Source organism: Streptomyces mangrovi (assembly GCF_900114215.1).
GTDB lineage: Bacteria > Actinomycetota > Actinomycetes > Streptomycetales > Streptomycetaceae > Streptomyces > Streptomyces barkulensis.
Window position 1 is genome coordinate 1 of the sequence record NZ_FOSG01000031.1, and the last position, 53100, is coordinate 53100.

At 72.2% G+C, this 53100-nt stretch carries 49 protein-coding genes and 2 pseudogenes; 25 read left to right on the forward strand and 26 right to left on the reverse strand.

Annotated features, from left to right (window positions below):
- A partial coding sequence (locus tag BM237_RS27055) for a type I polyketide synthase (protein WP_139238191.1) occupies positions 1–1107 on the forward strand: 1107 nt, incomplete at its 5' end.
- Between the two features lie 69 nt (positions 1108–1176).
- Here the strand turns inward: BM237_RS27055 and BM237_RS27060 are convergent.
- A complete protein-coding gene (locus BM237_RS27060; protein ID WP_093852378.1) occupies positions 1177–2073 on the reverse strand; it encodes a helix-turn-helix transcriptional regulator in 897 nt (298 codons plus the stop codon).
- 263 nt (positions 2074–2336) lie between these two features.
- Here BM237_RS27060 and BM237_RS27065 point away from each other — a divergent pair, with 263 nt between their 5' ends.
- The 3 genes from BM237_RS27065 (at position 2337) to BM237_RS27075 (ending at position 5218) form a co-directional block, all read left to right on the forward strand.
- Entirely contained in the window at positions 2337–2969 is a 633-nt protein-coding gene (locus BM237_RS27065; protein ID WP_093852423.1) for an ATP-dependent Clp protease proteolytic subunit, read from the forward strand.
- Positions 2970–3096: 127 nt separating this feature from the next.
- The gene (locus BM237_RS27070; RefSeq protein WP_093852379.1) at positions 3097–3747 is read left to right on the forward strand and encodes an ATP-dependent Clp protease proteolytic subunit; all 651 of its coding nucleotides are present in this window, start codon (positions 3097–3099) and stop codon (positions 3745–3747) included.
- Entirely contained in the window at positions 3740–5218 is a 1479-nt protein-coding gene (locus BM237_RS27075) for an MFS transporter (RefSeq protein ID WP_107415266.1), read from the forward strand. The genes BM237_RS27070 and BM237_RS27075 overlap by 8 nt, the downstream gene beginning before the upstream one ends.
- 102 nt (positions 5219–5320) lie before the next feature.
- Here the strand turns inward: BM237_RS27075 and BM237_RS27080 are convergent, their stop codons facing one another.
- Together BM237_RS27080 and BM237_RS27085 are read right to left on the reverse strand one after the other, a co-directional pair.
- Positions 5321–6544 (reverse strand): lactate 2-monooxygenase, encoded by a 1224-nt coding sequence (locus tag BM237_RS27080; protein ID WP_093852380.1) that lies wholly within the window; start codon positions 6542–6544, stop codon positions 5321–5323.
- A 32-nt stretch (positions 6545–6576) separates the two neighbouring features.
- On the reverse strand, positions 6577–7509 hold the full coding sequence (locus tag BM237_RS27085; protein WP_093852381.1) for a PhzF family phenazine biosynthesis protein: 933 nt from the start codon (positions 7507–7509) through the stop codon (positions 6577–6579).
- Positions 7510–7672: 163 nt separating this feature from the next.
- Here BM237_RS27085 and BM237_RS27090 point away from each other — a divergent pair, with 163 nt between their 5' ends.
- Positions 7673–9304 carry an alkaline phosphatase D family protein gene (locus tag BM237_RS27090; RefSeq protein WP_425443745.1) on the forward strand — a complete coding sequence of 544 codons (1632 nt, stop codon included), beginning with the start codon at positions 7673–7675 and terminating at the stop codon, positions 9302–9304.
- A gap of 114 nt (positions 9305–9418) precedes the next feature.
- The gene (locus BM237_RS27095) at positions 9419–10822 is read left to right on the forward strand and encodes a multidrug effflux MFS transporter (protein WP_093852383.1); all 1404 of its coding nucleotides are present in this window, start codon (positions 9419–9421) and stop codon (positions 10820–10822) included.
- 7 nt (positions 10823–10829) lie between these two features.
- Here the strand turns inward: BM237_RS27095 and BM237_RS27100 are convergent, their stop codons facing one another.
- A complete protein-coding gene (locus tag BM237_RS27100; protein WP_245794071.1) occupies positions 10830–11795 on the reverse strand; it encodes a pyridoxamine 5'-phosphate oxidase family protein in 966 nt (321 codons plus the stop codon).
- A 104-nt stretch (positions 11796–11899) separates the two neighbouring features.
- Positions 11900–12364: a VOC family protein gene (locus BM237_RS27105; protein WP_093852385.1), complete on the reverse strand. Its 465-nt coding sequence runs from the start codon at positions 12362–12364 to the stop codon at positions 11900–11902.
- 146 nt (positions 12365–12510) lie between these two features.
- On the opposite strand from BM237_RS27105, the gene BM237_RS27110 reads away from it, so the two are divergent.
- A complete protein-coding gene (locus tag BM237_RS27110; RefSeq protein ID WP_093852386.1) occupies positions 12511–13101 on the forward strand; it encodes a CGNR zinc finger domain-containing protein in 591 nt (196 codons plus the stop codon).
- A gap of 28 nt (positions 13102–13129) precedes the next feature.
- Here BM237_RS27110 and BM237_RS27115 read toward each other — a convergent pair whose 3' ends face one another.
- Entirely contained in the window at positions 13130–13810 is a 681-nt protein-coding gene (locus tag BM237_RS27115) for a CGNR zinc finger domain-containing protein (protein ID WP_093852387.1), read from the reverse strand.
- A 59-nt stretch (positions 13811–13869) separates the two neighbouring features.
- Between BM237_RS27115 and BM237_RS27120 the strand changes: the two genes are divergently transcribed.
- From BM237_RS27120 to BM237_RS27130, 3 genes are all read left to right on the forward strand, one after another.
- The gene (locus BM237_RS27120) at positions 13870–14427 is read left to right on the forward strand and encodes an HPP family protein (RefSeq protein WP_425443746.1); all 558 of its coding nucleotides are present in this window, start codon (positions 13870–13872) and stop codon (positions 14425–14427) included.
- Positions 14428–14753: 326 nt separating this feature from the next.
- Positions 14754–16562: a DUF262 domain-containing protein gene (locus BM237_RS27125; RefSeq protein ID WP_093852389.1), complete on the forward strand. Its 1809-nt coding sequence runs from the start codon at positions 14754–14756 to the stop codon at positions 16560–16562.
- Positions 16559–17614 (forward strand): CBS domain-containing protein, encoded by a 1056-nt coding sequence (locus tag BM237_RS27130; protein ID WP_342746264.1) that lies wholly within the window; start codon positions 16559–16561, stop codon positions 17612–17614. The genes BM237_RS27125 and BM237_RS27130 overlap by 4 nt, the downstream gene beginning before the upstream one ends.
- 108 nt (positions 17615–17722) lie before the next feature.
- Here the strand turns inward: BM237_RS27130 and BM237_RS27135 are convergent, their stop codons facing one another.
- Positions 17723–18160: a DUF4259 domain-containing protein gene (locus BM237_RS27135; RefSeq protein WP_093852425.1), complete on the reverse strand. Its 438-nt coding sequence runs from the start codon at positions 18158–18160 to the stop codon at positions 17723–17725.
- A 312-nt stretch (positions 18161–18472) separates the two neighbouring features.
- Here BM237_RS27135 and BM237_RS29465 point away from each other — a divergent pair, with 312 nt between their 5' ends.
- Positions 18473–18622 carry a hypothetical protein gene (locus BM237_RS29465; RefSeq protein WP_158239007.1) on the forward strand — a complete coding sequence of 50 codons (150 nt, stop codon included), beginning with the start codon at positions 18473–18475 and terminating at the stop codon, positions 18620–18622.
- Between the two features lie 512 nt (positions 18623–19134).
- On the opposite strand, the gene BM237_RS27145 is transcribed toward BM237_RS29465, so the two are convergent.
- The 4 genes from BM237_RS27145 to BM237_RS27175 all read right to left on the reverse strand — a co-directional run bounded on the left by BM237_RS27145 (position 19135) and on the right by BM237_RS27175 (position 22155).
- Positions 19135–19473 carry a hypothetical protein gene (locus BM237_RS27145; protein ID WP_093852392.1) on the reverse strand — a complete coding sequence of 113 codons (339 nt, stop codon included), beginning with the start codon at positions 19471–19473 and terminating at the stop codon, positions 19135–19137.
- A 1225-nt stretch (positions 19474–20698) separates the two neighbouring features.
- Positions 20699–21001, reverse strand: a complete 303-nt coding sequence (locus BM237_RS27165) for a hypothetical protein (RefSeq protein ID WP_093852394.1) — start codon at positions 20999–21001, stop codon at positions 20699–20701.
- A 69-nt stretch (positions 21002–21070) separates the two neighbouring features.
- Positions 21071–21274, reverse strand: coding sequence for a DUF397 domain-containing protein (locus tag BM237_RS27170; protein WP_093852395.1), 204 nt, complete (start codon positions 21272–21274; stop codon positions 21071–21073).
- Positions 21271–22155 carry a helix-turn-helix domain-containing protein gene (locus BM237_RS27175; RefSeq protein ID WP_093852396.1) on the reverse strand — a complete coding sequence of 295 codons (885 nt, stop codon included), beginning with the start codon at positions 22153–22155 and terminating at the stop codon, positions 21271–21273. Before BM237_RS27175 ends, BM237_RS27170 begins: the two co-directional genes overlap by 4 nt.
- 251 nt (positions 22156–22406) lie before the next feature.
- Here BM237_RS27175 and BM237_RS27180 point away from each other — a divergent pair, with 251 nt between their 5' ends.
- Both BM237_RS27180 and BM237_RS27185 read left to right on the forward strand, forming a co-directional pair.
- Positions 22407–23096, forward strand: coding sequence for an ATP-binding protein (locus BM237_RS27180; RefSeq protein WP_245794072.1), 690 nt, complete (start codon positions 22407–22409; stop codon positions 23094–23096).
- A complete protein-coding gene (locus tag BM237_RS27185) occupies positions 23096–24367 on the forward strand; it encodes an AAA family ATPase (RefSeq protein ID WP_093852398.1) in 1272 nt (423 codons plus the stop codon). The genes BM237_RS27180 and BM237_RS27185 overlap by 1 nt, the downstream gene beginning before the upstream one ends.
- Positions 24368–24420: 53 nt before the next feature.
- Here BM237_RS27185 and BM237_RS28850 read toward each other — a convergent pair whose 3' ends face one another.
- The 3 genes from BM237_RS28850 to BM237_RS27200 form a co-directional block, all read right to left on the reverse strand.
- A complete protein-coding gene (locus tag BM237_RS28850) occupies positions 24421–26706 on the reverse strand; it encodes a tetratricopeptide repeat protein (protein ID WP_107415267.1) in 2286 nt (761 codons plus the stop codon).
- A 158-nt stretch (positions 26707–26864) separates the two neighbouring features.
- Positions 26865–27386: a hypothetical protein gene (locus BM237_RS27195; RefSeq protein ID WP_093852399.1), complete on the reverse strand. Its 522-nt coding sequence runs from the start codon at positions 27384–27386 to the stop codon at positions 26865–26867.
- Positions 27387–27672: 286 nt separating this feature from the next.
- Positions 27673–28077: an ATP-binding protein gene (locus BM237_RS27200; protein ID WP_093852400.1), complete on the reverse strand. Its 405-nt coding sequence runs from the start codon at positions 28075–28077 to the stop codon at positions 27673–27675.
- Between the two features lie 278 nt (positions 28078–28355).
- Between BM237_RS27200 and BM237_RS27205 the strand changes: the two genes are divergently transcribed.
- On the forward strand, positions 28356–29468 hold the full coding sequence (locus BM237_RS27205; RefSeq protein WP_245794073.1) for a small ribosomal subunit Rsm22 family protein: 1113 nt from the start codon (positions 28356–28358) through the stop codon (positions 29466–29468).
- Between the two features lie 48 nt (positions 29469–29516).
- Here BM237_RS27205 and ddaH read toward each other — a convergent pair whose 3' ends face one another.
- Complete coding sequence (ddaH, locus tag BM237_RS27210) at positions 29517–30326, reverse strand: dimethylargininase (RefSeq protein WP_412719961.1); 810 nt, start codon at positions 30324–30326, stop codon at positions 29517–29519.
- Positions 30327–30795: 469 nt separating this feature from the next.
- Here ddaH and BM237_RS27215 point away from each other — a divergent pair, with 469 nt between their 5' ends.
- A complete protein-coding gene (locus tag BM237_RS27215; RefSeq protein WP_093852402.1) occupies positions 30796–31533 on the forward strand; it encodes a bifunctional DNA primase/polymerase in 738 nt (245 codons plus the stop codon).
- Between the two features lie 48 nt (positions 31534–31581).
- On the opposite strand, the gene BM237_RS27220 is transcribed toward BM237_RS27215, so the two are convergent.
- The 4 genes from BM237_RS27220 to map form a co-directional block, all read right to left on the reverse strand.
- Entirely contained in the window at positions 31582–32568 is a 987-nt protein-coding gene (locus BM237_RS27220) for an SCO2278 family lipoprotein (RefSeq protein ID WP_245794074.1), read from the reverse strand.
- A gap of 176 nt (positions 32569–32744) precedes the next feature.
- Complete coding sequence (locus BM237_RS27225; protein WP_093852404.1) at positions 32745–34409, reverse strand: cellulase family glycosylhydrolase; 1665 nt, start codon at positions 34407–34409, stop codon at positions 32745–32747.
- 145 nt (positions 34410–34554) lie between these two features.
- Positions 34555–35220, reverse strand: a complete 666-nt coding sequence (locus tag BM237_RS27230; protein WP_175541152.1) for a biliverdin-producing heme oxygenase — start codon at positions 35218–35220, stop codon at positions 34555–34557.
- A 123-nt stretch (positions 35221–35343) separates the two neighbouring features.
- Entirely contained in the window at positions 35344–36201 is an 858-nt protein-coding gene (map, locus tag BM237_RS27235; RefSeq protein WP_093852406.1) for a type I methionyl aminopeptidase, read from the reverse strand.
- A gap of 53 nt (positions 36202–36254) precedes the next feature.
- On the opposite strand from map, the gene BM237_RS27240 reads away from it, so the two are divergent.
- Positions 36255–36482 (forward strand): hypothetical protein, encoded by a 228-nt coding sequence (locus BM237_RS27240; RefSeq protein WP_093852407.1) that lies wholly within the window; start codon positions 36255–36257, stop codon positions 36480–36482.
- Positions 36483–36635: 153 nt separating this feature from the next.
- On the opposite strand, the gene npdG is transcribed toward BM237_RS27240, so the two are convergent.
- Positions 36636–37352 (reverse strand): NADPH-dependent F420 reductase, encoded by a 717-nt coding sequence (npdG, locus tag BM237_RS27245; RefSeq protein ID WP_093852408.1) that lies wholly within the window; start codon positions 37350–37352, stop codon positions 36636–36638.
- Positions 37353–37823: 471 nt separating this feature from the next.
- Between npdG and BM237_RS27250 the strand changes: the two genes are divergently transcribed.
- The gene (locus BM237_RS27250; RefSeq protein ID WP_093852409.1) at positions 37824–38045 is read left to right on the forward strand and encodes a hypothetical protein; all 222 of its coding nucleotides are present in this window, start codon (positions 37824–37826) and stop codon (positions 38043–38045) included.
- Here the strand turns inward: BM237_RS27250 and BM237_RS27255 are convergent.
- The 3 genes from BM237_RS27255 to panB form a co-directional block, all read right to left on the reverse strand.
- The gene (locus BM237_RS27255; protein ID WP_093852410.1) at positions 38032–38808 is read right to left on the reverse strand and encodes a site-2 protease family protein; all 777 of its coding nucleotides are present in this window, start codon (positions 38806–38808) and stop codon (positions 38032–38034) included. The genes BM237_RS27250 and BM237_RS27255 overlap by 14 nt on opposite strands.
- Before the next feature lie 62 nt (positions 38809–38870).
- The gene (locus BM237_RS27260; protein WP_093852428.1) at positions 38871–39332 is read right to left on the reverse strand and encodes an Hsp20/alpha crystallin family protein; all 462 of its coding nucleotides are present in this window, start codon (positions 39330–39332) and stop codon (positions 38871–38873) included.
- A gap of 166 nt (positions 39333–39498) precedes the next feature.
- The gene (panB, locus tag BM237_RS27265) at positions 39499–40356 is read right to left on the reverse strand and encodes a 3-methyl-2-oxobutanoate hydroxymethyltransferase (protein ID WP_093852411.1); all 858 of its coding nucleotides are present in this window, start codon (positions 40354–40356) and stop codon (positions 39499–39501) included.
- A gap of 172 nt (positions 40357–40528) precedes the next feature.
- Here panB and BM237_RS27270 point away from each other — a divergent pair, with 172 nt between their 5' ends.
- The 4 genes from BM237_RS27270 to BM237_RS27285 all read left to right on the forward strand — a co-directional run bounded on the left by BM237_RS27270 (position 40529) and on the right by BM237_RS27285 (position 45654).
- Complete coding sequence (locus BM237_RS27270; protein ID WP_093852412.1) at positions 40529–42196, forward strand: MFS transporter; 1668 nt, start codon at positions 40529–40531, stop codon at positions 42194–42196.
- Positions 42193–42804, forward strand: a complete 612-nt coding sequence (locus tag BM237_RS27275) for a TetR/AcrR family transcriptional regulator (protein WP_093852413.1) — start codon at positions 42193–42195, stop codon at positions 42802–42804. The genes BM237_RS27270 and BM237_RS27275 overlap by 4 nt, the downstream gene beginning before the upstream one ends.
- Before the next feature lie 288 nt (positions 42805–43092).
- Positions 43093–44139, forward strand: a complete 1047-nt coding sequence (locus BM237_RS27280) for an endonuclease/exonuclease/phosphatase family protein (protein ID WP_093852414.1) — start codon at positions 43093–43095, stop codon at positions 44137–44139.
- A 207-nt stretch (positions 44140–44346) separates the two neighbouring features.
- Positions 44347–45654: an MFS transporter gene (locus BM237_RS27285; RefSeq protein ID WP_093852415.1), complete on the forward strand. Its 1308-nt coding sequence runs from the start codon at positions 44347–44349 to the stop codon at positions 45652–45654.
- Between the two features lie 412 nt (positions 45655–46066).
- Here BM237_RS27285 and BM237_RS27290 read toward each other — a convergent pair whose 3' ends face one another.
- The gene (locus BM237_RS27290) at positions 46067–47821 is read right to left on the reverse strand and encodes an NAD+ synthase (RefSeq protein WP_093852416.1); all 1755 of its coding nucleotides are present in this window, start codon (positions 47819–47821) and stop codon (positions 46067–46069) included.
- 160 nt (positions 47822–47981) lie between these two features.
- Here BM237_RS27290 and BM237_RS27295 point away from each other — a divergent pair, with 160 nt between their 5' ends.
- The 3 genes from BM237_RS27295 (at position 47982) to glnA (ending at position 50740) form a co-directional block, all read left to right on the forward strand.
- Positions 47982–48572: a Uma2 family endonuclease gene (locus tag BM237_RS27295; RefSeq protein ID WP_093852417.1), complete on the forward strand. Its 591-nt coding sequence runs from the start codon at positions 47982–47984 to the stop codon at positions 48570–48572.
- Between the two features lie 77 nt (positions 48573–48649).
- Complete coding sequence (locus BM237_RS27300; RefSeq protein ID WP_093852418.1) at positions 48650–49282, forward strand: GNAT family N-acetyltransferase; 633 nt, start codon at positions 48650–48652, stop codon at positions 49280–49282.
- 96 nt (positions 49283–49378) lie between these two features.
- Positions 49379–50740: a type I glutamate--ammonia ligase gene (gene glnA, locus BM237_RS27305; RefSeq protein WP_093852419.1), complete on the forward strand. Its 1362-nt coding sequence runs from the start codon at positions 49379–49381 to the stop codon at positions 50738–50740.
- Between the two features lie 75 nt (positions 50741–50815).
- Here glnA and BM237_RS27310 read toward each other — a convergent pair.
- Positions 50816–51091, reverse strand: a pseudogene (locus BM237_RS27310) (tyrosine-type recombinase/integrase); the annotation flags it as partial.
- A 57-nt stretch (positions 51092–51148) separates the two neighbouring features.
- Positions 51149–52289 (reverse strand): annotated as a pseudogene (locus BM237_RS27315) (transposase).
- A 262-nt stretch (positions 52290–52551) separates the two neighbouring features.
- Here BM237_RS27315 and BM237_RS27320 point away from each other — a divergent pair.
- Positions 52552–53094 (forward strand): transposase family protein, encoded by a 543-nt coding sequence (locus BM237_RS27320; protein WP_093852421.1) that lies wholly within the window; start codon positions 52552–52554, stop codon positions 53092–53094.
- Positions 53095–53100 lie beyond the last annotated feature (6 nt).

Consider the following 53100-nt stretch of genomic DNA (forward strand, 5'->3'; position numbering starts at 1 on the left):
GGCACGGTGCTGGTGACCGGTGGGACGGGGACGCTGGGGGGTGTGGTGGCGCGGCATCTGGTGGTGGTGCATGGGGTGCGGCGTCTGTTGCTGGTCAGTCGTCGGGGTCGGGAGGCTGCGGGGGCGGGCGAGTTGGTGGCGGAGTTGGGCCGGTTGGGGGCGGAGGTGGAGGTGGCCGCCTGTGATGTCGCCGATCGGGGGGCGGTGGCCGGGTTGCTGGCCGGGCGTTCGTTGTCGGCGGTGGTGCATACCGCCGGGGTGTTGGCGGATGCGACGGTGGAGTCGTTGACGGTCGGGCAGGTGGAGGGGGTGTTGCGGCCGAAGGTGGATGCGGCGTGGCATCTGCATGAGTTGACGCGGGGGATGGGTCTGTCGGCGTTCGTGTTGTTCTCGTCGGTGGCGGGGACGTTGGGGACGGCGGGGCAGGCGAATTATGCGGCGGCGAACGCGTTTTTGGACGCGTTGGCGGTGCGGCGTCGGGCGGAGGGTCTGCCGGCGGTGTCGTTGGCGTGGGGGTTGTGGGGGCAGAGCAGTGGGATGACCGGTGAACTGTCGGAGGTGGACCGGGCCCGTATGAGCCGCACCGGGATCCTGCCCATGCGGGCCGAGCAGGCGCTGGCACTGCTCGACTCCGCCCTCGCCCTGCCCTCCCCGCAGCTGGCGCCCGCCCTCTTCGACTCCGGGGCGCTGCGGGACCGGGCGGTCTCCGGCATGCTGCAGCCGATGCTGGCCGGTCTGCTGCCGGTGTCCGGTGGAACGAGGGCGGCGGACGAGACGAACGAGACGGACGAGACGGACGGTGACGGCGGAACCGCCGGTCCCGCCGTCACCGGCCCGCCGGACCCGCAGGAGGTGCTGTCCCTGGTCGTCGGCCACGTCGCGGAGGTCCTCGGCCACGACTCGCCGGAGGAGGTCGCCGTCGACGAGGAGCTGATGGACCTCGGCGTGGACTCGCTGATGGCGGTCGAGCTGCGCAACCGGCTCAACGCCGCGACCGGTCTGAGTCTGCCCGGCTCGCTGATGTTCGACTTCCCCACGGTCGAGGCGCTGGCCGGGTACCTGGCGGAGGAACTGGCGGCCGGGGGGTCCGGACCGAGGGAGGACTGAGCCGGAACGGGACAGGGCCCGACGCCCCGCCGTCGCGGAGCGCCGGACCCTGTCACCGGTCCACCGGTCTCACCCGGGGGCGGGGACGGCCGGGTGCTCCCGGCCCGCTCCCGGCGACAGCTCGCGATGCGCGCCGAGCCGGGGCGCGTCCCCGGCGGGTGTGAGGACGGTCAGCTTGGCGCGGGAGCCGGAGGCCTCCCGGTAGAGCAGTTCCACGGTCCGCACGGCGACGGCACCGCGGCCGGGGCGGTGCATGAGGTACGCGGCGCTCTGCGGGCCGGTGACCTGGTGCTCCTCCCACCACCGGCGGAAGAGCGGGCTATCCTCGGACAGTTGCCTGACGATCTCGGTGACGCGCGGGGACTCGTAGCAGTACACCACCTCCGCGCGGAAGCGGGCCACGAGGTGCCGGGCCTGGGCCGCCCAGTCGACGAAGCGTTCGCGTGCCGCCTCGTCGGTCATCATCCACATCAGGATGTTGCGCCGATTCCCCGGAAGGCTACCGAAGTCGGTCAGCCATTCGGCGGCGGCCGGATTCCAGCTGAGCAGATCGCCGGAATAGGAGCAGAGATAGGAGGGAATGGGGTTTATGGAGAAAGTGACATCGTCCAGGAGGGCCTGGAATTCGGGCAGTCGCTCCAACCCCGGTTCTTCGCCGGTCTTCTCGCGTGATAAATTGTGCAGGTACTGGCGCTCGTAGGTATTGAGCCCCAGGACGCTGGCCAGGTTGTCGAGGACCTCGGGTGAGGGTGAGATGTCCCGGGCCTGTTCCAGATAGGTGTACCAAGTGGGACTGACGCCCGCCAGTACGGCGACCTCCTCACGGCGCAACCCCGGTGTCCTGCGCCGCACTCCCCCCGGTAACCCGACGTCAACCGGCATGACCTTCTCGCGTCGCTTGCGTAGGAAGTGTGCGCGTTCACGTCTGCGATGATCATCGACCGACACCTGCTTCCCCCTTAGCATCTGCCCATCAGTTGTCTCGCCAGTTAACCACAACGGTCGAACACCCGCACGGGGATGACCGCGGCGTGGGAGATGTTTAATCCCGTACCTCGTGTGCGCTCTGAGCGAACGATGCGCAGACCTGACTGGGGAAGTTTCGGCGTGCGTGCTACGGTCCTCAAAAGTACTGTACGGCAAGCGAGTTGGCGGCTTCCGGTCCAACCGAGCGCCTCCCGCCGCCCGCGAAACCAACTGGGGGTTCAGTGACTTATCGCAGGGATGCTCTGGAGTCGGACCCGGCGGCGAATTACTTACGAGCCGACGCCGGCTCCGCACCCGGATGGGGAATCGGAGACCAGGTATACGGCAGGCTCCTGAAGGACCGAATCATCTTCCTCGGTCAGCAGGTCGACGACGATATCGCGAACAAGATCACAGCTCAGCTGCTGATGCTCGCCGCCGATTCCGAGGAGGACATCTACCTCTACATCAATTCGCCCGGCGGTTCCGTCACCGCGGGCATGGCCGTCTACGACACGATGCAGTACATCAAGAACGACGTCGTGACGATCGCCATGGGATTCTGTGCCTCCATGGGGCAGTTCCTCCTCACCACCGGCACGCCGGGCAAGCGGTTCGCGCTGCCGCACACGAAGATCCTGATGCACCAGCCCTCGGCCGGCCTGGCGGGCTCCGCCAGTGACATCAAGATCTACGCGGAGCATCTGCTGAGGACGAAGAAGGAGATGGCCGAGCTCATCGCCCAGCACTCCGGCCAGGAGGTCGAGAAGATCGCGAAGGACTCCGATCGCGACCGCTGGTTCACCGCGCAGCAGGCCAAGGAGTACGGCCTCATCGACGAGGTGATGGGGTCGACCGCGGGCATGCCCGGCGGCGGGGGCACCGCAGCGCACTGACACAGGCGCGGGAGGGGCGGAGCTCTGGGGGCCGGGCTCCTCCCGTGTCCGTGCCCCGGCCCCAGAGCTCCGCCCCTCCCGCGGAACGCCGCGCACCCCATCGCCCAGCCCCGGAGGACAAGGCACCATGGCAGCTCCCAGCACGCCGCAGGCCCGCTACGTGGTCCCGCGCTTCGTCGAGCGCACCACGAACGGCACCCGCGAGTACGACCCCTACAACAAGCTCTTCGAGGAGCGCATCGTCTTCCTCGGGTCCGAGGTGGACGACGTGTCGGCGAACGACATCATGGCCCAGCTGCTGTGCCTGGAGTCGGCCGACCCGGACCGGGACATATCCCTCTACATCAACTCCCCCGGCGGCTCGCTGACCTCGCTCACGGCGATCTACGACACGATGCGGTTCGTCAAGCCGGACATCCAGACCGTCTGCATGGGCCAGGCGGCCTCCGCCGCGGCCGTGCTGCTGGCCGCCGGCACCCCCGGCAAGCGCATGGCGCTGCCCAACGCCAGGGTCCTGCTGCACCAGCCGTACAGCCAGGGGCAGCAGGGGCAGGTCTCCGACCTGGAGATCCAGGCCCGCGAGATCCAGCGAGTCCGCGACCAGCTCGAGGAGATCCTCGCCCTCCACACCGGGCGGGACGTGGCGCAGGTGCACGAGGACATCGACCGCGACCACGTCATGACGGCCCCGGAGGCGCTGGAGTACGGCCTGATAGACCAGGTGATCGGATCCCGTGCCGCCTCGAGCGCGACGGGGAGTGCCGGCAGTCGTGTCTGAGTCCACCGTCGACGAGGCGGGCACCGCGGGAGAGGCCGGCGGCCCCGCGCCGAGCCCTGCCGCGTCCGCCCGCCGCTGGCTGGTCCTGGCCGTCATCGGACTGGCACAGCTGATGGTCATCCTCGACGTGACCATCGTCAACATCGCACTGCCCTCGGCGCAGCAGGACCTGGGCTTCTCCGACGACAACCGCCAGTGGGTCATCACCGCCTACTCGCTGGCCTTCGGCAGCCTGCTGCTCATCGGCGGCCGTGTCGGCGACCTGTTCGGTCACAAGGCCACGTTCGTGATCGGCCTGTCCGGGTTCGGCCTCGCCTCCGCGGTGGGAGGAGCCGCCGACAGCCTGGAGGTGCTGGTGGCCGCCCGGGCGCTGCAGGGAGTCTTCGGCGCGCTCGTCGCCCCGGCCTGCCTGGCCCTGCTCAACATCACCTTCACCGATCCCAGGGAGCGGGCCAGGGCCTTCGGCGTCTACGGCGCCATCACCGGAGCCGGCGCGGCGATCGGCCTGCTGCTGGGCGGGGTGCTCACCGAGTACCTGGAGTGGCGCTGGTGCCTGTACGTGAACCTGTTCATCGCGGTCTTCGCCCTGGCCGGCACGTTCGCGTACATCAGGGGCAACGACCGTGCCGAGCAGCGCGACCGGCTCGACCTGCCCGGCAGCCTCCTGGTCACCGCCGCGCTGTTCTGCGTGGTCTACGGCTTCGCCAACGCCCAGACGCACGCGTGGAGTTCGTTGCCCACCTGGGGCTTCCTGGCCGGGGGCGCCGTGCTGCTGGCGGTCTTCGCCTTCTGGCAGACCCGGGCGGCCAACCCCGTCCTGCCCCTGCGGATCCTCCTCGACCGCGACCGCGGCGCCTCCTTCGCCGCTCTGCTGGTCTCCGGCGCCGGCCTCTTCGGAGCGCCCCTGTTCCTGACCTTCTACCTCCAGCAGGACCTGGGGTACTCGCCCATCCAGACCGGTCTCGCCTTCCTGCCCATGAACACCGGCATCATGATCACCGCGATCGGCGCGGGCAACGCCCTGATGCCCCGCTTCGGCCCCAGGGTGGTGGTGTCGGCGGGCATGGCGGTGTCCGCGCTCGGCCTGGCCTTCCTCACACCCCTGGACGCGGGCAGCTCGTATCTCACTCAGATCCTGCCCCCGGTGTTCGTGATGGGGCTGGGAATCGGCCTCGTGCTCGCCCCGGCGATGAGCCTGGGCACCGCGCGGGTCGACCCGCGGGATGCGGGAGCGGCCTCGGCGAGCATCAACGTGATGCAGCAGGTGGGCGGTTCGCTCTCCATCGCGCTGCTGTCCACGGTCGCCGCGGGTGCTGCCCGGGACCACCTCGCCGGACACAGGCCCACCCCGGAACTGGTGGCCCAGGCGGGGATCGAGAGCTATTCCGCCGCCTACGGGTGGGCGGCGGGCTTCTTCGCCGCCGGCATGGTCGTCACGGCGCTGCTGTACCGCCGGCGGGAGCACGCCTGACGGAGCCGGCCGAGCACGTCCACGGACAGCGGGCCGCCCGGCCGCCGCGGGGAGACCGCGGCGGCCGGGCGGCTTCTCAGGTACCGGGCGGGCCCGCCGCGCTCAGGCGCGCCGCAGCGAATCCGGCGACAGCTCCGCCGGCGTGCGGTGGCCGGACAGCCCCAGCGTCAGGTCCAGATCGGCCAGCAGGGAGCGCAGCACATGCCGTACGCCCTCCTCGCCGCCGTGTGCCAGACCGTAGGCGTACGGGCGACCGACCAGCACCGCCCGCGCGCCCAGCGCCAGCGCCTTGAGGACGTCCGCGCCGGTGCGCACCCCGGAGTCGAACAGCACCTCGATCCGGTCACCGACCGCCTCGGCGATCTCCGGCAGCATGTCCAGGGAGGCCACCGCGCCGTCCACCTGCCGGCCGCCGTGGTTGGAGACCACGATGCCGTCCATGCCGGCGGCGGCCGCCCGCCGGGCGTCGTCCGGGTGCTGGACGCCCTTGAGGACGATGGGGCCGTCCCAGTGCTCGCGCAGGAACGGCAGCCGGTCCCAGGACTTGTCGGTGCCGGTGAACATCGGCACCCAGCGCAGCACCGCCGGGATCAGGTCCTCCTGCGGCGACTTGTCCAGCCCGGCGAGGAAGGCCGGGTCGGAGAAGGGGATCGCCGTGCCCACGCCCCGGATGAACGGCAGGTAGGACAGGTCCAGGTCGTGCGGGCGCCAGGCCAGGGTCCAGGTGTCGAGGGTGACCACGAGCGTGGTGAAGCCCGCCGCCTTCGCCCGCTTCAGGATGCTGACGCAGACCTCGTCCTCGTTCGGCCAGTACAGCTGGTACCAGCGCGGCCCGTCGCCGCTCGCCCGCGCGACCTCCTCGATGGTGTGGGAGGAGGCGGTGGACAGGATCATGGGCACGCCCAGGGCGGAGGCGGCCCGCGCGGTGGCCAGTTCGCCGTCGGGGTGGACGATCGACTGCACACCGATGGGCGCCAGCAGCACGGGCGCGGGCATCCCGGTGCCCAGCACGGTGGTGCTCAGATCGCGCGCCGTCGCGTCGCGCAGCATGCGCGGGACGATCCGCCGGCGGTCGAACGCCTCCCGGTTGGCGCGGTCCGTCGCGCCGGACCCGGCCGCCCCGGCCACGTACCAGAAGGGCCCGTCCTCCAGCCGCTCGCGGGCCGAGGCCTCCAGGGCGGTGAGGTCGGTGGTGAACGGCGGGAGCTGCCCGCCCAGGCCGTTCAGGTAGATCTCGCTCTGGTACGCGCCGAAGTTCGCGCCCTGCACGCCCCGCACGCCCTGCTCCGCGTCCGGTGCCTTGGCCTGTCCGCCCGGCTCGCCCATGCTCCGTCCGTCCCTTCCCTCGGTTCCCCGCATCACCCGATGCGGGCCGCCGCTCCCGACACCCGCACACGCGGGTCGTCCTCGCGCAGCCCGACCTCCAGCACTCCGGGCCGGCCCATGTCGTGCCCCTGGTGGAGGGTGATCACCGCCGGCGCGGTGATCAGGCCCAGGGCGCGAAGATACCCGCCGAAAGCCGCCGCGGCCGTCCCCGTGGCGGGATCCTCCACCACGCCTCCGACCGGGAACGGGTCGCGGACGTGGAAGACCGCTCCCGGCCCCGTGCCCGTCCCGCCGCCCGAGTCCCCTTCCCGCCACACCAGTTGGACGGTGGTCAGGTCCAGCCGCAGCATCAGCGCCCGCAGCCGCTCGAAGTCGTAGTCCAGCGCGGCCAGCCGCTCGCGGGTCGCGGCGGCGAGCACCAGGTGCCGGGCCCCGGCGTAGGCGATGCGGGCGGGCAGCGAAGGGTCCAGCTCGCCGGGCTGCCAGCCGAGCGCGGCCAGCGCCTCGGCCAGGTCGCCCCCGCCGATCTCCGCCACGTACGGCTCGACGCTGGTCAGCGTGGCGCGCAGGCCGCCGCCGTTGTCCTCGGCGACCGTGACGGGCACGGCCCCGGCCGGGGTGGCGAAGACCAGCTCGCCCGGTCCGATCCGCTCGGCGAGCGCGACGGCGGCGGCCACCGTGGCGTGCCCGCAGAAGGACACCTCGGCGGCGGGGCTGAAGTACCGCACGGTGAAACCGCGCCCCGGCGCCGCCTCCGTGCCCGGGCCCCCGTCCCCGTCCGGCAGGGGAGTGAGGAAGGCCGTTTCCGAGTAGCCGACCTCGGCGGCGATCGCGAGCATCCGCGCCTCGTCCAGGCCGCGCGCGTCGAGGACGACTCCGGCCGGGTTGCCGCCGTCCGGGTCGGATGAGAAGGCCGTGTAGCGCAGTACGTCCGGGGCCCCGGACCCCGTCTCCGTGGTGGTCATGCCCGGCCCAACCCCGTGCCGCCCGGCCCGTATTCCGCACCGCCCGCGCGGAGCGGAACGCGTCCCGCCGCACGGTTCGCGTCACCCGCCCGCCATAAAAGCGTCGTGTACGCGCCAACGTGTTGCCGCCGCGCCGCCGCCCCGGAACGCTCCAATCATGCGCATGACGCACTCACCGAGCGCCGACGCAGAACTCAGAGCCGCCGCACGCCACCTGGGCCGCCGCCGCTTCCTGACCGTCACCGGGGCCGCCGCCGCCCTGGCCCTGAGCACCAACCTGCCCTCCACCGCCCACGCCGCCCCCGCCCTCGACCCCGCCCGGATCACGGGCGACCCCTTCACCCTGGGCGTCGCCTCCGGAGACCCGCGCCACGACTCCGTGGTGCTGTGGACCCGCCTGGCCCCCAGGCCGTACGAGCCGGACGGCGGGCTGCCCGCCGAGCGCGTCACCGTCGGCTGGGAGATCGCCCGCGACGAGCGCTTCCGTCATGTGGTCGCGCGCGGCGCCGCGCTCGCCCACCCCGAGTTCCACCACACCGTGCACGTGGAGGCCGGCGGCCTCGCCCCCGGCCGCGACTACCACTACCGCTTCCGCGCCGGCCGCTGGATCAGCCCCGCCGGCCGCACCCGCACCGCCCCCGCGCCCGGCGCGGTGCCCGCCTCGCTGAACTTCGCCCTCGCCTCCTGCCAGGCCTACCACCAGGGCTACTACACCGCCTTCGGCCACCTGGCCCGCGAGGAGGACGTCGACGCCGTCCTCCACCTGGGCGACTACCTCTACGAGTACGCCGTCGACTCCGCCGGCGGCGACCGGAAGTACACCGACCGCACACTGCCGGAGGTGTTCGCCCGGGAGACGGTGACGCTGGAGGACTACCGGCTGCGGTACGCCCTCTACAAGACCGACCCCGACCTCATGGCCGCCCACGCCGCCCACCCGTGGATCGTCACCTGGGACGACCACGAGACGGAGAACAACTACGCCGGCGGCATACCGGAGAACAACGTGCCGCCGGAGGAGTTCCTCATCCGCCGCGCCGCCGCCTACCGCGCGTACTACGAGAACATGCCGCTGCGCCGCCCCCAGCGCCCCCAGGGCCCGGACCTGAGGCTCTACCGGCGGCTGCACTACGGCCGCCTGGCGCAGCTCGACGTGCTCGACACCCGCCAGTACCGCGACAACCAGGCGAACGGCGACGGCTGGAAGGTGCCCACGCCCGAGTCGCAGGAGCCCTCGCGCACCATGCTCGGCGCGACCCAGGAGCGCTGGCTGGCCGACGGCTGGCGCCGCTCGCGGGCGCTGTGGAACGTGGTGCCGCAGCAGGTCGTCCTCTCCCGCCGCCGCAACCGGATCGAGGGCCCCTGGCCGGTCTCCATGGACGCCTGGGACGGCTACCCCGGCGCCCGCGAGCGCTTCCTGGCGGGCGCGGAGGCGGCCGGCGTGGACAACCTCGTCGTCCTCACCGGCGACGTCCACGTCCACTACGGGCTGGACGTCAAGCGCGACTTCGACGACCCGGACTCGCGCACCGCCGGTGTGGAGATCGTCACATCCTCCATCTCCAGCGGCCGGGACGGCGCGGAGCGGCCCGCCAACTGGCGGACGCTGATGACCGCCAACCCGCACATGCGCTACTACAACGGGCGGCGCGGCTACGTGATGCTCGGCCTGGACCGCGAGCGGCTGCGCGCCGACTACCGCACGGTCTCCGCCGTGACCACCCCGGGCGCGCCGGTCACCACCGCGGCGTCCTTCGTCTCGCCCGCCGGGGAGCCGGGGCTGCTGCCGGCGTGATCCGGGGCCCGGTGGATTCGCCGGGCGGTTTTGTCCGGATACTGAACAAAGGGGGTGCGCCGGGGTCGGGAAACCTGGGATGATTGGACGGTTCCGTCGAATCTGGAGAGGTGAATGACCGACCCCGGCCCGTCCCCGGCCGCCGCCGCCGAAACCGAGATACCCCAGCAACTCCCCGCGCCCTTGGCCCACGGCTCCCGGGAGCCCGGACCGCCGAAGTCCGGTTCCCCGGACTCCGGTTCCCCGAAGTCCGGCCCTTTGAAGTCCGGGCGGGGAGCGGACCGCGCCCCGCAGCGGGCCCGGCCCACCGGCCCCGCCCGCGCCGGGCTGCTGATCACCCTCATCCTCGGCGGCCTCACCGCCCTTCCCGCGCTGTCGATGGACATGTACCTCCCGGCGCTGCCCGACGTCGGCACCGCCTACGGCAGCCCGGCCGCCCAGGTCCAGCTCACCCTCACCGCCTGCCTGCTGGGCCTGGCCGCCGGCCAGCTCGTCATCGGCCCGATGAGCGACCGCTTCGGCCGCCGCCGCCCGCTGCTGGCGGGCATGGTCGGCTACGTCCTGGCCAGCGCCGCCTGCGCGCTGGCGCCGGGCATCCACTCCCTGACCGCCTTCCGCCTGCTGCAGGGCCTGGCGGGGGCGGCGGGCATCGTGATCGCCCGGGCGGTCGTGCGCGACCTGTACGACGGGCTGGCCATGGCCCGCTTCTTCTCCACCCTGATGCTGATCTCCGGCGCCGCCCCCGTCCTGGCGCCCGTCTTCGGCGGGCAGGTGCTGCGGTTCACCGACTGGCGCGGCGTCTTCCTCGTGCTCGCCGCCTTCGGCCTCGTCCTCACCCTCGTCACCGCCTGGCGGCTGCCGGAGACCCTGCCCCCGGCGCGGCGGCACGGCGGCGGCGTGGCCGACGCCCTGCGCACCATGCGCGGCCTCTTCGCCGACCGGGCCTTCACCGGCTATCTGCTGGTGGGCAGCTTCGGCTTCGCGGCCCTGTTCGCCTACGTGGCGGCCTCGCCGTTCGTCATCCAGGAGATCTACGGCGCCTCGCCGCAGACGTTCAGCCTGCTGTTCATGGTCAACTCCATCGGCCTGGTGGCCTTCGGCCAGATCAACGGCAAGATCCTGGTCGGCCGCGTCTCCCTGGACCGCGTCATCGCCGTCGGCCTGGGCGTGATCGCGCTCTCGGCCGCCGCCCTGCTGGTGATGACCTCCGGCCTGCTGGGGAAGGCCGGGCTCCTGCCCGTCTCCGCCGGCCTGTTCGTGCTGATGTCCGCCATGGCGCTGGTACTGCCCAACGCCAACTCCCAGGGTCTGATGCGCACTCCGCACGCCGCGGGCTCCGCCTCGGCCCTGCTGGGCACCTCCCAGTTCCTGATCGGCGCGATCGCCTCCCCGCTGGTGGGCGTCGCGGGCGAGCACACCGCCGTGCCGATGGCGGTGGTGCAACTGGTGTGCGCGCTCGCCGCGATCGCCTGCTTCGCCGCGCTGTGCCGCCCGAAGCGCGGGCGCGCACGCACCTGACGCGGCATCAGGCCGCGTTCGCCGAAACGACCCCGGGCACGGGAGGGTTGAAGCGTGAGAACTCCGGTGGGCTCCACCCGGCGGGCAGGGTACCGGGAAGCTCGGTGACGCCGGTGACGGTGAACTCGACCGTGCGGCCGGTCTCCGCGCCCCCCGGACCCCCGGCGCGTCCCGCGCCCCAGGTGATCCGAGCGGTGCCGGTGAGGTGGAGGGTGGTGCCGGTCGCGTAGTCCGGCACCACCAGGCCCGCCCTGGGATTGACCAGCAGGTTCCCCAGGGTCAGGAGCATCGCGTTGCCCGTGTAGTCCGGCCAGCGCAGCCGGGTGGGCGAAAGGACCTGGAGGAAGCCCGGGTTGCCGCCCCGGTGGGAGGCGTCGGCCCGGCCGTGCTCGTCGGCGGTGGCGACGAAGAAGGTGTCGGCGCGGGCCAGGAGGCGCCGCTGCCCGTCGTCGAGGCGGTCGCCGCGGCTGACCCGGGCCGGCCGTGCGGCGAGAGGTGCGGAGGGCGTACCCGAATCCGCCGTCGGCGGGGTTCGCCGTTGGATGTACTTGGGGCAGTTGGCCACCACCTGGTCGAGGTCGACGAGCAGCCCGCCGCCCTCCGGGCGCGCCGTGCCGTTCATCCGCATCCGCCGCCGGGTGGCGGTGTCGACGGCGAGCATCCCCAGACGGGCCGGGCGCTCCAGGACGGACGCCAGGGGGTCGGCCGGCGCCGGGCGGGCCGCGACGGACAGGCTGCGTTCGCCCTCGGCGCACAGGAACCCCGCCGGGCCGGTGAGCACGGTGGCCCACACATCCCCGCGTTCGTCGGCGGCCCCGGCGACCAGCAGGCGCTGCTCGGTGAGGAAGGCGGCCGCGACGGGCGGCACGGTGCCGCGGATCGCGCGCCCGGAGATCTCGGCCTTCCTGCGCAGGCCCGCGCGCTCCTGGGCCTCGCGCTCGCCGCGGTGGTAGGGGCTGTTCACGGTGGTCACTCCTCGGATCGTGCGGTTCGGTGCGACGGGACGGGACGGGACGGCCGGGTGGCCACAGCTCTCTGACCAGATCTGCTGCGGCCACCCGGCCGTACGCCGGCGGATCAGAAGAAACCGCAGGTGGGAGCGGAGGAAACAGGGGCCGTGGCGGAGTCGGCGCCGGTCGGGGCGTAGATCTCCAGCCGGATGCCGTCGGGGTCGATGAAGAAGATCCCTCCCGAGGCGGCGCCCTCGCCGTGGGGGACGACGCCGTCGTAGGCGAACTCCGCTCCCAGACCGCGCAGCACCTCCTCGGCCGCGCGCACCTCCTCGACCGTCTCCACCTGGAAGGACAGGTGGTGCAGGCCGGGCAGGCCGGTGGCGAACGAGCCCCCGCTCTGCTGCCACAGGGTCACCATCAGGCGGCCCTCGCGGCCGAGGAAGGCGAAGGCGCGGCCGGGCTCGCGGCCCTCTCCCTGCACCTCGAAGCCGAAGACCTTCCGGTAGAAGTCCAGCGAACGCTCCAGATCGGTGACGTTCAGACCGATGTGTCCGGTCTGCAGTGCGGCGGGGGCGGCGGTGGCGGACATGGCGAAGCACCTCCAGAACGGAGCCCGGGGCCATCCTGGGCTAACCGTTGAAAGCGACTTTAAGGGTTAGTCGCGAAGGCGGCAACTCCCTATCCCGCGGTAGCCGGTTAGGCTGGGGTGGCGAACAGCCGACGGAAGGAACGCGCATGGGTGCCGGCACGGAAGACGCGGGCCCGCCGGCCGGGGCCGCCGGCGCCGACCCCAGGCCGCTCCTGGGCGAGCCGCTCAGCCTGGACCTGCTCAACACCCGGTGGATCGACAACGGCGTCCGGCACGACCTGCTGGACGGCCTCGAAGGGTTCGGCGTGTGGCTGGCCGGTCACGGCCTGCTGGAGAGGGCCGGCGCCGCCCCGGCCGCGCTGGCCGCCACCCTCACCGCCCGCGAGGCGCTTCAGGCCGTCGTCGCCGACCCCGGCGACGACCGGGCCCGGGAAGGGCTCAACGCCGTCCTGGCGCGCGGGCGCGTCCTGCGCACCCTCGGCCCCGAAGGCCCTGTCGAACGGGCCGAGACAGACGACCCCGCCTGGCTGGCGGCCTGGCTGGCCGCCGACGACTACCTGCGCCTGGTGGGCGCCGCCCCCGACCGCATCCGGGCCTGCGCCAACGACGAGTGCGTCCTGCACTTCTACGACGTCTCCAGGAACGGCACCCGCCGCTGGTGCTCCATGTCCGGCTGCGGCAACCGCGCCAAGGCCTCACGCCACTACGCCCGCACCCGCCGCCGCGAGGACCGCTAGGGGCGGGCGGGTCCGGTGCGCCGGCGGGTCAGGGACGCCGCTGCCTGTTGTGGCGCGCGACCCGTACCCGGTTGCCGCAGGCCGGAGTGCACCACTCCCGGCGCCGGTGGGTCCTGACGAAGTACAGGACGCAGCCCGGGGCGGCGCAGGCGCGCACGTCGCGCCGCCTCGGGCCCGTCAGCAGCTCCACACCGGAGACGGCCACCGCGCCCAGCAGGACCAGGCGGGGATCGGGCTCGGCCCAGCGCACCACCGGGCCGTCCGCCGTCCTGTCCGCCGGGGCGTCCGCCGTCCCGTCCCCGATCTCGGGCCAGCTCGCGGCCAGCCTCGCGGCCCGGTTCACCGCGGCGACCGCCCGCTCGCCGTAGGGCTCCTGCGCGACGCAGGCGCGGCTCAGCTCCCTCAGCGCCTCGCGCAGCCGCCGGAAGCCCGCCAGATGAGAAGCCGTCGCCGGGCCGGACGCCCGCCGGACCGGGCCCCGGGGGAAGGCCTCCGCGTGCTCCTCCAGCCACAGGTCCAGCTCGGTCGGGGTGGCCAGCGCGTCCACCAGGCTGCCGCGCAGCCCGCCGTGGACGAACGTGGTGTTCACCAGCTCCAGCGCCAGTGGCTCCCCGCTCAGCGGGGGCCGGGGCTTCGTTTCGCTCTCCGTCTCAACCGCCCCCTCGCCGAACCGGGTTGCCCTCTCGCCGACGATGATGCCATGCTCCATGCCTAATGGATGATATGCGAGTTGACCCATTAACAAGCGGCGGGTACCCGGAGGTCTCCGTGACAGCGGAACCATCCCTGCGCACCACATCGGCGCCGGCCCCGCAGCAGGCGCCGGCCGCCACCCCCGGGCGGCTGAGCAGCCGGGCCCCCGCGCGCCCGCCCGTACTCACCGTCGCCGTGGCCACCGCCGGATCGGTCGCCGGACTCGTCCTGCTGGTGGCCATCGGCGCCTGGCTGGACCAGGTCTGGCTGATCCCCCCGCTCGCGGCCAGCTCCGCCCTGGTCTTCGGAGCCCCCTCCTTGCCCTTGGCCCAGCCGCGCAGCGTCGTCGGCGGGCAACTGCTCTCCGCGCTCACCGGGTTCGCCGTCCTGGCGGTGGCCGGAAGCTCTCCCTGGGGCGCCGGGGTCGCGGGCGGTCTCGCGCTCGGCGTGATGATGCTGGCCCGCACGCCCCACTCGCCCGCCGCCGCCACCGCCGTGATCGTCGTGGCCCAGTCGCCCGACCCGGCGGTCTTCCTCGCCCTGCTGGCCGCCGCCTCCACGCTCCTGGTCGCCGTCGGCACCGCCACCGGCCGACTGCGCCCCGCCACCCGCTACCCCGCCTACTGGTGGTGAGGGGCGATCCCCGGGTCGGCTGCCCCGTGCCGAGCCGGGGGCACCCGCCCCGGCACGGCGAAAACGCGCCGGATGCCCGGCCCCGCCCGGCGCCGGGCGAGCGGCGTTCCGGCGAACCGGGTGCTCCGCCCGCAACCCCCTGAGCACCGGCTTCCCGTGGCCGGAGCGCCCCGGCCCCGTCGGCCGTCCCCTCGCGCGCCGCGCCCGCCGCCTGGCCGAATCCCTGCGGTGGTGTGGGTGAAGCGGAGGAATCTTTTGACGCATCGTCAAGTAACTTGCTGCAATTGTCTTTTGAACAATTCAGCCGAACGTGGGGAAGAAGCGGCGTGGCGCTCGACAGTCCGAAACTCAAGGACGTCCTGAGGGACGTCGCCTCCGGAGTCCTCCAGCTTCCCGACTTCCAGCGCGACTGGAAGTGGGACGACGAGCGGATCAGAGCACTCATCGCCACCGTGACGCTCGACTACCCGCTCGGCGTGGTGATGGCTCTGGAGACCGGAGGCAAGTCCCCGTTCAAACCCCGGACGATCAAGGGGGCCGAGGGGGAGGGCGACAGGGTGCCCGACCTGCTGTTGCTGGACGGTCAGCAGCGCATGACCTCACTCTTCCAGGCACTGCACCGTGACAGCCCGGTCGAGACGGTCGACACTCGTGGCAAGCCGCTCAGGCGCTGGTACTACGTCGACATCGCCAAGGCCATCGGCGCGCCCTCGGAGCGTGACGACGCGGTGGTTTCCGTCCCGGACGATCGAGTGCTGAGAACGGGCTTCCCCCGCAGGGTCGCACTCGACCTGACCACGCCCGAACTGGAGTGCCGAGCCGGCTATTTCCCGATCCACCTGGTGTTCGACACGCAGAAGGTGAACGCCTGGAAGAGGATCTTCGTGGGGATCGCCGACGAGAACTGGGACCTCTGGTCGCAGTTCGAGGAGAACGTCCTCAACAACGTGAAGTCCTTCCAGGTCCCGATGATCAAGCTGGCGGCCTCCACGACCATGGATGCCGTCTGTGCCGTCTTCGAACGCGTCAACACCGGCGGCGTCCCCCTCAACGTTTTCGAACTTCTCACCGCCACCTACGCCGGCAACCAGGAGTACGTCGCCCGGAACGGCGAGTACTACCGCCTGCCGGACGTGTGGCACGCGATCAAGCGGAAGCTGACATCCGCCCACCCGGTATTCGGCCGCATGGAGGCCGGTGTCGAGGATGGTCTCAGCAGCAGCGACTTCCTTCAGGCCGTCGCCCTGGTGCGAACCTGGGAACACAAACAGGAGGAGCCGCGCGCCGCGGTCTCCTGCAAGCGCCGCGATCTGCTGGAACTGCCGCTGACCGACTTCGACCGCCTGGCGCCCCGCCTGGCCGACGCCTTCCAGTGGGTGGGCACCTTCCTCAAGAGACAGTGCATCGTCCGTACCGCCGACCTGCCCTACCGCACCCAACTCGTCCCGCTGGCCGCTGTGCGGGCCATCATCGGCGAGGAGACGGGCATGCCCGGGGCCGAGGAGCGCATCAACCAGTGGTACTGGTGCGGTGTGCTGGGCGAGATGTACGGCGGTGGTGTCGAGAGCCGCTTCCCGCGCGATGTGGAGCAACTCATCGCCTGGCTCCGCGACGCGGACACGCCCGCCCCCGACACAGTCGCCGAAGCGGCTTTCCTCGACGACCGCCTGAACAGCCTGGCGACGCGCAACAGCGCTGCCTACAAGGGCGTCTACGCCCTGCTGATCAAGCAGGGCGCGGTGGACTGGCACTTCACGGAGACACCGCTGACCCCCGCACGTCTGGTCGAGCAGAACGTGGACGTGCGGCAGATCTTCCCCCGCGACTGGGTCGAGAAGAACGCCCCCGCCTACGCCCGCCGCGTCAACTCGATCGTCAACAAGACACCCCTGTCCTTGCACGCCGGTCGCAGCATGGTGGGTGCCCCGTCCGCGTACCTGAAGACGCTGGTCCAGGAGTCGGGCATGCGCCCGGAGTGGTTCGACGACGTGCTCGCCACCCACCTCATCGACCCCGCCGCTCTCCACGAGGGCGACTTCGAGCGCTTCTACGACAACCGCGCCAAGCAGCTCCTGGAGCTGGTGAAGTCCGCCATGGGCAAGCAGACCGTCTTCCGTGAGACACAGGACCGGTGAGCGGAGTGCCCCACGACCCCTCGGAAGAGGAACTCCGCGCGCTCGGCGGCAGCAAGCTCACGGTCTCCGGCCTGCTGGAGGTCTTCGGCGTGCGCACGCGCGACGACCAGACCGTCCTGCACATCACCCAGGCCCTCAAGGACGCCGGCCTGACCACGGACCCGGACTTCGCCTCCCGCCGGCTGCGGGAGGAGTTCCAGGTGGTGTTCCTCCAGTCCGCCTCGGGGACGGTCCCCGACAACGAGGTCGAGGAGGAGGACGAGGGCCTGCCCTGGGGCGCGCTGCCCCAGCAACCCTTCACCATCGGCGACATCCCGGCCGCGCGTCGCGGAGTCGAATGCGTCGCCTCCGGCGACCCGCTGACCCGGGCGATGTACCTGATGCAGACCAAGAACTACTCGCAGGTGCCCGTCCTGGACGGCGACTCCGCACTGAAGGGCGTCGTCACCTGGCGTTCGGTCGCCATGCTCCTCGCCACGGGGAAGGACCCGGAACTGGACAGCGCCGTCGAGCCCGACCCGCCGGTCGCCCAGACATACCAGGAGTTCTTCTCCCTGCTGGACACCATCCGGGAGTACGGCTATGTGCTGGTGCGGGAGAACGACGGCACGGTCACCGGCATCGTCACGGCGGCCGACATCACCGAGCGCTTCGACGACACCGCGCGCCCGTTCTTCCTCGTCGGCGAGATCGAGCACCGGCTGCGCAGGTGCCTGAGCCCGAAGATCCCCGCCGAGGCCGTAAAAGCCGTCCAGATGCGGGAGAAGACCGGCCGGTTCAGGGATCTGTCATTCGGCGACTACGTCAAGCTCCTCGACGGCGACCAGCGCAACAAGCACGGCGCCCGCAAGGAGGCGGCGTGCGCCGCCGCCGACCGCAACTGGGCGACGCTCGGCTGGGACAGGCTCGTGGACCGCGACGAGTTCGTCCGCCAGCTCGACCGGGTGCGCGGCATCCGCAACAAGATCGCCCACTTCGACCCCGAACCGCTGCCGCCGGGCAAGACCGAGGAACTGCGCCAGTTCGTCACCCTGCTCCGCCAGCTCACCTGAGGCGGTCCCGGCGGCCCCTTCCGGGGAGGGGCGCATCCGCCGGGGAAGGGGCCGGGGCCGTGCGTGGTCCCGGCCCCCGCTCCGCGATCCCCGACACCGGGCCACCGGTCAGGCACCGAGCGGTGTTTCCTCCCGGGGACCGGATTCGGGCGCGAGGACGGCGCGGAGGCGGCCTATGCCCTCCCGCCACTGCGGGCCGCTGGTCGTCTCGTCCCAGAGCGCGGCGAGCTCGGACTCCCCGGCGACCACCCGGTCGAGCGCTTCGACGGCGAGCGGCCGAAGGTCCTCGGAGAAAGCGGGAAGGGCCTCCTTGGGCCCGTAGGCCGTGCTGACCGGCTCACCGCCCGGGCACTGCGCCGCGACGAGAGCGGCGGCCGCGACGGCCTCCTCGCCCTCCGAGCCGTCGAGGTAGTCGCGGGTCCGGGCGACGCGGCCGAGCGTCGCGCGTACGAGGCTCTCGCGTTCGTCCGGGTCCGTCCCGTCCAGGGTGCCGGCGAAGTCCGCGGCCATGTCGTTCTCGAAGGGGCCGAGGTCCCAGGTTCCCATGATGATCTCCTCGCGTTGGCGTGCGGCGATCATCGCAGCGGTCACTGACAACGGCCGTCAGGAGGAAAGCGGGACGCGCTTTCCGGGGGAGGGCGGAGCCGTCGCGGCCGGACATCCGGCACCTGAGCATCCTGATCCGGTCGGCACGCTTTCGATGACGACCGGGGCCCAGGGCAGGTGGGGCCGGCGGCAACGGCGTCGCGGTCTCGGCCGGTTCCGATGCCAACGGCCTTGCCGGGGCAGGGAGTCACCGCGCGTGCGGCACCACCGGGCGGGCCACAGCTTCGCAACACGGACGCCGCCGCGCTGCCCATGGAGATCGAGCAAGCGGCCCTGATCATCGCCTTCCACTGCTACTACCGGCACAACGTCCGCTTCCCTGACCCGGCCAGGAGCACCTACCACACAGAAATGATCAAGTTCGTCGACTCCGTGGAGTCCGCCGCGACCCGGCTTGAATGAGCACTCCGGAGTTGCGTCCGCTCCTTGAGCGGACTTTCTCCCGCCCCGGGGCGGCGAAAACGCGCCGGATGCCCGGTCCTGCCGGGCGCCGGGACGGGCGGCGTCCCGGCGAACCGGGCGCTCCTCCTGAAGCTCCTGCGAACCGCACAACGCGGCAGCCCGGAGTGCGGGCGGGGCGTCGGCGGGACTGCTCCCCGGCAGAATGAGCCGCATGACCGCAGACAAGGGCGCGGCGTTCACACCGCCGCGAGGCGCCACGGGCTTCTTCCGGCCGAAGGACGGGCCGCTGCCGGAAACCGACCGGCGGATGTTCCGGGCGGCGCTGTACACGGCCGCCCGGGCGGCCGGAGGCCGAAGTGCACCACTCCCGGCACCGCTGGGTCCTGACGAAGTACGGGACGCAGCCCGGGGCCGCGCAGACGCGCACATCGTGCCGCCCCGGACCCGTCATCGCGGGAGCAGGGGCATGGGCCCTGGGCCGATTCTGTCCGGGCGGTGCTGACCACCACAGTTCAGGGCAGTCGACGCCCCATCTTCGCCGACTGTCGCTCATGCCCCTTGGTTTCCCACCACTCCTCCAACAGGCCGCGGACCAAGGACACGAGCATGCTGAGCCGGTCAGGTTCGGGCGCGGGGGAAGTGAGCACGTCCGCAAAGGACTTGTCGTCCCACGGCAGCGTGACTTCCCAACGCTCCTCCTGGTGGCCCTGACGCGCGATGGCCAGTCGGTACGTCAGGACGGTACTGCGGTCCAGGTGGTGGTCGATTCGGAGGTCGGAGACGTCGAACCGCGTGCCGCGGCTGGTGAATGAGCACGCCAGAGCCCGCTCCGCCGGAGTCTGCGCTGCCATGGAAAGCCCGAGCCTTTCGTCCCGTCCGTGGGAAACAGGTTCCCGTACAGGTCGCCGCTGGTGCGGTGACCGAGAAGGTTCACTGGGTTCGTCATCGGGTCTCGCTCACCGGGGGCGGCGGCACTCCGCGTGCTGCTACCCCCGGCAAGATCTCTCGGTCGCGAGACTAACAGGCCGCAGTCGCCGTGACCTTGTACGCGGTGCGGAGATCGTTGACCGCAGCGGGGGTCCCCAGGATGGTGCGGAACGTCTCACGGCTGCATGGCGGCAAGGTCCAAGTGGAGTATCCACTGCCGTTGGGCTGCCCGCTCGCTATGGCATTGCTTATCTTGTTGTCGAACGAGTTACTCCAGCGGTGCTGGATATGCTTCCACCCCCACGTGCTGGTGCCGCAACGGAGTGTGTACCTGGCGGGTCCTCGGAAATACGTCCGCACTATGTGGTTCCTGCCGTTGTTCTTGCAGGTCGTCGTAATGTTCGCCACGCTCATATCGTCGGCTGTCTGCCGCAGGGTGGGGCGGCTGTTCTGGGCGACGGCGGGACTGATGGCTCCCGTCGTTACCAGCGCGCATGCGAAGGCGGCAGTGGTGATTCTGTACCTCATGGCCGATCGTTTCCTCTCGCCGGTTTCTGCTGCTCTCTTTTGTCGACCGTTCCAGCTCACGTAGAAAATGACCGACGCTTCCATGGTTGGAGACAGAGCAGTCGCTGTGTTGTTATCCGATCCAAAACGAGGCGCGAGTGAAGGTCAATATTATTTCGAACGATGGCTCGAATGTGAGGACCGGGGCTCGAAAGCAATGATGCGGTGGTGTGCATCGGTTGAACGCGGCGGTCCGCACGGTGACGGCAGGGTGGCTGCCTCCGGGCTTCGGCTGCGGGTCGCGTACTGCGAGGTGAGGTTCGGTGTCACCCGCGCGCGGGCCCACCACCTGCTCAAATATCGTCCGCGCCTGGGCTGTGCACCGAGATGTACGGAGCTTTGATGCCAGGGTTACGGTCCTGGTGGGAAAGAAGCACCAGCGTCACGGCAGCGATGTGGTGGATCGGCGGGGCCGGATGCTCCTACGGGCGTTTGCCGGTTCGGCCCGGTCGCGCTACGGGGTACAGGCCGTGGACCGGTGCCGACGCCAGCGGCCTTGCCGCAGCTATGGGTCACTGCTCGTGCGGTACTACCGGGCGGGTCACGGGAACCACGGTGAGGAGGTCGTCCAGCCCTTTGAAGTCATCCGGGCCGGTGGTGAGGAGCGGCGGATTCCCGGCCACGGCCACGGAGGTGATCACTCTGCTCGGCCGTGTGGTCCTGGTCCGCGCGGAAGGCGTCCAGGCAGACGCTGGGAGCGGTGCGGGACGTCGCCGCGAACTCCGCCCGGGGGACGAACCGCCTGCGCCGCCGTGGCGGGACCGGCGAGCCGGTCCCGCTGCCGTCGCGGGTGACGGTGAACGGCTGTCCGGCCCGGACGGTGTCCATGAACTCCCCGGATCCGGCGAGCGGTTCGGGTTCGGTGATCTCGGGCTGTTCGGTCATACCGTTCACGGTCTTCCCGAGCGCGCCGGTCCTCCCGGGCGGGGCCACCGCCCGGGAGGACCGGTCGGCTCAGCGCAGGTGGTCGAGGAACGCGCCCCAGGCGTCCGGGCTGATGCCGAGCACCGGGCCGGCGGGGCGCTTGCTGTCGCGGACGGGGACTATGCCGGGGATGTCGTCGGCCACCTCGACGCACTCGTTGTTGCCGCCGCTGTGTGTACTGCTGCGCCACGTCGCGCCCGACAGGTCCGGAGTGCTGTGGCGTGCGTTCTTCATGCTCTGTGCTCCTTGGCCCTGCGGTGGATGACGGCACGGGACTCCACCGGAGAGAGCGCCGATGTGCGTGCGGCGTCGAACAGGTCCCGGTATCGGGAGACCTCCGCCTCACGCTCAAGCCACATGGAGCCGGTCGGGTTGTCCGCCAACACCACGTCGAGCGCCCCCTCTTCGGGGAAACCCAGCACCACGTACGGGCCGAACATACTCGCATGGGCGCCACGGGAGAACGGCAGCACTTGGACAGTCACGTTGGGGCGCTCGGAGGTGTCCAGAAGGTGCTGTAGCTGTGCCCTCATGACCTCCGGACCGCCGACCTGCTGGAGGAGCACGGCTTCCGAGACGACGGCCCAGAGGCGGAGCGGGGATTGGCCGGTCAGCCTCTCCTGACGGGCGAGGCGCACCTGTACGAACTTCTCGATCTCGTCCGCCTTCTGCCACTGCTGCGAGGCCACCGTCACGGCCCGGATGTACTCGGGTGTCTGGAGCAGCCCCGGCACAAGCTGTGCCTGGAAGGTGCGGATGGAGTCCGCCATGGTCTCCAGCGAGATGTAGTCACGGTAGGTGTCCGCGAGAACGGAGCTGTACTGGTTCCACCAGCCCTGCCTGCGGCGGCGGTTGGCCTTGCGCGCCAGTGCGGCCAGTCGCTCGCGGGTGTCGGGGTCGGACATCTCGTAGGCGTGCAGCATGGCGGTCAGGTCTGGAAGCCGGACCGCCACCCGGCCGTTCTCGATCCGGCTGATCTTGCCCTTGGTGCAGTCGAGAGCCTCGGCGGCCTGGACGGTCGTCAGCCCTGCCGCCTCTCTCAAGCGGCGCAGCTCGTCTCCGAGTTGGCGACCGAGAACGGTGGACGGGTTCAGGGTGTTGCTCTTCGCAAGCATGTCGACACGTTTAGCAGAGCAACAGGCTGCATGGAATGGTATTAATCCGAAAGAGGGAACATCGGCATCATCTTTACCGGAAACGTTGCAAGTACGCTTGATCCGCCTTCATTCTGCTGGCCATGGACACCGGCGTCCCACGGCCAACTGGCCGCTTCCGCAGGGGACTCCGGTCGAGCATCGACTCCCTGGGGGCTGCCATGGCCACACCGCATCACGTCACCTTCCGGCTGTCTCGGCGTCGTAGCAGCGTGCCCAGAGCGCGGGCGCTGCTGGGGGCGGTGCTCGGGGAGTGGCGGGTCGGACAGGACGTACTGGAGACGGCGGAGCTGGTGCTGTCGGAGCTGGTCACCAACGCCGTGCGCGTACGGGTGCCGAACGACCGGCAGGTGGGGGTGAAGATCGCGCACTCGCAGGCGGACGGCCTGCTGCGGCTGGAGGTGAGCGACGCGGGGGACGGGTGGCCCAAGGTGCGCGACCCCGGCGAGGACGAGACCGGCGGACGCGGCCTGCTGCTCGTGGAGTCGCTGGCCCACCGCTGGGGGGTGCGCAAGCGCGCTTGCGGCATCGGGAAGACGGTGTGGGCCGAACTGAAGGCCCCGGACCTCGTGTCCGCACCCGTCGAGAGCGAGATCGCGGCGGTGACGGTCCAGCCCGGCCAGCAGGTCAGGCTCTGGGGGCTGTGGAAGACGATCCGCAGCGTCAGGGGCGAGCGGTCGCCGCTGGGCGGGCTCGCCATGGTGCTGGAACTGGACGACGGCCCGGCGATGCGCGTGGACGCCGCCGAACCGCTGATCGTCAAGGATGGCGAGGAGGCCGTGACGGCCGACACGGAGGAGCCGGCGGCCGGGAGCGGGCAGGCTGACCACGGCGTGCCCGGGGCCCCTGCCCAACCCCGGAGCGGCAACGACGACCGGTCCGCCGAGCAGGTTGACGGCTGATGCGCGACAGTGGGTCCAGTGCGATCACTCGCATCGAGATCGACGGATACAGGTCCTTCGAAGGCTTCGTCCTGGACCTGCAACCGTTTGCGGTGCTGCTGGGAGCCAACGCCTCCGGGAAGTCGAACCTGCTCGAAGCCGTGGACCTGCTGGGCCGGCTGATCCGGGAGCCCACCGGGCAGACCCTGGTCGACCACGCCCGCCGAGGCGGTCCCAAGGAACTCTTCCGGCGAGGCCCGGACGGCCATCCGGCCAGGGCCATGCGGATCGCGGCCGATGTCATCGTGGGTGGGCAATCGGGGCCCTGCTTCCTCAGGGTCGTCGCACGGGTCCTGTACGCGGATCCCCCCGAGCCGCTGCATGTCGAGGTCGAGGTCGGCAACGTCCGCGATCACCTCACCGGCGCCGAGATGCGCGAGTACGCGCGCTCTCTCGGACTTCCCCCCGCAGTGTGGGGACCCGGCACCGGGGAGACGCACGTCACCGGAGCCCCCGTACAGGAGAGCAGGTACGGCAAGGGACTTGCCGCGGCGACCAGGAACTGGCGGATCATCGAGCCGTCTCCCAAGGCCATGCGCGTCGCTTCCTCCACATACGACACCGCGCCTCTCACCGAGGACGGCAGGAACCTGGGTGCCGTTCTGGGACGGCTCTCGCGGGATCCCGAGAACTGGTACGACTTCAAGGCCGATGCGGCGGCACTGCTTCCAGACCTCGCGGACATCACGGTGGAGGCCAACGCCGAGTGGGGGCAGTGGGACATCTGGTTGCAGCACAAGCACGAGCACCGGATGACTCCCATCACGGCGTCGGCGGGCACCCTGCGAGTGCTGGCGCTGCTCGCCGCCGCCCATGACTCCGCTCATGAGGGCGTCCTCATGTTCGAGGAACCGGAGAACGGTCTTCACCCCAGCAGGGTCCCGCAGTTGCTGTCGAGGTTGCGGGGGAGGACCAGCGATCCCGCGACCCTTACGTCAGGGCACGGCCGCCAGACCCTGGTCACCTCGCACTCGCCCGTCGCGCTCGCCGCCGCTCTGGAGGAAGTCCGGGAGTCGGTCGTCTTCCTGGACACGGTGACCCGGTTCGGTGACGGACTCCCGCCCAGGAAACTGACACGGGCCAGGAAGGTCGCGGAGAGCGGAGAGCGGGGGACGTTCGTGACGCCTCCGGAAGTACGCGGGTATCGGGGTTCGCTCAAGGGCCTCGTCCACATTCCGGATGACTTCGACGAACTGCCCGACGGCATCGCCGACGCCTTCGGGACGCGCTGACGCGATTCCCGCTCGGCGCACAGCCCGCCGTGCACGCCGGCGTCGGGGAGCTGTCAGCGGGAGTCGGGGTCGCGGGCTTCGGCCCGGGGCGCGGGGGGCTGCCGGGGGACGCGGAGGCCGTCGGCCTCCGCCCGGCCGCGCCAGTAGGCGAGGTCGGTTCGGGTGGCGGCGATGCTGGGGTGGTGGGGGCCGAGGATCTGGAGCCGGTCGGTGAGGAGGCCGGTGAGCGCGGCCACGGCCGCCGCCGGATCCCCGGCCGCGCCGCGCCAGCGGGCCAGGTTGTGCCGGACGCCCAGGGTGCCGGGGTGGTCCGGGCCCAGCACCGTCAGGTAGTCGGTGAGCAGGCCGGTGAAGGTGTCGACGGCTCCGGCGCGGTCGCCCGCCTTCCCCCGCAGGTGGGCCAGTTCGTGGCGGGTGGCGAGGGTGTCGGGGTGGTCGGGGCCGATGATGCGCAGGCGGTCGGTGAGCAGCTCGGCGAAAGCCGCCCTGGCGCCTGAGATGTCGCCCGACGCGCCCCGCCACCGGGCCAGTTCGTGCCGGGCGGCGAGGGTGCGGGGGTGGTCGGGGTCCAGGAGGCGCAGACAGTCGGCGAGGAGATCGGTGAAGGTGGCGATGGCCCCGGCGTGGTCGCCCGTCCTCCCGCGCAGGCGGGCGAGTTCGTGGCGGGTGGCGAGGGTGTCGGGGTGGTCGGGGCCGATGATGCGCAGGCGGTCGGTGAACAGTTCCGCGAAGGCGCTCCTGGCGCCGGTGGTGTCTCCGGCCGCGCCGCGCCAGCGGGCCAGGTTGTGCCGGACGCCCAGGGTGCCCGGATGATCCGGGCCCAGCACCCTCAGATAGTCGGCGAGGATCCCGGTGAGCGCCGTCTGGGCGTACTCCACCTTCCCCGCCATGCCGTGCCAGTGGGCGAGCCGGTGCCGGGCGTTGAGGGTGTCGGGGTGGTCGGGGCCGAACCGGGCGCCGACGGAGTCGGCCAGGTGCTGGAAGTGGACCAGGGCGGCGGCGACCTGGCCGGCGTTGCCCAGGCTGCGGCCGGAGCGGAAGAGCAGTGGATGGGTCTCGGGCCGGTACAGGGCCTCCCCGGCGTACCGGGCCAGGGCGTCGGTGTTGGCGCGCAGCGCCTGGGCGAGCGCGGTGTCGCGCTCCACCTCCGGCCAGGCGGCCATCAGCGCGTCGGCGGCGGTGCGGGCCAGGGCGTCGCGCCGCCCGGGTCCGAGGGAGTCGCGGGCGATGCGCTGGATGAGCTGGTGGACGCGGACCGCCCTGCGGGGGGTGCCGGGGGAGTGGTCGATCAGGCTCAGGCGGTGCAGGGCCCGCAGCGCGCCGACGGCATCCTCGGCGGTGACCCTTCGGGTGGACAGGTTGGGCGAGCCGGGCGGGCCGGGCGGGTCGGGCGGGTCGGCCTGTTCCGGTGCCTGGCCGGCGGCCCGGTCGGCGAGGTGGTCGGCGAGATGGGTCAGGGCGGGGCCGCAGGTCAGGACGGAGGCCGGGATGCCGTTGGGGTCGAGCATCGCCGCCAGGCGCAGCATGGGCCGGGCCAGGCCGTACGGGCGCAGCCGGTCGGCGCGGTCCGCCGACAGCGACCAGGCCGCGTCCAGCGGGGCGGCCTGGTCGTCGGGCAGGGCCCCGGCATCGGGCAGGGCGTCGGCCAGGTCGCGGGCGCGGTCGGCCAGCAGGGCGCGGTAGGCGGCGCAGTCCAGACCGGAGTCGATCAGATAGGCGGCGGCCTGGGACAGGGCCAGTGGCAGATAACCCAACTCCCCGGCAAGGGCCGATAGTTCGTCCTCCGGCTCATGGCGGCCGCGGGCGGCCAGGGACGCGGCGAGGTACGCCCTGGCCTCCACCGGTCTGAACAGCCCGACCGGCACCAGGCTGCGGCCCGGCCCGGTCAGCGCGGCGTCCCGGCGACGGGTGGTGACCAGGGTGCGGCCCAGCGGGCTCGCCGGCGGCCACAGGCCGCGCAGGTCGGCCGGGTCGGCCACGTCGTCCAGCACCACCATCCAGCGGCGCTGCTCAGGACCGGGCCGGTGCTCCAGCCAGGCCAGGAACTCCCGCGCCGCCGTCTCGGGCAGATCCGGGTCGGAGTACAGGATCCCGGCGGCGGCCTGGGCGTAGGCGGCGACGACCGCCTCGCGCGTCGCGGCGGTGGCCCACACCAGCAGGTCCACGCCGCCCGCCGCCAGGACCCGGCGGGCGTGGTGGGCGGCGAGCTGGGTCTTGCCGACCCCGCCCATGCCGGACAGCACCTGGCACAGCACCGCCGTGCCGCCGCCGTCCAGCGCGCGCTCCAGCTCGCGCACGGCGGCGCGGTCCTGGAAGCAGTCGGCCTCCCTGGGCGGCACCCCGACCAGATGCGGCCAGGAGACACCGGGGCGGGGGCGGGGATCGGAGTGGTAGTGGGTGTGGAGGCTGGCCCGGTCGATGTGCCCGGCGCCGATGCCGCCCGGGGCCTGGACGTACGCCTCGGCGGACAGAGGCGTGCCGTCCGCGCCCGGTCCGTTCAGCCCTGGGCCGGACCGGGCGGACGAGGGTGCGCATGGGCGCCGCCGTGGATCACCCCGCCCGCGACGCCGCCGTCCGCGCGGACGTGCACATCCCCGCCCACGGCCATCCCGTCCCGGCCGACGGACGGGCCGGTGGCGGGGGTGGCGGGGAAGTGGCGCTCCAGCAGGGCGCGCAGCTCACCGGCGAGGCGGGCGCGCTCGTCGCCGTCCACGCTCTCCAGCAGGTTCTCGAAGCGGGCCTGCCAGGCCGCCTCCTGGCGGATGCGCGCCGCCCCGGCCCCGGCCCCGGCGGCGCCGGGCTCCTGACCACCGCCCCGGCCCGGCTCCGGCCCTCCCGGCTCCAGCTCGGCGGCGGTGTGGTCCAGGCGTTCCAGCTCCGCGCGCTCGCGCCGCTCGTCGCCCCGGCCGAACCAGCGGGCCACCGCCTCCCGCACCGTCGTCCACGCCTCCGTGCCCGCGGCCTGCACCACCGCCGTGCCCCCGGCGGCGGCCAGCGCCGCCAAAGCCTGCTCCAGCATTCCCCGTCCCCCTTGCGACGCGCGGCCCGCGCGGCGCGGTAGCGCCGTCCGGGCACCACGCCGCATCACCATCGGGAAACGTTCTACTCCCGTCGTCGGTTCCGGTGCGGAGTTTTCCGGAAAACGCGAACGGCCCGGTTTACCGGCTGAGTTGGAGAACAAGTCGGCAGTCGTCCGGATTTTGCGGGGGAATGGCGCGCAGTCGTGGGGGTGTCCCGTTCCGCCGCTTCCGCGCCGCCGTTCCCGGAGGTGGGAGGACGGGGCGTGCCGGTTCCGGGCCCGTGCGTCAGGCGGCGGAGCGGAGCGGGAAGGACGCCCGGATCGTCTTGCCCTCGCCCGGATGGAGGGTGACGGTGACGTCGGTGGCCAGCTCGCGCACCAGCAGCCAGCCGAAGCCGCCGGGGACGGAGGGGTTTATCTGGACCGTCCTCGGCCGCCGGACGCTGGCGTCCGAGACCTCCACCAGCACACCGCCGTCCCGCGAGTCCAGGCGGAAGTCCGTCACCCCGCCGGCGTGGCGGACGGCGTTGGACACCAGCTCCGAGACGCCCAGCAGCACGGCGTCCACGTCGGCCCTGGAGGCGTTCGGCTCGGTCTCCCGGAGGAAACCGCGCGTTATCTCCCGCGCCCGGTCCCCGGACTGCGGTGAGCGGCTGGTCAATCGCTCCGGTGGGCGGCCTTCCCTGTGCATCGGTCCTCCTCGCTTCGGAGCTGCTTTCCCAACTCCACTGCCTCGTCTGCCCCCCGAGTGCGCAGCCGAACACAATTGAATCCGATGATCCGGATTCCTTCGTGGAGGGGGAGTGGAATGCCGCGAAAGTATGCAAAGACCTCTGGCATATGCGAGACGAAAATGGCCGATCGGCGGCCACCGGGCGCGGACGGGAACGAATCCCCGGGAATCCGCCGGAAGGAAGATCCACCACCGGGCGGCGGGACGCGGGCGACCGCCCGCCTACACTTGGGCCGGTGTTCGCCCCCCTCCACATCGACGACGAGCTGCGCGACGCGCTCGCCCGCCTCCTCGACGGGCTGCCGCCCCGGCAGGCCGCCGCGGCCGTCGACCGGCTGATCAGCGGCTACCGGGACAGCGGCGCCGCCGGCGCCCCCGTCCTGCGCGACCGCGGCGACGTCGCCGCCTATGCCGCCTACCGGATGCCCGCCACCTTCGAGGCCGTCCGCGCCGCCCTGGACGCCCTCGCCGACCGGGCCCCGGAGCTGGACCCGGCCACCCACCTGGACGTGGGCGGGGGGACGGGCGCGGCCGTGTGGGCCGCCGCCGCGGTCTGGGGCGACGGCGCGCAGCCGACCGGGGAGGCCCGGGTCACCACGGTGCTGGACCGCTCCGAGCCCGCCCTCGCCCTCGGCCGCGAGCTGGCCGCCGGCTCCGGCTCGGCAGCCCTGCGCGGGGCCCGGTGGCGGCAGGAGCGCATCGGCGCCGCACCCGGGCTGGAGGCGGCCGATCTGGTCACCGTCTCCTATGTACTGAACGAACTGCCCGAGGACGCCCGGGGTGCGCTGGTCGACGCCGCCGCCGCGGCGGCCCGGCGGGCGGTGGTGGTCGTCGAGCCGGGCACCCCGGACGGCTACCGGCGGATCATCGAGGCGCGCGGCCGGCTGATCGGCGCCGGGCTGCGCGTCCTGGCCCCCTGCCCGCACAGCGGCGCCTGCCCGATAGAGCCCGGCTCGGACTGGTGCCACTTCGCCGCCCGCGTCAGCCGCTCCTCCCTCCACCGGCGGGTGAAGGGAGGATCGCTGGCGTACGAGGACGAGAAGTTCTCCTACGTGGCCGCCGTCCGCCCCGGCGCGGGCGGCGGCGATCCGGGCGGCGGCGACCCGGACGGGACGCCCACCGCGGCACGGATCGTGCGCAGGCCGCAGATCCGCAAGGGCCAGGTCCTGCTCGACCTGTGCACCGGGCCGGACGCCGAACGCGGCGGGCTGCGGCGCGAGACCGTCACCAAGCGCCGCGGGCCGGCCTACCGCGCCGCCCGGGACGCGCACTGGGGCGATGCCTGGGAGGACGGGCAGGGCGGTGGCGGGCAGGAGGACAGGCAGAACGGGGGCGGGGACGGGGACTGACGGCCCCGCCCCGGTCTCCGTACCCCCGCCCCGCCCGGCGGGCCCGGATCAGCCGCGCAGCTCCGCCGTGCAGCACTTCACACTGCCGCCGCCCTTGAGCAGCTCCCCCAGATCGACGCCGACCGGCTCGTAACCGCGCTCGCGCAGCGGCCCGAACAGCCCCACCGCCGCCTGCGGCAGCAGCACATGGCGCCCGTCGCTGACCGCGTTCAGACCGAAGGCGCGGGCGTCGGCCTCCCCGGCGGTGATCGCGTCGGGGAAGAGCCGGGCCAGCACCGCCCGGCTGCCGGGCGAGAACGCCTGCGGGTAGTACATGACCGCGTCGTCGCGGGTGTCGTCCAGCACGCACAGCGCCGTGTCCAGGTGGTAGAAGCGCGGGTCCACCAGGTCCAGGCCGACGACCGGGCGGCCGAAGAACTCCTGCGCCTCCGGATGGGACAGCGGACTGCTGCGGAAGCCGCGCCCGGCCAGCAGCCAGGAGGCGGTGACGGCGAAGTCCCCCTCGCCCTCGTTGACGTGCTCCGGCTCGCGCACCTCGGCGAAGCCGTGCGCCCGGTACCACTCCCGGTGCACCGCGGCCTCCCGTGCCCGCTCCGGATGGGCGAAGCGGGCGCCCAGCACCCGGCCGTCCACGACGAGCGCGCCGTTGGCGGCGTACACCATGTCGGGCAGCTCCGGGTCGGGCGCCAGCTCCTCGACGGTGTGGCCGAGCGAGCGGTAGGTGTCGCGCAGGGCCTCCCACTGGGCCACGGCCAGCGGGAGGTCCACGGGCTTGGCGGGATCCATCCACGGGTTGATGGAGTAGGTGACCGCGAAGTACGCCGGTGGGCACATCAGATAGCGGCGGGGTGTGTACACGAAAGGGCTCCTCACAGGATCGCTGTGTGCCGGAGGTGTCGCGCTGTGTCAGCACATGGTCCACCCGGCCGGGCCTCCCTGTCCTGTCCGGGAGGAGGATTTCCGCTGTACGGAGCAGGACGGTCTCCCGGCGGGCCGGGCGGACCCGCCGGCCCGCCGGGCTGTGACCATCGCGACCACCGTTCGATTACTCATCGGGGGCGCGGAAGGAGCAGGATGGAGAAGGCCGTCCGGGATCCGCGGATTCCGCCCGGCCGAAGGCGCTCGGTTTCGTACCCTCGAAACCCACGGTTTCGGTCGCGCGTGGGGCGGTACGCGGTCTCCGCTCCCCTCCCGCGAGGAGGGGCTCTTTCAGCCGGAGGTCGCTGCCCGGCCCGCCCCGACGCCCCGCGGGACCGGCCGAGCACCGCAAACCAGGGAAGCGATTCCCCCACAGGCCGAGGCCGGTGGTCCCAGCACTAGGAGTCCGATGGAACGCGAAAGCAGATTCTCCCGGTGGCTGCGCCGACGCTCCCGCGGCGGCGCGCACGCGAGCGCCGCGCAGGAAGCGGCCCGCGTCCGGGAGGACCTGCTGCTGACGGCCGCCGCCGCCGGCTTCCCCCTGGCGCCCGCCGCGCACCCCGAGGGCTACGGCTGCTCCTGCGACCGGATCGGCTGCCCCACCCCCGGCCGGCACCCGGTCTCCTTCGCCTGGCAGACGCAGGCCACCACCGACCCCGAGCAGATCGCCCGCTGGGCCGCCGGCCAGCCGTCGGCCAACTTCATCACCGCCACCGGCCGCACCCAGGACGTGCTGGACGTGCCCGTGGACGCGGGGCGGGCCGCACTGGAGCGGCTGGAGGCCGAGGGCGTCGAGGTCGGGCCGGTGGCGGTGTGCGGCACCGACCCCCGGACGGGGCGGATGCTGTTCTTCACCGCCACCCGCGGCACCCCGGACGACGAGGACGAGTGGTGGCCGTGCGAGCTGGACTGCCACCCCGAGACCCTGGAGGACCACCCGGGCCTGCGGTGGCACTGCCGCGGCAGCTACGTGCTCGTACCCCCCGCCCGGCTGCCCGGCGACGACTCCGATTCGGCGGTGGGCTGGCTGCGCGCCCCCGAGCGCCCGCTGCCCGACCCGCTGACGATGCTGGAGGCGCTGACGGACGCCTGCGCCACGCACGCGCAGGAGGAGCCGGACCACGCCGCCCCCTGGCCGGTGCGCTGACGCGCCGGGGCCCGGGTCACCACCGGGCCGCCGGGCGCGCCGTAGGGCTCACTCGCCCTTGGCCCTCGTCAGACGCTGGAGGCGGTAGACCAGCTCGACCTTCGGATCGCCGGCTTCGGCCGCGGGCACGGCCGCCGTCTGGAGGCCCAGGCGGATGTACGTCACCGACTGCTGCGGTGTGCCCTCCATCAGGGCCTTGACGTAGGGGTCCTTGACCTGCGGCTTGTAGCCCTGGGGCACGGTCTGCCGCATCTGGTGGTGAGTGGTGAAGAACACCAGCGCCCCGCCGTCCTCGGTGCGCAGCCCCACCGGCGCGAACCGCGCGTCCCGGGCCGGGAGGTCGGCCCACTGGGTGCGGGCGCCCGGGCTCGCCGCCGTCTTCTTCCGCTCCTGTCGCAGGCCGCTGGTGGCCGGCCCGTCGGCGAAGGCGTCGCCGCCCTCGCGCAGATAGTCCGTGTACGCCTCGCCCAGATCCTTCGGCGCGACGGCCAGCCGGGCCGACGCGCCGGCGGGGACGGCCTCGACGTGGCCCTCGCCGTCCTCGGCGAACTCCGGCATGGCGGAGGCGTCCAGCACCGACAGATACGACACCTTCCACTTCTCCTCGACACCGTCGCGGGTGAAGACCAGCAGCCAGCGCTTGCCGGGGCTCTGGCTGGAGGCGGTGTCGGCGACGAAGAACTTCGGCCAGCCCGCCTGCCGCGGTATCAGGAAGCGGGCGTCGGTCAGTTCCAGGTCCCGGTGGTCGGGTGTGCCGTCCGGGTGGACGGTGCGGCGGGCCCGCAGCCCGGCCTGGTCGACGGCGCCCAGCGCGCCCGTCTCGATGGTGGCGTTCAGGGCGGCGTCGTTGGTGCGGTTGGCCTCGTTGTTGGTCTCGGCGAAGCGGTCGAGGGCTTTCGCCGCCTCCGCCTCGGTCACCGCCGGGACCACGGCCCTCTCGCCGTGCACCGTGACGCAGCCCGGCAGTACCGCCACAGCGGCCAGCGCCGCCGCGAGCACCACCGCACGTCTGAGCCCACGCGCCTTCGTCCGCACTCTCCTCGACCCCTCCCGGACCATCACGAGGCTTCCCCGGCCCGAACCCTACCGGTGCTCCGCGGGGGGCGGGCGACGGGAGGGGCCGGGCCCGGGACACGGCCAACCCGGCCCCGCCCCGGGCCGGTTCGGCCGGTCCGAAGGGGAGGGGCCGGGCAGCCGTCACATCTGCCGCGTCAGGACACCGTGCAGTCGGCGCCGTCGAGCGTGAACGCCTCCGGAGCGGTGTTGGCGCCGTTCCAGGTGCCGGTGAAGCCGATGGTCACCGAGCCGCCCGCCGGGATGTCCGCGGTGTACGAGGCGGGCTCGACGGTGACGGCCGCCCCGCTCCGGCTCGGGGTGCCGCCCCACATGTTGGTGATGGTCTGGCCGTCGGCGAACCGCCAGCCCAGTGTCCAGCCGCTGATCGCGGACGTGCCGGTGTTGCGGACGGTCACCTCGCCCTGGAAGCCGCCCTGCCACTGGCCGACGATGCTGTAGCCGACCGAGCAGGCGCCCGGCGCGGGGTCGCCGCCCCGGCTGGTGGTGACGTCCACCGTCGCCGAGCGCTCGGAGCGGTTGCCGGCCGCGTCCCGCGCGTACACGGCGAAGGTGTAGGAGGTGCCGGCCGTCAGCCCGGTGAGCTGCGCCGAGGTGCCGGTGACGCTCCGCACGGCGGTCTCGGAAGCACCTTCGACGCGCACCACGTCGTACGCGGTCACCCCGGTGTCGTCGGTGGAGGCGCCCCAGGACAGGGTGACGCCTCCGGCGGACACGTCGGAGGCCACCGGGGTGCCCGGCCGGGTGGGGGCGGTGGTGTCGCCCGGGTCGCCGCCGGAGCCGCCGTAGACGGTGGCCTCCTTCGCGGTCGCGGCGATGCCGTTCGCGCCGTTGAACAGGCGCTCGCCCCAGCTCGTCATGGCGTCCGGGTCGAAGCCCTCGACCATGTCCAGGTACTCGACGCCGCCGCCGTTGCCGCTCCAGGACCAGCCCAGGTAGCCCAGGCCGAGCTGCTCGGTGGTCGCCAGGATCGCGTCCTCGTCCGGGTTGCCGTCACTGTGGTCGTGCCCGAACTCGCCCACCAGGATCGGCAGTCCGGCGTCGGTGAAGCGGCCCAGGTAGTCGCGCACCTCGGCGGCGGTGTCGAAGACGCCGTACATGTGGACGGAGAACATCGTGTTGCGGTCGGGGTCGGCGGCGAAGACCGACGCGGCGTTGTCGCGCATGGTGAACGACCAGTCCTGGCCCCAGTTGGGGGCGTCGACCATCAGCGCGTGGTCGAACCCGGCGTCGCGCAGCTTACCGATGGCGCCCCTGGTGTCGTCGGCCCAGTTCTCGTAACCGCTGTTGCCGTGCGGCTCGTTGCCGATGTTGACGACGATGTAGTCCTCCTGGCCCTCCAGCGCGCTCTTGACGCTGATCCAGTAGTCGGCGGCCTGGTCCAGGGAGGCCGCGCCGCTCTGCTCGCCGTAGCCGGTGGTGTCGTGCACCTCCAGCACGCAGATGAGGCGGTTGGCCTTGCACTCGGAGACGACGTTCGCCACGTCGGAGGCGTCGTTGCGTGTCCAGCGGTCGCCGCTGCTGAGCACGACCCGCACGGTGTTGGCGCCCTTGGCCTTGATGTGGGCCAGGGAGTCGAGCTCGCCGGTGTACCAGGTGTGGGCGTGGTTGACGCCCCGCATCACGAAGTCGTTCCCGTTGCCCTCCAGCAGGCGCCCGCCGCTGACGTGGAGGCCGGTGGCGGCAGTGCTCCCGGTGGTCCCGGACGCGGCCTGCGCGGTCTGGCCCAGGCCGGCCAGCGGCAGCAGTAAGCCGAGCAGGGCGCCGGAGACGGCGGCCCCGCGGGTGGTGCGTGGTCTCATCTGTCACTCCAGTGAACCGTATGGCTGACAACGATGTCAGACCGGCGCGGCGCGAGGGCCGGCGGTCTGGTGTGGAAGCGCTCCCAACCAACCGCCGCCGCCGATGCCGCGTCAAGAGGTGTGACACGAATCGGTTCCGGAACCCTCAGGCGCTGAGCGGGAACTCCTCACCCAGCTCGCGGAAGACGGCGCTGTTCAGCGCGAAGGCGCGACGGCACTCCTCGGCGATCCGCTGCTTCTCCAGATCGTCCGCCGGCACCGCGTCCAGCGCCGCCCGGTACTCGCGCTTGAACGCGGCCGGGTTGTCGATCCCCTCGAAGACGTAGAAGCGCACACCGTCACCCTTGCGCGCGAACCCCCAGGTCTTCTCGGCCTTCCCCCGGATGATCTGGCCGCCGGAAAGATCGCCCAGATAACGCGTGTAGTGGTGCGCGACATAGCCACCGGGCCACTGGCACACCAGCTCGGTGATCCGCCCGGCGTACGCGGCCGTCGCCGGCAGCGGGGCCAGCGACCCGCGCCAGCCCTCCCCGCCGTGCAGATGGGTCAGATCGCGCTCCAGGGCGGCGGTACGGGCCAGCTCGGGACGCAGGAACGGTCCTGCCACCGGATCGCCGGCCAGCCCCTCCGCCCCGTCCTCCAGGGCGCGGTAGACGAACCAGAGCTGCTCGGTGTAGCGCCGGTAGGCCTCCACCCCCAGCCTGCCGCCCAGCAGGGCGCCCATGAACGCGGAACCCTCCGCCTCCGTGTGCTGCTGCCGGGAGGCCTCACGGATGAGGACGGAGAACGGAGTCGTGGCGGACGCGACCAAGGCGGGCCTCCGGGGACCAGACGACATGAGAGGACGGCACCACGGGAGCACCGCCGGACCCGACCGATTCTCGCCGACCGGGCCCGCAAGTCAACGTCTTGCCGACAGCTTGTCGGAAAACCGTCAGGGCAGTGTCAGGATCTCCGCCCCCGAGCCGGTGACCACGAGAGTGTGCTCGAACTGCGCCGTGCGCTTGCGGTCCTTGGTCACCACCGTCCAGCCGTCCTCCCACATGTCCCACTCGTGGGTGCCCAGCGTCAGCATCGGCTCGATGGTGAACGTCATGCCCGGCTTCATCACCGTCGTCGCCCGCGGGTCGTCGTAGTGGGGGATGATCAGCCCCGAGTGGAACGAGCTGTTGATGCCGTGCCCGGTGAAGTCGCGCACCACCCCGTAACCGAAGCGCTTGGCGTACGACTCGATGACCCGGCCGATGACATTGATCTGCCGGCCCGGCCGCACCGCCTTGATCGCGCGGTTCAGCGACTCGCGCGTCCGCTCCACCAGCAGCCGCGACTCCTCGTCCACCTCCCCGCACAGATAAGTGGCGTTGTTGTCGCCGTGCACACCGTGGATGTACGCCGTCACGTCCAGATTCACGATGTCGCCGTCCCGCAGGACGGTGGAGTCCGGAATCCCGTGACAGATGACCTCGTTGACCGAGGTGCACAGCGACTTGGGGAACTTCCGGTACCCCAGCGTCGAGGGGTAGGCGCCGTGGTCGCACAGGTACTCGTGCGCGACCTCGTCCAGCTTGTCGGTGGTCACGCCGGGAGCGATGTGCTTCGCGGCCTCCGCCATGGCGCGGGCGGCGATCCGCCCCGCGATCCGCATCTTCTCGACCGTCTCGGCGTCCTGCACCTCGGGACCGGTGTACGGCGTCGGGGCGTCCTTGCCCACGTACTCCGGGCGGGGGATCGAGGCGGGCACACCGCGGTGCGGGGAGAGGGTGCCGGGAACGAGAAGCGACTGGCCAGACATGTGCGCGAGTCTAACCGTGATAGGTGACGTCCCGGCGGGGCAGCATGGATCACATGGCACTGTTCAAACGCAAGGCGACCGGCAAGTCCGGCGAGTGGTTCTACTGCCTGTCCCACCACACGGTCGAGGAGGGCCCCGAGTGCCCGGCCAGGGAACGCCTGGGCCCTTACGCGACCCGCGCCGAGGCCGAGCAGGCGATGGACACGGCCCGCGAGCGCAACGAGCGGTGGGAGAACGATCCGCGCTGGAACGAGCCCGCCCCGCGGGACGAGACGGAGTGAGCGGCGCCCGGCGCCGCACCCGGCCACTGGCGCGGAACCCGGCACCGTCCCCGCGCCGACCGCACACTCGCAGCCGGGCGACGGGCCCGCGTCACCCCGGACCGGCCCCGACCCCCGTACGCACCCCGGCCCCCACCGCACCCCGGCACACGCTCAGATGTCGGTGAGCCGTACGCCCGCGTGCGCCCTGTACCGCCGGTTGACCGAGATCAGGTTGGCCACCAGCGACTCCACCTGGTGCGCGTTGCGCAGCCGGCCGGCGAACACGCCACGCATCCCCGGGATGCGCCCCGCCAGCGCCTGGACGATCTCGCAGTCGGCCCGCACCTCCCCGAGCACCATCACGTCGGTCTCGATCTCCTCGATCTCCGGGTCCCGGAGCAGGACGGCCGACAGGTGGTGGAAGGCCGCGGTCACCCGCGAGTCCGGCAGCAGGGCGGCGGCCTGCTCGGCGGCGCTGCCCTCCTCCGGCTTCAGCGCGTAGGCGCCCTTCTTGTCGAAGCCGAGCGGGTTGACGCAGTCCACGACGAGCTTGCCCGTCAGCTCCTCGCGCAGGCTCTCCAGGGTGGCGGCGTGCCCCTCCCACGGCACCGCGACGATCACCACGTCGCTGCGGCGTGCGCACTCGGCGTTGTCGGTGCCCTCCACGCCCAGGCCCAACTCCCCGGCCGCGGCCCGTGCGCGCTCGGCGGTCCGCGAACCGAGGATCACCTTCTGGCCGGCCCGGGCCAGCCGGTACGCCAGACCGCGGCCCTGGTCGCCGGTGCCGCCCAGCACGCCGACCACCAGGCCGGAGACGTCCGGCAGCTCCCAGGGGTCCTTGGCGGGGGCCTTCTTCGGGGCGTCTGCGGAAGCATCGTTCGAGGTCATGCTCCGATCCTGCCAGGGTTTACGGGCCGGGGTGCGGTGGGGGCCGGGTGCGTGCGGGGGTCGGGGCCGGTCCGGGGCGAACATTCCGGACGGCATGATTTACGGGCCTGGGCGTGCACCGCTCTCTGGAACTCCTATTGCCCGCAAATCACGCCCCTGGCCTCCGGCATGGGGAACCCCAAGTGTCCGGAACGTCCGCCCCTCCCCGTCCCCTCCCGCCGTCGCCCGGCTGCGGGTCCATGGTGGTGCGGGCTGGGCCGATACCGGCCCGTTGTCCGAGGTGCGAGTGGGTAGGGGCGCGAGCCCCAGCTGCGGGCGTGTGGCCGGTGCGGCGGGGGTGCCGGCCACGCCGGTGGGCCGGCGCGGTGGCGGGTTCCGCCGGTGGGTGGGCGGCCCCGGCGCGGGGGGTGTGGGGGCGGATGGGGGACAATGGGGACCGTCGTAACGCCGCACCCTCAGGAGCCCGCCCCCATGGCCCCCTCGTCCCCGACCCGACGACTCCCCCTGTTCACCCTGGTCGTCTGCGGCCTCGCCGTCGTGGCGGCGGTGGTGTCCTTCGTCCGGGGGGCCTGGCCGGTGGGGATCGTCTGGGTCCTGCTGGCCGGACTGTCGTCCAACATGGCCTGGTACTACGTGCGCCGTGCCAGGCTGGAGCGGGCCGCGGCCGAGGCGAACGGCATCAGTAGGGGATGAAGACGTTCTGGGGCTCGCCCTCCCAGAAGCGGAAGTACCGCAGCCCGTAGGCCACCTCCTGCCAGGAGACGCCCAGAGCCCCCATCACGGCGTCGACGCCGTTCCAGAAGACGGCGTTGACCTCCGGGATCCACAGGCAGGCGAAGACCGCGAGGAGACCGAAGGGCGCGAAGGGCTCCATCTGGCGGCGGGCCCTGGGCGAGAGCCAGGGTTCGATGACGCCGTAGCCGTCCAGTCCGGGGACGGGCAGGAAGTTGAGGATCGCGGCCGTGACCTGGAGCATCGCCAGGAAGGCCAGTGCGCAGCGGAACGCGATCGGCGCGTCGTCCAGCAGGCCCAGCAGGAAGGGCGTGACCAGGGCGAGGGCGAGGGCGGCGTTGACCAGGGGGCCGGCCGCCGAGATCAGGCTGTGCCCCAGCCGGCCGCGGATGCGGTGGCGCTCGATGAACACCGCGCCGCCGGGGAGGCCGATGCCGCCCATGATCACGAAGACCACGGGCAGGACGATGCTCAGCATCGCGTGGGTGTATTTGAGGGGGTTGAGGGTGAGATAGCCCTTGATCCCGACGGATATGTCGCCGCCGTGCAGCGCGGTGCGCGCGTGCGCGTACTCGTGCAGGCACAGGGAGACGATCCAGGCCGAGACGACGAAGAGGAACACCGCGAAACCGGTGCTCGCCGCGTAGCCCGCCCACACGCCCCAGGCCGACACCCCCATGACGGTGACGAGCCCCAGGAACACGGGGCTGACCTGTCTGTTCATGGGGCCAGACCGTACCCGGCGCGGGCGGCGGGGCACGAGCCGGGGCCCGTGCCCCGGCCGGCCTACTGCGCGCTGATGTCGATCGTGCGCCGCTTGCCCTGGGGCGACTTCGGGATGCGTACGGTGAGCACCCCGTCGGCCAGGTCGGCGGAGACCGCGTCCTCGTCGATGTCGTGCGGGACCATGGTGCGGTAGGAGAACCGGCCGGTGCGGCGACTGAGCACCTTCCCGTGGTGCTCCTCCTCGAGCTCGCCGGTGATGTGCAGCTCGTTGGCGTCCAGCTCCACCGAGACGTTCTCGCGCGGGACGCCGGGCAGTTCGGCCCGCACCAGATAGGCGTCCTCGGCTTCCTCCTCCTCGACCAGCGGCACCCAGGGCCGCTCACCGGTGGGCGTGGTGCCCTGCTGGAAGAACCGGCCCACCTCGGACCACAGGTTCTCGAACTCGCTGCGCGGGTCGTACCGGCCCCAGCCCGGCTGCTGCCGTCCCGGACGCTGCGTGCCCTCTCCGCGCCGTACTGGCATCTTCACGGGAGTGTCTCCTTCCTCGTGGCCTGTCCGTGCGCCGTGGCGGGTATCCGGGTACGGCCGAACATAACGGGCGGCCCGCCGACGGGCCGGGGGAAGGCCGTCGGCGGGCCGCCGCGGGAGGACCGGTGTCGGCCGGTGGGGGAGGGCCGGCCGCCGCCGGTCAGTGGAAGGTGTGCTCCTCGGTGGGGAAGGCGGAGCCGACCACGTCCTGGGCGAACTCGCGTGCCGCGTCGCCGAGCGTCTCGCGCAGCCGCGCGTACTGCCTGACGAAGCGCGGCATCCGGCCCTGCGTCATGCCGGCCATGTCCGTCCAGACCAGCACCTGGGCGTCGCAGTCCGGGCCGGCGCCGATGCCGATAGTGGGGATGCTCAGGGAGCGGGTGACCTCGGCGGCCAGCTCGGCCGGCACCATCTCCATGACGAGGGCGAAGGCGCCGGCGTCCTGGGCGGCCTTGGCGTCGCGCAGGAGCTGGTGGGCGGCCTCGTCGCCGCGGCCCTGGACGTAGTAGCCGCCCAGCGCGTTGACCGACTGCGGGGTCAGGCCCAGGTGGGACATCACGGGGATGCCGGACCGCACGAGCAGCTCGGTCTGGGCCAGCGAGCGCTCGCCGCCCTCCAGCTTCACCGCGCCGGCGCCGGCCTCCTTCACCAGGTGGGTGGCGTTGCGCAGGGCCTGGACGGGGCCCTCCTGGTACGAGCCGAAGGGGAGGTCGGCGACGACCATCGCCCGCCGGGTGCCGCGTACGACGGCGGCGGACATCATGGCCATCTGCTCCATGGTGACGGGCACCGTGGTGTCGTAGCCGAGGTGGCAGTTGCCCGCCGAGTCCCCGACGAGCAGGACGGGGATGCCCGCCTCGTCGAAGACGGACGCGGTCATCGCGTCGTACGCGGTGAGCATGGGCCACTTCTCGCCGCGCTCCTTGGCGGCGGCCAGGTCCCTCACGGTGATGCGTCGCTGCTGCGTTCCGCCGTACAGCGCCTTGCTGCTGTCGGCTGCCTGCTGGGCATGCGTCATTGCGCCGGCTCCTGTGTTCGTCGTCTCGAGGCGCCCTCACGGCGTCCCCGGATCCGCGTCCATGGTGGCACTACCGCCGGGCGGGAGGGAAGAGGGGCCGCCGCGGCGCGACACGGGGGAGCGCGTAGCGATACGAGACGGGTTCGTATCGCAAATGTCCTAATCTGTGGCGATGAGTGCAGTTGATTCCGAAGCGCCGCCGTGTTCGGTGACCCCGGAGGCCGTGCACCGCAGGCGCTGGGCGATCCTGGCCGTCCTGATGCTCAGCCTGCTGATCGTCGTACTGGACAACTCGATCCTCAACGTCGCGATGAGGACCCTCGCGACCCCGCCCCCCACCGGACTCGGCGCCACCCACGGCCAGCTGGAATGGGCGGTGAACTCCTACACGCTCGTCTTCGCGGGGCTGCTGTTCACCTCGGGCCTGCTCGGTGACCGCTACGGGCGCAAGCGGGTGCTGCTGGCGGGCCTGGTGCTGTTCGGCGTCGGCTCGGTGCTGGCCGGACTGTCCGGCTCGCCCGGCGAGCTGATCGCCTTCCGCGCGCTGATGGGCGTCGGCGGCGCCCTGGTGATGCCCTCCACGCTCGCCGTCCTGATGAACGTCTTCGAACGCGACGAGCAGCCCAGGGCCATGGGGATCTGGACCGGGGGCGTCGGCGTGGCCATCGCCGTGGGGCCGGCCACCGGCGGCCTGCTGCTGGAGCACTTCTGGTGGGGCTCGGTCTTCATGGTCAACGTGCCCATCGTGATCGTCGCGCTGATCGCGATGGCCGTGCTGGTCCCCGACTCCAGGGACCCCGCGCCCGGCCGCCCCGACATCCCGGGCGTACTGCTGTCGGTCGTCGGCCTGGTGCTGCTGGTGTACGGCATCATCAAGGGCGGGCAGCTCGCCGACTTCACCGACCCCGAGGTGCTGCTCACGGTGGGCGGCGGCCTCGCGGTCCTGGCAGGCTTCGTGCTCCACGAGAGACACAGCCGGCACCCGGCCCTGGACGTGCGGTACTTTCGCGAGCCTGCCTTCTCGGCCGCCGTCACCGCCGTGGCGCTGGTGTTCTTCGCGCTGATGGGCGTGACGTTCTTCATGGTCTTCTACACCCAGAGCGTGCGCGGCTACACACCCTTCCAGACCGGTCTGCTGCTGCTCCCGCTCGCCGCCTCGCAGCTTTTCTTCGCCTCCCGGGCGGAGCTGGCCGTGAAGCGTTTCGGCGCCCGGGCCACCTGCGCGGCCGGCCTGCTGGCGGTCGCCGCGACCATGGCGGCTTTCGTGCTGCTCGGCACCGACACCCCGATCTGGGTCCTGGAGGTCCTCTTCGTCGTCCAGGGCGCCGGGATGGCGCACGTCACGCCGCCCGTCACGGTCACGATCATGCAGTCGCTGCCGCGCGAGAGAGCCGGCTCCGGCTCGGCGGTCAACAACATCTTCCGGCAGGTCGGCGGCGCGCTGGGCGTCGCGGTGCTCGGCTCGCTGCTCTCGGCGGCCTACCGGGGCCGGATCGACGGCGAACTGGCCGGGCTGCCGGGCCTGTCGGAGAACGCCCGGCACGCGGCGGGCGAGTCCATCGAGGCCACCCGGACGCTGGCCGAGCGGATGGGCCCGGCGGGCCGGGCGCTGACCGAACGGGCCGACGAGGCGTTCGTCCACGCCATGCACATCACGGTCGTGGCCTCCGCCGCTGTCGCCCTGGCCGGTGCGGTGGTCGTCGCGCTGTTCATGCCGGGCAGGCGGAGCGCGCCGGGCGGGAGGGGCGACGGGGAGGAAGGGCGGAGCGAGGGGGTGGGCGTGCCCGTGGCGGGGCGCGGGCGGGAGGCCCTGAAGGCGCAGCCGGAGGTGGAGCGGTGAGGGGGGAGGGGGCCGGGGAGGTGCGCGCCGTGCGCGGCAGGCCGCGCAGCGCGGCCGCGGACCGGGCGATCATCGCGGCAGCGCTGCGGCTGCTGGAGCGCGGGGCCGGCGTCGGCGCGCTGTCCATGGAGGGGATCGCCCGCGAGGCGGGCGTGGGCAAGGCGACCGTCTACCGCCGCTGGCCGGGCAGGGACGAACTGCTGCTGGACGTCATGCGGGCCCTGGACGAGCCCCAGGCCGAGGTGCGCGGCGACTGTGTGCGGGAGGATCTGGTGGAGATCCTGGAGGGGCTGCGGCGCAAGGGCCTGGCCAAGCGGGACTCGGCGCTGCTGCGCACCATGATGAGCCACTTCCACAGCCGTCCGAGGCTGTGGCAGGCCTACCACGACACCGTGATCCGCGCCCGGCGCGAGACGCTGCACGCGGTGCTGCGGCGCGGCGTGGCCGAGGGCGGGATCCGCGCGGACCTGGATGTCGGGCTGCTGGGGGAGCTGTTCACCGGGCCGATGCTGTCGCGGGCGCTGCTGCACGAGTGGAGGCAGTTGCCCGAGGGGCTGGCCGAGCAGATCGTGGACGGGGTGCTGGACGGCGCCCGGCCGCGCGGCTGACGCGGCAGAGGGGGTGAGGGGAGTGAGAGGGCCGGCGCGTTCCCGGTGGGGACGCGTGGGCGCGCGTACGTGCGTGCGGGGCTGTGCGCCGTGCCGGAATGTGCGTGTTTCGTTACAGTGGCGGGTGCTGCCGAAAGGTCAGGAACCCGCCACAGGACCGCGTTCGTCCTGGCAGACGTACAGGTGTACGGGCCGCCCGGTGCGGCGCGCCCGGCAAGCAAGACCGGCCGCCACCCGGACGCCGGACCGGGGCAGCGGCCTCGCGATGACGGCAAGTGAGGACGGCGGATGGCACGGGCGTACATGACCGAGGCGGAGTCGCAGACGTCGCGGGGCGAGGTGGACGGGCGCCCCGGCCCCGCCCCCTCCTTCGTCGCCCGCCTCCGGCGCGCGATCGCCCGGGCGGGCGGCGAGGGCCGGTGGCGCCGCGGCCTGCTGCTCGCGCTGCTGGCCGTGCTGGTCGCGCTGCTGATGGCGCTGCACTCCCGGATGCCCAACCGGGTCGGCAACCTGGGCAGCCTGCTGGAGACCTTCCTGCCGTGGGCCGGTCTGGCGATCCCCCTGCTGCTCCTGGCCGGGCTGCTGCGCCGTTCGGCCACCGCGCTGGTGGCGCTGCTGCTGCCCGCGGTGGTCTGGACCCACATGTTCGGCGGTCTGGTCACCGACAAGCGCGCCGACGGCGGAGACCTGACCGTGGTCACCCACAACGTCAACGCCGACAACCCCGACCCCGCCGGTACGGCGCGGCAGCTGGCGCGCAGCGGCGCCGAGGTGCTGTCCCTCCAGGAGCTGCCGGGCCGGTCGGTGGCGGAGTACGAGAAGGCGCTGGCGGACGCCTACCCCCACCACGTGGTGCTGGGCACGGTCGGGCTGTGGAGCAAGTACCCGATCGACGACGCCCGGCCGGTGGACATCGGCATCGGCTGGACGCGGGCGATGCGCGCCACCGTCGGCACGCCGAGGGGGGACGTCGCCGTGTACGGCGCGCACCTGCCGTCGGTGCGGGTGAGGTTCGAGGCGGGGTTCACCGCCCGCCAGCGCGATGTCGCCTCCGACCTGCTGGGCGAGGCCATCGTGGCGGAGTCCGTCGGGCGGGTGGTGCTGCTGGGCGACCTCAACGGGACGATGAACGACCGGGCGCTGGCGTCCGTCACCTCGCAGATGCGCTCCACGCAGGGCGCGGCGGGTGACGGGTTCGGGTTCAGCTGGCCCGCGTCGTTCCCGATGGCCCGGATCGACCAGATCATGGTGAAGGGGGTCGAGCCGGTGTCGTCGTGGGCGCTGCCGCCGACCGGCAGTGACCATCTGCCGCTGGCGGCGTCGGTGAGCTGGTAAGGGCCCGATCGAGGGTTCCGGAGGACGGGTCGCCCCGTACGGGGCGACCCGTCCGCTGTTTGTGGCACGGCTGTCACCTATTTGTTTTGTGCCGGAACAAAAAGCTGCGAGACTTGGTCGTGTCCGGGGCGGACCGGTTCGGGCCGGTTCCGCTTCCTGTGCCCTGCGTCTGCTGCGCACCCACCCCTCGCGTCGAAAGGCTCTCCCATGCCCCTGGCCCTGCTCGCTCTCGCGGTCGCGGCCTTCGGGATCGGCACCACCGAGTTCGTGATGATGGGCCTGCTGCCCAACGTCGCGGACGACCTGGGCGTCTCCGTACCCGCCGCCGGCCATCTCGTCTCCGCCTACGCCATCGGTGTCGTCATCGGCGCCCCGCTCCTGGCCGCCGTCGGGGTCCGCGTCCCGCGCAGGCGGATGCTCATCGCCCTGATGGGCCTGTTCACCATCGGCAACCTCGCCTCCGCCCTCGCTCCCGGCTACGGCACACTGCTGGCCGGACGGGTGCTGGCCGGGCTGCCGCACGGCGCGTTCTTCGGCGTCGGCGCGGTCGTCGCCGCCCGCCTGGTGCGGGAGGGCCGGCAGGCGCGGGCCGTGGCCACGATGTTCCTGGGGCTGACCGTGGCCAACATCGTCGGCGTGCCCGGTGGCACGGCACTGGGGCAGCAACTGGGGTGGCGTGCGACGTTCCTGGTCGTCACCGTGATCGGGCTGGTCGCGATGGGGGCGCTGGCGGCGCTGGTGCCGTGTCTGCCGCTGGAGCGGCGGGGTGCCGGTGGCGGCGTGGTGCGTGAACTGCGCCGCGAGGTGCGGGCGCTGGGGGACCGGCAGGTGCTGCTCGGACTGCTGACGGCCGTCTTCGGGTTCGCGGGCGTCTTCGCCCTCTACAGCTACCTGGCCTCGATGGTCACCGAGGTCACGGGGATGGCCGAGTCGTCGGTGACGGTCGTGCTGGCTCTCTTCGGTGTCGGCATGACGCTGGGTGCGCTGGCCGCGGGGCCGCTGACCGACCGCGCGCTGCGGCCCACGCTGTACGGGGCGCTGGGTGCGCTGGCGCTGGTGCTGGTGGCGTTCCGGTTCACCGTCCACGTGCCGTGGGCGGCGATGGCGACCGTGGTGGTGATCGGTGCGGTGGGGTTCATGACCACCACGCCGCTGCAGATGCTCGTGATGGAGAAGGCGCGCCACGCGCCGACGCTCGCCGCGGCCTCCAACCACTCCGCGTTCAACCTGGCCAACGCGGGCGGTGCGTGGGCCGGTGGTACGGCCATCGCGGCGGGCTGGGGGTGGACGTCCCCGGCGCTGGTGGGCGCGGGCCTGGCGGTGGTGGGGCTGGTGATCGCCGTGGTGGCGGGGGTGCTGGACCGGGTGGGCCGGGTGGGCCGGGTGGGCCGGGGGGCGCCGGCCGGGCGGCGGTCGCGGGTGGTGGCTCGCGGGGCGGGTTCGCGCGGGGCGGGTGCGCGTGAGGCCGGTTCGCGGGAGGAGGCGGGTAGCCGGGGTGGGGCCGGGGTTCGCTGAGAGCGGGGCCGGTTCCGCCGTGGGCGGCGGGGCGTGAGGTGGGGCGGGGGCCGGGTGCGTGTGGGGGCGGGGCCGGTCCGGGGCGAACATTCCGGACGGCATGATTTACGGCCGTTGCCGTGCACCGTCGGGTGGAGCGCCTATTGGCCACAAATCATGCTTGAGTGTCCGGAACGTCCGCCCCTCCCCGTCCCCTCCCGCCGTCGCCCGGGTGCTGGTGGGTGGCCTCTGTCCGGTTCTCTTCCGCTGTCACTCGAGTGCTGGTGGGCGGCCCTCCCCGCCCCTCCGGCGGTCGGCCGTCCGGCGGCCGGGGGCTCGCTGGGGCGGAACGGGCGAGGTCCGGAGCCCCGTTGTTCCCCGGACACGGCGCCGGCGCCCCGGTGGTGGGGCGCCCGCCGTTGTGGGGACGGGGTCAGCCGGTTTCGCGCCAGCGGTTGGTGATCGGCAGGCGGCGGTCCTTGCCGAAGCCCTTCGCGGAGATCTTCGTGCCCGGCGGGTACTGCCGCCGCTTGTACTCGGCGGTGTCCGTCATGCGCAGGACGCGGGTGACGGTCTCCTCGTCGAAGCCCTCGGCGATGATCTCCTCCCGGCCCCGGTCCAGGTCCACGTACAGCTCCAGGATCCGGTCCAGGACGTCGTAGTCGGGGAGGGAGTCGGTGTCCACCTGGTCCGGGCGCAGCTCCGCGCTCGGCGGCTTGGAGATGGAGTTCTCCGGGATCGGCGGGGTCTCGCCGCGCTCGGCGGCGGCCTTGTTGCGCCAGAGGGCGAGGCGGAAGACGGTCGTCTTGTAGACGTCCTTGATCGGGCCGTACGCGCCGACCGAGTCGCCGTAGAGGGTCGAGTAGCCGACGGCCAGCTCGGACTTGTTGCCCGGCGCGAGCACGATGTGGCCCTCCTGGTTGGACAGGCCCATCAGCAGGGTGCCGCGCAGCCGTGCCTGGAGGTTCTCCTCCGCCAGGCCGGTGAGGTGGAGCGAGTCCATGTAGGCGTCGAACATCGGGGCGATCGGTACGGTGCGGAAGTTGAGGCCGGTGCGGCGGGCCATCTCCGCCGCGTCGTCCCTGGAGTGCTCCGAGGAGTAGCGCGAGGGCATGGAGACGCCGTACACGTTCTCCGGGCCGATCGCGTCGCAGGCGATGGCGGCGGTGAGAGCGGAGTCGATGCCGCCGGACAGCCCGATGAGCACCGAGCGGAAACCGTTCTTCAGGACGTAGGCGCGCAGGCCCGTGACGAGGGCGGTGTAGATCTCCTCGTCGTCGTCCATGCGGGGGGCCTCCGCGCCGGTGACCTGCGGCTCGTACGCGGGGAGGGGGACGGCGGAGAGGGGGCGGTGTTCGATGCGCAGGCCGTCGGAGACGTTGCCGGAGGGGGGTTCGGGCGCGGCGGCGGGCAGGTCGAGGTCGAGGACGACGCAACCCTCCTCGAACTGCGGGGCCCGCGCGATGACCTCGCCGTCGGCGGAGACGACGATCGAGTCGCCGTCGAAGACCAGGTCGTCCTGGGCGCCGACCATGGCCAGGTAGGCGGTGGTGCAGCCGGCCTCGCGGGCCCGGCGGCGCACCAGGTCCAGGCGGGTGTCGTCCTTGTTCCGCTCGTAGGGGGAGGCGTTGACGGACAGCAGCAGGCCCGCCCCGGCGGCGCGGGCGGCGGGCACCCGGCCGCCGTCCTGCCACAGGTCCTCGCAGATCGCCAGGGCCACGTCGACGCCGTGGACCCGGACCACGGGCAGGGTCTCGCCGGGGACGAAGTAGCGGAACTCGTCGAAGACCCCGTAGTTGGGAAGGTGGTGCTTGGCGTAGGTCAGCACGACCTCGCCCCCGTGGAGGACGGCCGCGGCGTTCCGGGGCGCGCCGGCGGGCTGGCCGTAGCGGGGCTGGGCCTCCTCCGCCCGGTCGAGGTAGCCGACGACCACGGGGAGTTCGCCGAGCCCTTCGTCGGCCAGGCGGGCGGCGAGGGCGGTGAGGGCGGAGCGGCTGGCGCGGACGAAGGACGGGCGCAGGGCCAGGTCCTCGACGGGGTAGCCGGTGAGCATCATCTCGGGGAACGCCACGAGGTGCGCCCCCTGCTCGGCCGAGTGCCGCGTCCAGCGGACGACCGCGTCCGCGTTCCCGGCGAGGTCGCCGACGGTGGAGTCGATCTGGTTCAGGGCGAGTCGTAGCTGAGGCACGCGGTCAGTCTAATCGTCGTACTGACGCGATCCCGGGAGGCGGGGACCGGTCTGGCTACCGCGTGTCGCACCCGTTCGGGTGAAGGTCTCGGTCCCAGGTGTGGTGGGGGCTTCCGGCTTACGATGATGGCCTCGACCACCGGCCGTCAGGAGGAATGCCATGTCCGCCGCAGCAGTCGAGTACCCCTGCGACGACGCGCCGAACCTGCTGGAGGAAGCCGAGGAGCTCTCCCGGAAGCTCCCCGGCTACCGCGTCGAGATCATCGGGGGAGAGATCACCGTGACACCACCCGCCGACGGGCACCATGGACTGTCGTTGACCGACCTGACCTTTGCCCTGGCAGCCCTGCACGGCAGGGAAAGCAAGGTGATCCAGGCCATGGGCGTCTGGCTGCCGGACGGTCCCTTCGACTACGCCGTTCCCGATCTCGCCGTCGTGGACGCCGACTTCGTCGATCACCTTGTCGAGCACAACTGCTACGACCCCGCGGTCTTCCGGATGGTGTTGGAGGTCACCTCCTCCAACTACGGCAACGACCTGAAGAAGAAGGTCACCGCCTATGCGATCGCCGGGATCCCCGTCTACGTCATCGCCGACCGCCGCAACCGGCGGGTGCATGTGCTGACCGAGCCGGAGTACGGGGAGTACCGCGTGCACGCGGTACATCCGCCCGGGGAGTCCTTCACCCTGCCGGAGTCGGTGGGCGCGCCGGTGACGCTGGAGGTGGACCGGGTGCTGGGGCTGGGGTAGCGCTCCCGGAGGGTTGCCGCGCGGGGCTCGTGCGGTCATGCTGGGAGCGCTCCCAGTGTAGGTGGAAGGAGGCCTCGGTGGGCGAGGGCAGGGGCGGACCGTTCGTACGGCCGTACCGGGCGCGGGACCGGGAGGCGGTGTACGACGTGTGCGTGCGCACCGCCGACGCGGGCGGCGACGCGCGGGGGATCTACCGGGACCCGGATCTGATGGGCGACCTCTTCGCCGGCCCGTACGTGTGGCTCGCGCCGCACCTGGCCTTCGTGCTGGACGACGGCGGGCGCGCGGTCGGGTACGCGATCGGCACCGCCGACACCGCCGCGTTCGCCGAGGCGTTCCGCCGTCAATGGCTGCCGCGGGTGGCCGGCAGGCATCCGAGGGCGCGGCAGCCTGTGACACCGGACGAGCGGATGACCGAGCTGCTGTACACACCCGAGCGGATGGTGCTGCCCGAACTCGCCGACCACCCGGCGCACCTCCACATCGACATCCTCCCCGCGTACCAGCGCGCGGGGCACGGGAGGGCGCTGATGCGCACGCTGCTGGACGCCCTGCGCCGGGAGGGGGCCGGGCGCGTCCATCTGGGCATGCTGACGGTGAACACCGGCGCACGGCGCTTCTACGACCGCCTCGGCTTCCACGAGCTGGCGGTGCCCGACCCCGGCCCGCTCACCTATCTGGGAAGGTCCACGGAGGCCGGGTCGGCGTAATGTGACGGTAACCCCTCACCGTGATACTGGTGTGCGGGCCGCTCCCTTCCCGGGCGGCATGGGGAAGGGCCGTCTGACCAGCGAGGATGGGTGACCATGGACAAGCAGCAGGAATTCGTGCTCAGGACGCTCGAAGAGCGCGACATCCGGTTCGTCCGGCTGTGGTTCACCGACGTGCTCGGCTTCCTGAAGTCCGTCGCCGTCGCGCCGGCGGAGCTGGAGCAGGCCTTCGACGAGGGCATGGGGTTCGACGGGTCCGCGATCGAGGGCTTCGCCCGCGTCTACGAGTCCGACATGATCGCCAAGCCCGACCCGAGCACCTTCCAGATCCTGCCCTGGCGCGCCGAGGCCCCCGGCACCGCGCGGATGTTCTGCGACATCCTGATGCCGGACGGCTCCCCCTCCTACGCCGACCCCCGCTACGTCCTCAAGCGGGCCCTGAACAAGACCTCCGACCTGGGCTTCACCTTCTACACCCACCCCGAGATCGAGTTCTTCCTGCTCAAGGACAAGCCGGTGGACGGCACCCGGCCCACCCCGGCCGACTCCTCCGGCTACTTCGACCACACCCCGCAGCACGTCGGCCAGGACTTCCGCCGCCAGGCGATCACGATGCTGGAGTCGATGGGCATCTCGGTGGAGTTCTCCCACCACGAGGGCGCCCCGGGGCAGCAGGAGATCGACCTGCGGTACGCCGACGCCCTGTCGACGGCCGACAACATCATGACGTTCCGGCTGGTGATGAAGCAGGTCGCGCTGGAACAGGGGGTGCAGGCGACCTTCATGCCCAAGCCGTTCTCGGAGTTCCCCGGCTCCGGGATGCACACCCATCTGTCGCTGTTCGAGGGCGACCGCAACGCCTTCCACGAGTCCGGCGCCGAGTACCAGCTCTCCAAGGTCGGCCGCTCCTTCATCGCCGGGCTGCTCAGGCACGCCGGGGAGATCTCCGCCGTCACCAACCAGTGGGTCAACTCCTACAAGCGCATCTGGGGCGGGGCCCAGCGCACCGCGGGCGCCGGCGGCGAGGCGCCCTCCTACATCTGCTGGGGGCACAACAACCGCTCCGCGCTGATCCGCGTGCCGATGTACAAGCCGGGCAAGATGGGCTCCACCCGCATCGAGGTGCGCTCCCTGGACTCCGGCGCCAACCCCTACCTGGCCTACGCGGTGCTGCTCGCGGCCGGACTGAAGGGCATCGAGGAGGGCTACGAGCTTCCGGCCGGCGCCGAGGACGACGTGTGGGCGCTGTCGGACGCCGAACGCCGCGCGATGGGCATCGAGCCGCTGCCGCAGAACCTGGGCGAGGCGATCGCGCTGATGGAGCGCAGCGAACTGGTCGCCGAGACCCTGGGCGAGCACGTCTTCGACTTCTTCCTGCGCAACAAGAAGCAGGAGTGGGAGGAGTACCGCTCCGAGGTCACCGCCTTCGAGCTGCGCAAGTCCCTGCCGGTGCTGTAAGCGCAGGTCAGCGAGGAGTTCCGGTTACGGCAACACTCAGGGCCGGCGGCACACCGCAGTCGGCCCTGAGTCGCTTCACCCGTCCTGGGCCGTCTGTGGGCCGTCCGGCGGTGAAACGGCGCCCTCGTACACGCTGTCCACGGCCCGCCTCGTACGCTCCTCGCTGCTCGGCATCAGGTGCGTGTACACCCGCAGCGTGAAGCCGGCGTCGGAGTGGCCGAGATAGGTGCTCAGCGCCTTGATGTTCTCCCCGGCGTCCAGCAGCACCGACGCGTAGAAGTGCCGCAACGCGTGCATACCGTGCTCGCGTGCCGCTTCGTACCGCCCGCCTTCCTCGGGCTCCGGGAGGATTCGGGTCTGTCAAACGAGCGGCTCTGTCTCACTTCCGGTGGTGGCAGAGTGTGATCGTCAGCCGAGCAGGATCCGGTGTCGAAGTAGCGGGAAGCTCGCGAGGCCGTACATCTGACGCCTGGTCATCTTGGATTTCTGTTGACGCCTTTGGCACCGCCATTGCGATACGGCAGGGGAGGGCGGCATCGGCGGCGGCGCGGGCGGCCTCGACCCGCCCGCGCCGGTGGTCCTTGAGACGGCCGGGGCGGGTGAGAAGGTAATGGGCCAGGCACCGGAGTGAGAGCGCCGGTCGGTCGGCCTCGACGCAGCCCTGGGTGATGTAGCGGACCAGAAGGTTGGCGCTGCCGGTGTAGTCCAGCTCCTTGATCTCCCTCAGCAGGTGGGTGACCGGGAGGGCAAGGTTCCGCTCACGCCGCCCACGCAGATGCTCACGGTAGGGATCCACCAGAGCGGGCCGGTACATCAGAGCGCGGACGAGGCTCTCGGGGACGCGGTCGTAGCGCTTGACCGTGTTCAGGGCGAGGTTCAGCCGGCGTGCGCATTCCAGCGGGCCGACTCCGCGCTCGCGCAGGTCGTGAATCTGCTGCCAGCGCTCGTGGGTTGTGGCCGCCTGCTTGCCCTGGACCAGGGGCAGCCCGGTCTTGGCCCAGCACATGCCGTGCACGGCAATCTCCGTGCGGACTACCTCGGCTGAGTCGTGCCAGATGTGCCACCGGCCTGCGACCTGTACGGCCTCGGGCAGAGCGCGGCGGATGGCCTCGGCGTGGGTGGCCGAGCCGTCCCGGCACACGCCCTCCACGCCGGGGCGCGCGCGGAGCCACACCTCCAGGTGGCCGGGTCGGCAGCGGCAGACGCGCCAGGACACGCAGGGCGGTGTGTCGGGAGACGGCGACCGCTGGCAGGGCCGGCTGACTCCCGCGCCACCGCCTCGGGTAGCTGCTCCTGGAATGTCTGCCGACACCCCAGGGCGGGGCATACCGGGCGCCGCACCCGCACCTCGATCACCACCCGGCGCGCATCTCTCGGAACATCCGCAAGACGGCGCCAGCAGTACCCGTGCGCCCGGTCCGGACTAACCCCACAATCCGGGCACGCAGCCCTCCCCTGCGGGTCCGTGCCCGCAGCACGATCTGGGCCCCTCGTTCGTCGTGTCTTCTATGACCAACGGCGACAACCCTGAGAACGCCACCCGTGCCAGATCGTTGACAGCGTCAACGACACCAGCCGCTCAGCGTCGCTACCGAATGTGAGACAGGGCCGCTCGATTGACGGGCCCCCGTCACGAAAGGTCGAGGTCAGCGGGAAAGGTCCCGTCAGTGAACGCTTCTCATCCTGTGGCTCGTGGGTGATGACGGCTGGTGGTCGGGGGCCGTAACGCGGCAGGGCTCCTGGTCGCTGCGGCTGGTGATCTCACTCGCCAACGTCCCGACACAGGAGCCCTGTTGGTCCCGTATCGTGCCATGCTCGACGTCCCGCACGAGGTCGTGGAGCACGTTTCCTGGCTCATCTACGCCCGAAGGTGTGAGCTGAACTCCCGCTGGCGGAAGCTGGGCTGCTTCCGGCAGGCCCTGCTGGTCCTGGTACACCTGCGCAAGAACGAGACCCTGGCCCAGGCCGCAGCGGGGTTCGGCGTCTCCACCGCCACCGCCGGCCGGTACGTGAGCGAAACGGTCGACCTCCTCGCCGAGCGTGCCCCGAGTCTGCACGAGGCCCTGCGCGAGCTGCCGCCGGAGGGGTTCGTCATCCTCGACGGCACGCTGATCACTACCGACCGCATCGCGGCGGACGAGCCGTACTACTCGCAGAAGCACCGCCACCACGACCTGCCCGAGCACTACCAGCAGTACAACCGGAACCACGCCCGGCTGCGCGCTCCGGGCGAACGCGCCTTCGCCCGCCTCAAGCAATGGCAGATCCTCCGCAAGGCCCGGTGCAGCACCAACCGCATCGGTCGCACGGTCGCCGCCGTTCACGCCATCGAGATCGCCTGGCGCTCAGGATGAGAAGCG

Coding starts and splice junctions, on each gene's coding strand:
- BM237_RS27250 (WP_093852409.1), top strand. CDS start 37,824: ATGGCCCCCTCGTCCCCGACCCGACGACTCCCCCTGTTCACCCTGGTC.
- BM237_RS27135 (WP_093852425.1), bottom strand. CDS start 18,160: ATGGGAACCTGGGACCTCGGCCCCTTCGAGAACGACATGGCCGCGGAC.
- BM237_RS27185 (WP_093852398.1), top strand. CDS start 23,096: ATGCGCGACAGTGGGTCCAGTGCGATCACTCGCATCGAGATCGACGGA.
- BM237_RS27285 (WP_093852415.1), top strand. CDS start 44,347: ATGCCCCTGGCCCTGCTCGCTCTCGCGGTCGCGGCCTTCGGGATCGGC.
- npdG (WP_093852408.1), bottom strand. CDS start 37,352: ATGACCTCGAACGATGCTTCCGCAGACGCCCCGAAGAAGGCCCCCGCC.
- map (WP_093852406.1), bottom strand. CDS start 36,201: ATGTCTGGCCAGTCGCTTCTCGTTCCCGGCACCCTCTCCCCGCACCGC.
- BM237_RS27110 (WP_093852386.1), top strand. CDS start 12,511: ATGGGTGCCGGCACGGAAGACGCGGGCCCGCCGGCCGGGGCCGCCGGC.
- BM237_RS27255 (WP_093852410.1), bottom strand. CDS start 38,808: ATGAACAGACAGGTCAGCCCCGTGTTCCTGGGGCTCGTCACCGTCATG.
- BM237_RS27060 (WP_093852378.1), bottom strand. CDS start 2,073: ATGCTAAGGGGGAAGCAGGTGTCGGTCGATGATCATCGCAGACGTGAA.
- BM237_RS27090 (WP_425443745.1), top strand. CDS start 7,673: ATGACGCACTCACCGAGCGCCGACGCAGAACTCAGAGCCGCCGCACGC.
- BM237_RS27105 (WP_093852385.1), bottom strand. CDS start 12,364: ATGTCCGCCACCGCCGCCCCCGCCGCACTGCAGACCGGACACATCGGT.
- BM237_RS27195 (WP_093852399.1), bottom strand. CDS start 27,386: ATGCTGGAGCAGGCTTTGGCGGCGCTGGCCGCCGCCGGGGGCACGGCG.
- BM237_RS27170 (WP_093852395.1), bottom strand. CDS start 21,274: ATGAAGAACGCACGCCACAGCACTCCGGACCTGTCGGGCGCGACGTGG.
- panB (WP_093852411.1), bottom strand. CDS start 40,356: ATGACGCATGCCCAGCAGGCAGCCGACAGCAGCAAGGCGCTGTACGGC.
- BM237_RS27260 (WP_093852428.1), bottom strand. CDS start 39,332: ATGCCAGTACGGCGCGGAGAGGGCACGCAGCGTCCGGGACGGCAGCAG.
- BM237_RS27145 (WP_093852392.1), bottom strand. CDS start 19,473: ATGGCAGCGCAGACTCCGGCGGAGCGGGCTCTGGCGTGCTCATTCACC.
- BM237_RS29465 (WP_158239007.1), top strand. CDS start 18,473: ATGGAGATCGAGCAAGCGGCCCTGATCATCGCCTTCCACTGCTACTAC.
- BM237_RS27175 (WP_093852396.1), bottom strand. CDS start 22,155: ATGCTTGCGAAGAGCAACACCCTGAACCCGTCCACCGTTCTCGGTCGC.
- BM237_RS27070 (WP_093852379.1), top strand. CDS start 3,097: ATGGCAGCTCCCAGCACGCCGCAGGCCCGCTACGTGGTCCCGCGCTTC.
- BM237_RS27095 (WP_093852383.1), top strand. CDS start 9,419: ATGACCGACCCCGGCCCGTCCCCGGCCGCCGCCGCCGAAACCGAGATA.
- BM237_RS27320 (WP_093852421.1), top strand. CDS start 52,552: ATGCTCGACGTCCCGCACGAGGTCGTGGAGCACGTTTCCTGGCTCATC.
- BM237_RS27225 (WP_093852404.1), bottom strand. CDS start 34,409: ATGAGACCACGCACCACCCGCGGGGCCGCCGTCTCCGGCGCCCTGCTC.
- BM237_RS27240 (WP_093852407.1), top strand. CDS start 36,255: ATGGCACTGTTCAAACGCAAGGCGACCGGCAAGTCCGGCGAGTGGTTC.
- glnA (WP_093852419.1), top strand. CDS start 49,379: ATGGACAAGCAGCAGGAATTCGTGCTCAGGACGCTCGAAGAGCGCGAC.
- BM237_RS27270 (WP_093852412.1), top strand. CDS start 40,529: ATGAGTGCAGTTGATTCCGAAGCGCCGCCGTGTTCGGTGACCCCGGAG.
- BM237_RS27165 (WP_093852394.1), bottom strand. CDS start 21,001: ATGACCGAACAGCCCGAGATCACCGAACCCGAACCGCTCGCCGGATCC.
- BM237_RS27215 (WP_093852402.1), top strand. CDS start 30,796: ATGGAACGCGAAAGCAGATTCTCCCGGTGGCTGCGCCGACGCTCCCGC.
- BM237_RS27115 (WP_093852387.1), bottom strand. CDS start 13,810: ATGGAGCATGGCATCATCGTCGGCGAGAGGGCAACCCGGTTCGGCGAG.
- BM237_RS27080 (WP_093852380.1), bottom strand. CDS start 6,544: ATGGGCGAGCCGGGCGGACAGGCCAAGGCACCGGACGCGGAGCAGGGC.
- BM237_RS27280 (WP_093852414.1), top strand. CDS start 43,093: ATGGCACGGGCGTACATGACCGAGGCGGAGTCGCAGACGTCGCGGGGC.
- BM237_RS27295 (WP_093852417.1), top strand. CDS start 47,982: ATGTCCGCCGCAGCAGTCGAGTACCCCTGCGACGACGCGCCGAACCTG.
- BM237_RS27200 (WP_093852400.1), bottom strand. CDS start 28,077: ATGCACAGGGAAGGCCGCCCACCGGAGCGATTGACCAGCCGCTCACCG.
- BM237_RS27085 (WP_093852381.1), bottom strand. CDS start 7,509: ATGACCACCACGGAGACGGGGTCCGGGGCCCCGGACGTACTGCGCTAC.